51 protein-coding genes are annotated in these 52,413 nt (G+C 70.2%); 11 read left to right on the forward strand and 40 right to left on the reverse strand.

Annotation, left to right across the window (positions count from 1 at the left end):
• Positions 1 to 43 precede the first annotated feature (43 nt).
• The 11 genes from VF584_08555 to lepA all read right to left on the reverse strand — a co-directional run bounded on the left by VF584_08555 (position 44) and on the right by lepA (position 10,508).
• Entirely contained in the window at positions 44 to 1,075 is a 1,032-nt protein-coding gene (locus VF584_08555; protein HEX8210225.1) for a YpdA family putative bacillithiol disulfide reductase, read from the reverse strand.
• Between the two features lie 94 nt (positions 1,076 to 1,169).
• Positions 1,170 to 2,333: a PLP-dependent aspartate aminotransferase family protein gene (locus tag VF584_08560; protein HEX8210226.1), complete on the reverse strand. Its 1,164-nt coding sequence runs from the start codon at positions 2,331 to 2,333 to the stop codon at positions 1,170 to 1,172.
• A 199-nt stretch (positions 2,334 to 2,532) separates the two neighbouring features.
• Positions 2,533 to 3,102, reverse strand: a complete 570-nt coding sequence (locus tag VF584_08565; GenBank protein HEX8210227.1) for a hypothetical protein — start codon at positions 3,100 to 3,102, stop codon at positions 2,533 to 2,535.
• 23 nt (positions 3,103 to 3,125) lie between these two features.
• Positions 3,126 to 3,602 carry a peptidylprolyl isomerase gene (locus VF584_08570; GenBank protein ID HEX8210228.1) on the reverse strand — a complete coding sequence of 159 codons (477 nt, stop codon included), beginning with the start codon at positions 3,600 to 3,602 and terminating at the stop codon, positions 3,126 to 3,128.
• A 25-nt stretch (positions 3,603 to 3,627) separates the two neighbouring features.
• A complete protein-coding gene (locus tag VF584_08575; protein ID HEX8210229.1) occupies positions 3,628 to 4,569 on the reverse strand; it encodes an ATP-binding protein in 942 nt (313 codons plus the stop codon).
• 122 nt (positions 4,570 to 4,691) lie between these two features.
• Positions 4,692 to 4,964: a DUF3303 family protein gene (locus tag VF584_08580; protein HEX8210230.1), complete on the reverse strand. Its 273-nt coding sequence runs from the start codon at positions 4,962 to 4,964 to the stop codon at positions 4,692 to 4,694.
• Between the two features lie 9 nt (positions 4,965 to 4,973).
• A complete protein-coding gene (locus tag VF584_08585; GenBank protein HEX8210231.1) occupies positions 4,974 to 5,936 on the reverse strand; it encodes a carbohydrate kinase family protein in 963 nt (320 codons plus the stop codon).
• 176 nt (positions 5,937 to 6,112) lie between these two features.
• On the reverse strand, positions 6,113 to 7,117 hold the full coding sequence (locus VF584_08590) for an ROK family protein (GenBank protein HEX8210232.1): 1,005 nt from the start codon (positions 7,115 to 7,117) through the stop codon (positions 6,113 to 6,115).
• Between the two features lie 19 nt (positions 7,118 to 7,136).
• The gene (locus VF584_08595; protein ID HEX8210233.1) at positions 7,137 to 7,979 is read right to left on the reverse strand and encodes a glycosyltransferase; all 843 of its coding nucleotides are present in this window, start codon (positions 7,977 to 7,979) and stop codon (positions 7,137 to 7,139) included.
• Between the two features lie 8 nt (positions 7,980 to 7,987).
• Positions 7,988 to 8,659 (reverse strand): FkbM family methyltransferase, encoded by a 672-nt coding sequence (locus VF584_08600; protein ID HEX8210234.1) that lies wholly within the window; start codon positions 8,657 to 8,659, stop codon positions 7,988 to 7,990.
• Between the two features lie 49 nt (positions 8,660 to 8,708).
• The gene (lepA, locus tag VF584_08605; protein HEX8210235.1) at positions 8,709 to 10,508 is read right to left on the reverse strand and encodes a translation elongation factor 4; all 1,800 of its coding nucleotides are present in this window, start codon (positions 10,506 to 10,508) and stop codon (positions 8,709 to 8,711) included.
• A 177-nt stretch (positions 10,509 to 10,685) separates the two neighbouring features.
• Between lepA and VF584_08610 the strand changes: the two genes are divergently transcribed.
• Positions 10,686 to 12,008 (forward strand): hypothetical protein, encoded by a 1,323-nt coding sequence (locus tag VF584_08610; GenBank protein ID HEX8210236.1) that lies wholly within the window; start codon positions 10,686 to 10,688, stop codon positions 12,006 to 12,008.
• Between the two features lie 358 nt (positions 12,009 to 12,366).
• Here VF584_08610 and VF584_08615 read toward each other — a convergent pair whose 3' ends face one another.
• Both VF584_08615 and VF584_08620 read right to left on the reverse strand, forming a co-directional pair.
• Positions 12,367 to 13,950 carry a M20/M25/M40 family metallo-hydrolase gene (locus tag VF584_08615; GenBank protein HEX8210237.1) on the reverse strand — a complete coding sequence of 528 codons (1,584 nt, stop codon included), beginning with the start codon at positions 13,948 to 13,950 and terminating at the stop codon, positions 12,367 to 12,369.
• 48 nt (positions 13,951 to 13,998) lie between these two features.
• Complete coding sequence (locus VF584_08620; protein ID HEX8210238.1) at positions 13,999 to 15,291, reverse strand: DUF4384 domain-containing protein; 1,293 nt, start codon at positions 15,289 to 15,291, stop codon at positions 13,999 to 14,001.
• A 641-nt stretch (positions 15,292 to 15,932) separates the two neighbouring features.
• Between VF584_08620 and VF584_08625 the strand changes: the two genes are divergently transcribed.
• Positions 15,933 to 18,062, forward strand: a complete 2,130-nt coding sequence (locus VF584_08625) for a thiamine pyrophosphate-dependent enzyme (GenBank protein HEX8210239.1) — start codon at positions 15,933 to 15,935, stop codon at positions 18,060 to 18,062.
• A gap of 487 nt (positions 18,063 to 18,549) precedes the next feature.
• Here the strand turns inward: VF584_08625 and VF584_08630 are convergent, their stop codons facing one another.
• From VF584_08630 to VF584_08640, 3 genes are all read right to left on the reverse strand, one after another.
• Positions 18,550 to 18,927 (reverse strand): hypothetical protein, encoded by a 378-nt coding sequence (locus VF584_08630; protein HEX8210240.1) that lies wholly within the window; start codon positions 18,925 to 18,927, stop codon positions 18,550 to 18,552.
• 96 nt (positions 18,928 to 19,023) lie between these two features.
• Positions 19,024 to 19,446: a type II toxin-antitoxin system VapC family toxin gene (locus VF584_08635; protein ID HEX8210241.1), complete on the reverse strand. Its 423-nt coding sequence runs from the start codon at positions 19,444 to 19,446 to the stop codon at positions 19,024 to 19,026.
• Between the two features lie 6 nt (positions 19,447 to 19,452).
• Entirely contained in the window at positions 19,453 to 19,797 is a 345-nt protein-coding gene (locus VF584_08640; protein ID HEX8210242.1) for a hypothetical protein, read from the reverse strand.
• A gap of 417 nt (positions 19,798 to 20,214) precedes the next feature.
• Between VF584_08640 and treS the strand changes: the two genes are divergently transcribed.
• Genes treS through VF584_08660 form a run of 4 tightly spaced genes read left to right on the forward strand, consistent with a single transcriptional unit; the run spans position 20,215 to position 27,007 of the window.
• Positions 20,215 to 23,493, forward strand: a complete 3,279-nt coding sequence (gene treS, locus VF584_08645) for a maltose alpha-D-glucosyltransferase (GenBank protein HEX8210243.1) — start codon at positions 20,215 to 20,217, stop codon at positions 23,491 to 23,493.
• Positions 23,490 to 24,830, forward strand: a complete 1,341-nt coding sequence (locus VF584_08650) for a hypothetical protein (protein HEX8210244.1) — start codon at positions 23,490 to 23,492, stop codon at positions 24,828 to 24,830. Before treS ends, VF584_08650 begins: the two co-directional genes overlap by 4 nt.
• A complete protein-coding gene (gene malQ, locus VF584_08655; protein HEX8210245.1) occupies positions 24,814 to 26,307 on the forward strand; it encodes a 4-alpha-glucanotransferase in 1,494 nt (497 codons plus the stop codon). The genes VF584_08650 and malQ overlap by 17 nt, the downstream gene beginning before the upstream one ends.
• Positions 26,294 to 27,007: an SDR family oxidoreductase gene (locus VF584_08660; GenBank protein HEX8210246.1), complete on the forward strand. Its 714-nt coding sequence runs from the start codon at positions 26,294 to 26,296 to the stop codon at positions 27,005 to 27,007. The genes malQ and VF584_08660 overlap by 14 nt, the downstream gene beginning before the upstream one ends.
• 355 nt (positions 27,008 to 27,362) lie before the next feature.
• Here the strand turns inward: VF584_08660 and VF584_08665 are convergent, their stop codons facing one another.
• Together VF584_08665 and VF584_08670 are read right to left on the reverse strand one after the other, a co-directional pair.
• Complete coding sequence (locus tag VF584_08665; protein ID HEX8210247.1) at positions 27,363 to 28,520, reverse strand: branched-chain amino acid ABC transporter substrate-binding protein; 1,158 nt, start codon at positions 28,518 to 28,520, stop codon at positions 27,363 to 27,365.
• Between the two features lie 16 nt (positions 28,521 to 28,536).
• Positions 28,537 to 28,935 carry a hypothetical protein gene (locus VF584_08670; GenBank protein ID HEX8210248.1) on the reverse strand — a complete coding sequence of 133 codons (399 nt, stop codon included), beginning with the start codon at positions 28,933 to 28,935 and terminating at the stop codon, positions 28,537 to 28,539.
• A gap of 266 nt (positions 28,936 to 29,201) precedes the next feature.
• Between VF584_08670 and VF584_08675 the strand changes: the two genes are divergently transcribed.
• Positions 29,202 to 30,359, forward strand: coding sequence for a hypothetical protein (locus tag VF584_08675; GenBank protein ID HEX8210249.1), 1,158 nt, complete (start codon positions 29,202 to 29,204; stop codon positions 30,357 to 30,359).
• Entirely contained in the window at positions 30,356 to 30,757 is a 402-nt protein-coding gene (locus VF584_08680; protein HEX8210250.1) for a hypothetical protein, read from the forward strand. The genes VF584_08675 and VF584_08680 overlap by 4 nt, the downstream gene beginning before the upstream one ends.
• A gap of 334 nt (positions 30,758 to 31,091) precedes the next feature.
• Here VF584_08680 and VF584_08685 read toward each other — a convergent pair whose 3' ends face one another.
• Positions 31,092 to 31,628, reverse strand: a complete 537-nt coding sequence (locus tag VF584_08685; GenBank protein ID HEX8210251.1) for a hypothetical protein — start codon at positions 31,626 to 31,628, stop codon at positions 31,092 to 31,094.
• 154 nt (positions 31,629 to 31,782) lie between these two features.
• Between VF584_08685 and VF584_08690 the strand changes: the two genes are divergently transcribed.
• Positions 31,783 to 32,055 (forward strand): hypothetical protein, encoded by a 273-nt coding sequence (locus VF584_08690; GenBank protein HEX8210252.1) that lies wholly within the window; start codon positions 31,783 to 31,785, stop codon positions 32,053 to 32,055.
• A gap of 102 nt (positions 32,056 to 32,157) precedes the next feature.
• Positions 32,158 to 32,364: a hypothetical protein gene (locus tag VF584_08695; GenBank protein HEX8210253.1), complete on the forward strand. Its 207-nt coding sequence runs from the start codon at positions 32,158 to 32,160 to the stop codon at positions 32,362 to 32,364.
• Positions 32,365 to 32,533: 169 nt separating this feature from the next.
• On the opposite strand, the gene VF584_08700 is transcribed toward VF584_08695, so the two are convergent.
• From VF584_08700 to VF584_08800, 21 genes are all read right to left on the reverse strand, one after another.
• Entirely contained in the window at positions 32,534 to 33,589 is a 1,056-nt protein-coding gene (locus VF584_08700) for a Glu/Leu/Phe/Val dehydrogenase (GenBank protein HEX8210254.1), read from the reverse strand.
• Between the two features lie 107 nt (positions 33,590 to 33,696).
• Positions 33,697 to 34,836 (reverse strand): acyl-CoA dehydrogenase family protein, encoded by a 1,140-nt coding sequence (locus VF584_08705; GenBank protein HEX8210255.1) that lies wholly within the window; start codon positions 34,834 to 34,836, stop codon positions 33,697 to 33,699.
• A 22-nt stretch (positions 34,837 to 34,858) separates the two neighbouring features.
• Entirely contained in the window at positions 34,859 to 35,092 is a 234-nt protein-coding gene (locus tag VF584_08710) for a hypothetical protein (protein ID HEX8210256.1), read from the reverse strand.
• Between the two features lie 83 nt (positions 35,093 to 35,175).
• A complete protein-coding gene (locus VF584_08715; GenBank protein HEX8210257.1) occupies positions 35,176 to 36,027 on the reverse strand; it encodes a 3-hydroxybutyryl-CoA dehydrogenase in 852 nt (283 codons plus the stop codon).
• Positions 36,028 to 36,251: 224 nt separating this feature from the next.
• Complete coding sequence (locus tag VF584_08720; protein HEX8210258.1) at positions 36,252 to 36,629, reverse strand: hypothetical protein; 378 nt, start codon at positions 36,627 to 36,629, stop codon at positions 36,252 to 36,254.
• On the reverse strand, positions 36,614 to 37,543 hold the full coding sequence (locus VF584_08725) for a type II CAAX endopeptidase family protein (protein HEX8210259.1): 930 nt from the start codon (positions 37,541 to 37,543) through the stop codon (positions 36,614 to 36,616). Before VF584_08725 ends, VF584_08720 begins: the two co-directional genes overlap by 16 nt.
• Positions 37,540 to 38,109 (reverse strand): biotin transporter BioY, encoded by a 570-nt coding sequence (locus tag VF584_08730; protein ID HEX8210260.1) that lies wholly within the window; start codon positions 38,107 to 38,109, stop codon positions 37,540 to 37,542. Before VF584_08730 ends, VF584_08725 begins: the two co-directional genes overlap by 4 nt.
• A 141-nt stretch (positions 38,110 to 38,250) precedes the next feature.
• Positions 38,251 to 39,474 carry an acetyl-CoA C-acetyltransferase gene (locus VF584_08735; protein ID HEX8210261.1) on the reverse strand — a complete coding sequence of 408 codons (1,224 nt, stop codon included), beginning with the start codon at positions 39,472 to 39,474 and terminating at the stop codon, positions 38,251 to 38,253.
• 84 nt (positions 39,475 to 39,558) lie between these two features.
• The gene (locus VF584_08740; protein HEX8210262.1) at positions 39,559 to 40,434 is read right to left on the reverse strand and encodes an MBL fold metallo-hydrolase; all 876 of its coding nucleotides are present in this window, start codon (positions 40,432 to 40,434) and stop codon (positions 39,559 to 39,561) included.
• Complete coding sequence (locus VF584_08745; GenBank protein ID HEX8210263.1) at positions 40,431 to 41,276, reverse strand: 3'-5' exonuclease; 846 nt, start codon at positions 41,274 to 41,276, stop codon at positions 40,431 to 40,433. The genes VF584_08740 and VF584_08745 overlap by 4 nt, the downstream gene beginning before the upstream one ends.
• A 311-nt stretch (positions 41,277 to 41,587) precedes the next feature.
• Positions 41,588 to 42,208 (reverse strand): redox-sensing transcriptional repressor Rex, encoded by a 621-nt coding sequence (locus VF584_08750; protein HEX8210264.1) that lies wholly within the window; start codon positions 42,206 to 42,208, stop codon positions 41,588 to 41,590.
• An 817-nt stretch (positions 42,209 to 43,025) separates the two neighbouring features.
• Positions 43,026 to 43,268, reverse strand: coding sequence for an addiction module protein (locus tag VF584_08755; GenBank protein HEX8210265.1), 243 nt, complete (start codon positions 43,266 to 43,268; stop codon positions 43,026 to 43,028).
• A 137-nt stretch (positions 43,269 to 43,405) separates the two neighbouring features.
• The gene (gene rsmA / locus VF584_08760) at positions 43,406 to 44,284 is read right to left on the reverse strand and encodes a 16S rRNA (adenine(1518)-N(6)/adenine(1519)-N(6))-dimethyltransferase RsmA (GenBank protein ID HEX8210266.1); all 879 of its coding nucleotides are present in this window, start codon (positions 44,282 to 44,284) and stop codon (positions 43,406 to 43,408) included.
• Positions 44,281 to 45,834 carry a GAF domain-containing SpoIIE family protein phosphatase gene (locus tag VF584_08765; GenBank protein HEX8210267.1) on the reverse strand — a complete coding sequence of 518 codons (1,554 nt, stop codon included), beginning with the start codon at positions 45,832 to 45,834 and terminating at the stop codon, positions 44,281 to 44,283. The genes rsmA and VF584_08765 overlap by 4 nt, the downstream gene beginning before the upstream one ends.
• A 10-nt stretch (positions 45,835 to 45,844) precedes the next feature.
• Entirely contained in the window at positions 45,845 to 46,306 is a 462-nt protein-coding gene (locus tag VF584_08770) for an ATP-binding protein (GenBank protein HEX8210268.1), read from the reverse strand.
• Positions 46,307 to 46,424: 118 nt separating this feature from the next.
• The gene (locus VF584_08775; GenBank protein HEX8210269.1) at positions 46,425 to 46,757 is read right to left on the reverse strand and encodes an STAS domain-containing protein; all 333 of its coding nucleotides are present in this window, start codon (positions 46,755 to 46,757) and stop codon (positions 46,425 to 46,427) included.
• Positions 46,758 to 47,341: 584 nt separating this feature from the next.
• Positions 47,342 to 48,319, reverse strand: a complete 978-nt coding sequence (gene pta, locus VF584_08780) for a phosphate acetyltransferase (protein HEX8210270.1) — start codon at positions 48,317 to 48,319, stop codon at positions 47,342 to 47,344.
• Positions 48,316 to 48,810, reverse strand: coding sequence for a pantetheine-phosphate adenylyltransferase (gene coaD / locus VF584_08785; protein ID HEX8210271.1), 495 nt, complete (start codon positions 48,808 to 48,810; stop codon positions 48,316 to 48,318). Before coaD ends, pta begins: the two co-directional genes overlap by 4 nt.
• Positions 48,807 to 49,334 carry a 16S rRNA (guanine(966)-N(2))-methyltransferase RsmD gene (gene rsmD, locus VF584_08790; GenBank protein ID HEX8210272.1) on the reverse strand — a complete coding sequence of 176 codons (528 nt, stop codon included), beginning with the start codon at positions 49,332 to 49,334 and terminating at the stop codon, positions 48,807 to 48,809. Before rsmD ends, coaD begins: the two co-directional genes overlap by 4 nt.
• A 202-nt stretch (positions 49,335 to 49,536) precedes the next feature.
• Positions 49,537 to 51,261 carry a single-stranded-DNA-specific exonuclease RecJ gene (gene recJ / locus VF584_08795; GenBank protein HEX8210273.1) on the reverse strand — a complete coding sequence of 575 codons (1,725 nt, stop codon included), beginning with the start codon at positions 51,259 to 51,261 and terminating at the stop codon, positions 49,537 to 49,539.
• A 78-nt stretch (positions 51,262 to 51,339) separates the two neighbouring features.
• Positions 51,340 to 51,507 (reverse strand): hypothetical protein, encoded by a 168-nt coding sequence (locus tag VF584_08800; protein ID HEX8210274.1) that lies wholly within the window; start codon positions 51,505 to 51,507, stop codon positions 51,340 to 51,342.
• Positions 51,508 to 51,672: 165 nt separating this feature from the next.
• Between VF584_08800 and VF584_08805 the strand changes: the two genes are divergently transcribed.
• A complete protein-coding gene (locus VF584_08805; GenBank protein HEX8210275.1) occupies positions 51,673 to 52,224 on the forward strand; it encodes a GNAT family N-acetyltransferase in 552 nt (183 codons plus the stop codon).
• The last annotated feature ends 189 nt before the right edge of the window (positions 52,225 to 52,413 follow it).

A 52,413-nucleotide genomic window follows, 5' to 3' on the forward strand; every position in this document is an offset into this window, starting at 1 on the left:
CGCCCCTACGAGATCTGTGCAGCCCGGACTGCAGTTCTCCCCCTCACCCGCCCTGCGCCCCCGCAGGCGGGGGAGGGGGTCGGGGGGAGGGGGCACCCACCGCCGCCGCGATCAGCGGGCCGTGCAGCTTGCCGTTCTCGATGAAGATCTTGTTGGAGTCGTGCCCGCTCACCACCACGCCGGCCACGAACACGCCGGGGACGTCCGTCTCCATGGTGGCGGGGTCGTGCACGGGGATGCCCGTGAGCGCGTCAATGGTGACGCCGAGGGTGCGCAGGAGGCGCGGGTCGGGCTCGTAGCCGGTCATCGCGAGCACCCAGTCGTTCGCGAGCGTGGTGCGCTCGCCCGTCTCCAGGCTCTCGGCGACGACGGCGTCCGGGCGGATCTCGGCCAGGCGATGGCGCCAGAGGGCGGGGATCGATCCCTCGATGATCCGGTTCTCGATGTCGGGGCGCACCCACGGCTTCACGCCCCGGTCGATCCCGTCGAAGATGTGCACCAGTGTGACGCGCGCCCCCTCGCGCCAGCAGAGCAGCGCCGCATCGGAGGACGAGTTGCCGCCGCCGACCACCACCACGTCCTGGTTCCAGTACGGGTAGGGCTCGTCGAAGTAGTACTTCACCTTGGGGAGATCGGCGCCGGGGATCTCCAGGAGGCGCGGGTTGTCGTAGTAGCCGGTCGCGACCACCACGTTGCGCGCACGGTGGAGGTGCTCGCCGCCGCGTCCAACGGTGCGCAGCACGAATCCGCCGCCGTCACGCGTCACGTCGAGGACGTCCTCGTACTGGCGCACGTCCAGCCGGTAGAACTCCGCCACCTTGCGGTAGTAGCGCAGCGCCTCGCGTCGCGACGGCTTGTCGCCCGCGGTGGTGAAGGGGATTCCGCCGATCTCCAGCTTCTCCGGCCCGCTGAAGTAGGTGACGTAGGTAGGATGGTCCAGCATCGCCTGCGTGATCGCCCCGCGGTCGAAGTGCACGCAGCTCAGCCCAGCCTGCCGCGCCGCCACCCCCACCGCGAGCCCGCACGGCCCCGCGCCGATCACCGCTATGTCGTACTCGTCCAGCTGGATGCTCATCGCTTTTCGGTCTTGAAGTTCAGGGAACGCGCCGCGCGGCATACCCACAGCCGCACGGCGCGTTCCTGATTTTGCCTGTAACCTCCGCAGCGTCTCAAGCGGTGGCAGCCACCGCGCCCGCCGCCTGAAGCGCCTGCGCGAAGTCGGCGATCAGATCCTCCGGGTCCTCGATGCCGAGCGACACGCGCACGAAGCCGTCGCGGATCCCGTTGGCGGCGCGGTCGTCCGGGGTCATCGCCGCGTGCGATGTGTGGCGCGGCTCGGAGACCAGCGTCTCCACGCCGCCCAGAGAAGGGGCCAATTTGGCGAGCCGCAGCGCGCGCACGAATCGGGTCGCCGCCTCTCCCCCGCCCTCCACCTCGATCCCCAGCATCCCGCCAAAGCCGTCCAGCACCCGCGCCGCGAGGTCGTGGTCGGGGTGTGAGGCGAGGCCGGGATAGTGGACGCGGGCGATCCCGGGCTCGGCCTCGGCCCAGCGCGCGATGGTCATCCCGTTGGAATTGTGGCGCTCCATGCGCAGGGCGAGCGTCTTAATGCCGCGCTCCAGGAGCCAGCAGGCGTGCGGATCGAGCAGCGGACCCCAAACCCGTGCGCGATCCCGAACCGCCGCGATGCGCGCATCGGAGCCCACCAGCACGCCGGCGGTGACGTCGCTGTGCCCGCCCAGGTACTTGGTGGCGCTGTGCATCACCAGGTCCACCCCGTGCTCCAGCGGGCGCAGGTTGATGGGCGACGCAAAGGTGGCATCCACGATGACCGCCGCGCCGCGCTCGTGGGCCGCGTCGCTGATGGCGCGCAGGTCGAGGACGCGCAGGAGCGGATTGGAGGGCGACTCCCCCAGCACGACGCGGGTCTCGGGGCGGAAGGCGCGCTCCCATCCCGCCTGCGTGAGGTCCACGAACGTCGTGGCGATGCCCAGGCGCGACAGCTCGCGTTCCAGCAGCACGCGCGTCCCGCCGTAGATGGCGTGCGTCGCGACCACGTGATCGCCGGACTGGAGGCAGGAGAGGAGGGCGCACGCCATCGCCGCCATCCCGCTCGCCAGCGGGATCGCGTCATCGCCGCCGTCCAGCGCCGCGAGCCGCTCCGCGAGCGCCAGGTGGTTGGGCCCGTTCACATACCGGGTGTACAGCACCTCCCCGCCCGACGACGGATCGCCGTAGAACGTGGTGCTCGGGACGATGGGGTTCACCACCGGCGCCCCTTCTTCGGCCGGCGGCTCGCCGGCGTGCACGGCGCGGGTGGATGGACCGGTCATGGGAGTGCGTTAGTGCGTGAGTGCGTTAGTGCGCCCGTCCAGGCGAGCACATGCGCGGGTAGGGGCCGCCCCACGTGGCCGCCCGTGCTTTCCCTCGCGCTGACCCCTGCCACCGCGCACCAGTGCATGCGTACGCCCCTCCCCCAGGTTGTTTGGGGGGAGGGGCAGCGAGGAACGAGCGGGGAGGAGGCCTGCGCCCTCACCCCTCCTCCTCCAGCAGCGCCGACAGCGGCGACACAGTTCCATCCGGGTGCCGCACGATCACCCGCTGAAGCGCGAAGCCGGTAAAGGTGGCGGCGATGGCCTCCTCGGCCAGGCCGGTCTCCTCCACCAGCTCGCCGGCGGTGGCGCGGCCGCGGCGGGCGAGGGCGTCCCAGGTCACGCGGTGCACCGGGTTGGCGCCGCCCAGGAGGTGCACGTAGCCGGCGTCGTCCTCAGCGACCAACAGAAGGTCGTGGCGCTCGAGGACGGCCTCGATCGCCTCCACGTGGTGCTCCTGGACGCCGCGCACCACGAAGTACGCCTCGGCCGGACGCTCCTCCCCCAGGAAGCGGAGGAGGAGCTTGGCCACGATCTCGTCCGCGCAGGAGTAGTCCAGGATGCGGACCTGCGAGAAGTCGAGGATCGAGAGGCAGAGCGACGGCCCCACCTCCATCTCCGCGAGCTGGCTCTCCACGCCCGTGCGGATGGCCCGGCCGGTGGGCCGGGTCACCAGGTTGCTGAAGAGCGACGTCACCGAGCGGCGCGGCGCAAAGGGGTGCGGCTGCATGCGGAGAGCCTGCGGCCCCACCCTCAAGCCTGCGCGTCGTCGGCGACGGTGACGCGCTCCATCCGGTCGCCGGCGCGGATCTGGTTCACCACGTCCATCCCCTGCGTCACCTTGCCGAACACGGTGTGCACCCCGTTCAGGTGGCGCGTGTTGGCCTCGCTCAGCACGATGAAGAACTGGCTCCCGCCCGTGTTGGCCCCGGCGTGCGCCATGGAGAGCGCGCCCAGCTCGTGCTTGCGCGGGTTCCCCACCAGCTCGTCCTTGATGGTGTAGCCGGGGCCGCCGCTCCCCACGCCGCGCTCGTTGAGGCCCTTGGGGCCCTTGGTGATGGGGTCGCCGCCCTGCACCACGAAATCGGGGATCACGCGGTGGAACACGATGCCGTCGTAGTAGCCGTCGCGGATCAGCTTCTCGAAGTTCTCCACCGTGCCGGGCGCGTCCTTGTCGTAGAGCTCAGCGGTGAAGGTGCCCTTGTTCGTCTCAAAGGTCGCGGTCTTCATGGTTGCCTGTGTAGGAGGTGTGTTCTCAGGGGCGCGCGCGCAGGCCGGGGCGCGCGCGCGGCGCTTCGGAGGCCGGGGCCGCGGGGTCCTTGGCCGGCAGTACGATCAGGATCTGCGCGCCGGGAAAGGGCGCCAGGTCCTTTTCCATCGGCACCCCGTCGTCCCACTCCGGCACGTCGGCGATGCGGGCGGTGCCGCTGCGGATGGCGATCTTCCCTCCCCAGCGCCCCACCTTTTTGCGGATCTGCTTGAGCCCCTGCCCGCGCCCCGGATCGCGGAAGCGGGTGACGCCGTGGATGAACGCCGCCTCCAGCGCCGTCGCGTCGCCCCAGCGCTCGCCGAAGCGGGCGGAGTGCTCGCGCTGCAGCGACCCCTGGAAGCCGATCCCCAGGTCCATCACCGCGATCACCGCCACCCGCCGCCCCAACCTGCGCCGGCTCCAGTCGTACGTCTGGATGGAGACCCAGCCCGGTGCGTCCGCGTGCTCGATGATGTTCTGCGACACCTCCGAGAGGAGCATGCTGAAGCCGATGGCGTCCGCCCGCGAGTAGCCGAGCTGCTCGCTGAGGAGCGACGAGATGCGCCCCTCGTTCAGCACGTCGATGACGCCGTGGACGTCCTCGTGCGTGTCGATGACGGTAATCGGGAGGAGCACCGACGGCCCCTCGCGCCGCCCCTTGGGCACGTTGTGCAGTTCGAAGACGTGCTCGGCGGCCGAGAGGAACCCCATGCGCGCCAGGTACCCGGTGACCTCGGGCGCGGTGGGGAGGTGAAGGATCGGGCGCTGCTCCGGGGTGCCGTAGTGCTCGCCGACCGCCAGCAGCCCCACCATCCCGTACGGATCGGCGAAGCGGACGTGGCGTGCGTCCACCAGCAGGCGCTCTTCGCCCGCGCCTTCCGCGCCTTCCACCAGGCGGTCGAAGGCGTCGGAGTCCAGCGTCGGCGGAACTTCGAGCACGCGGGTCACGGGCGGGGCTTCAGGGCGTTCGGCATGCGGGCAAGATACCACGCGCCGCGGCGGGGTGGAAGGGAAGCGGGTGGGGAACTGCGGGGGAATGGGGAATGGGGAATGGGGAATGGTGTGGCCGGCTACAGCCGGGGAGCGACGGCGGCCCGCGCCTCGTCCGACGTCATCACCGGCCACACCTCGAACTCCACCAGGTCCTCCCAGCGCGAGATCCACTCGTCCAGGAGGGCGCGGTCGTCGCACTCCATCACCTGGAAGCAGCGCGCGAGGTCGTTCTGCACCCAGCTCGCCACGTATCGCAGCCCCTCTGGCGCGAGTCGTCCCTGCTCCGCGAAACGGCGGTACACCGGCACCGCGTCGCCCCCACGGAAGTTCTCGACGATCATGTAGAGCATGCGTTCGCCTCAGCTTCCTGCGAGGTGCTCGTAAAGCCCGCTCGCTCCGCGCACGCCCATCTTGCGCATCGCGGCGGCGTGCGCGGCCCCGGCGGCCTCGTCCCACCCCAGCCCGCCCGCGAGCGAGGTGAAGAACGTCGCCCCCCAAACGTCGCCGCATCCGGTGGGGTCGCCCGCGCAGGGGCGGCTCGGGTAGCGGCTCGCTGCCGGCCGGCCGGCCGCCTCGCCGCGCGACTGCGGCCAGCGGCGCGGATCGGCGGGGACTTCGGTGCCGCGCAGGATCGTCGCCCCCTCCGCGCCGTGCGTGACGGCCACAACGCGCGGGCCCGCGCCCATCAGTGTCGCCGCCGCATCGTCCGCTGATACGGCGGCGGGGGCGAGCATCCGCAGCTCGTCGTCGTTGAGCTGCACCGCGTCGTACGAGGCGGCCCAGCGCTCCCACTCCGGCAGGCGGCGCATCACGCGCGTCCCCGCGCCGGGGCAGCCCAGAAAGAGCGAGTGCAGGTCGGCATACAGCGGTCCGGCGAACTCCGCGCGCAGCCGCTCCGTCGCCTCCAAGCCGATCTCGAAGCCCGAGAAGTAGTTGACGTACAGCGCATCCAGGCCGGCCACGCGCGGCGCCAGCTCCTCCCAGGTCCACGCATCCACGCCGCCGGTCAGCCGCTCGCCGCGGCGCGCGTCGTCGGTGTAGCGCAGCTCCACGCGGTTGTTCGGCTCCGGCGCCGCCACCAGCGCCGACTCCGCGTCCACCCCCGGCAGCGCGGCGGCGAAGGCGCGGGCCTCGTCCACCAGGTCCGCCCCCACGCGCGCCACCGCCACGATCTCCCACCCGTGCGGACGTGCGGCGGCCGCGGCGGCCAGCGAGTACGCCAGCCCGCCCCAGCTCTCGAACGGCCGCCCCGCCGCCTGGTCCTCCAGCGTCCAGATGCGGTCCCACACGAACGTGCCGAGAACGCCGAGTCGCAGGGTCACGGGTGATCAGCCGTGGGAGAGGGGACGTGGGACCGGCGCGGATGAGCGGAGTCCGGCGCGGGTGATGGCACGGGACGTTGCCATGCAAGGAGATGCGTGCGTGCGCCCCTCCCCCAGGTTGTTTTGGGGGAGGGGCAGCGAGGAACGAGCGGGGAGGGGGCCCGCGATGCCCGCCCTCACATCGCCCCGTAGTTCTCCTTCTTGAACACCCCGGCCGCCCCCACCACCCCCGCCGTCCCCGGCAGCTCGGCGGGGACGATGCGGCAGCACTCCTGCGCGGAGCGGAAGGCGCGGCGGCGCACCTCGGCGATCAGCGGGACGAAGAGGTGGTCGCCCGCGCGCGTCACGCCGCCCGCGATCACCACCATCTGCGGGTTCAGGATGTTGATGATGCTCGCGACGCCCGAACCCAGGAACCGCGCCGTGTCCTTCATCACCTCGGTAGCGTACGGGTCGCCCAGGACGGCGGCCTCGTACACCGTGGCGGCGGTGATCTCGTCCAGCCTGCCGTCGACCATCTCCTCCAGCATCGACTCGGCGCCGGCCTCGATCCCCTCCATGGCGCGCAGCGCGATGGCGGGGCCGCTGGCGTACTGCTCCAGGCAGCCGTAGTTGCCGCACTTGCACTTGCGGCCGTTGCTGTCGATGGTCATGTGGCCGATCTCGCCGGCCACGTCGCTGCACCCGTGGTAGATCTCCCCGTTCAGCACGATCCCGCCGCCGATCCCCGTCCCTAGCGTGAAGCCGACGAGCGACTGCGTGCCGCGCCCGGCGCCCAGCCACCACTCGCCGTAGGTGGCGCAGTTGGCGTCGTTGTCCAGCGAGCAGGGGAGCTTGACGGCGTTGGAGATCAGGTCGCGCAGCGGGAAGTTGCGCCACCCCAGATTCGGCGTGTTGATCACCGTGCCCGTCTTGCGGTTGAGGGGGCCGGGCGAGCCGATCCCCACTCCCGCCACGGCCGCGCGCGTGGTGCCGTGCGCCTCGGCCACCTCCGCTATGGCGTCGTTCACCATGTGGACGATGCGGTCCACCACGAACTTGGCCCCGCGGTTGGACTCGGTGGGGAGCGTGCGCAGCCCCAGCACCTCGCCCCCCTCGATGGGCACCAGCCCCACGACGACGTTGGTGCCGCCCAGGTCCACCCCCACGATCCAGCGCTTCTCGGCCTTGTCCGCTGTCATGCGTGTCCTGATGAACGGTTCAGCGCAGCACGCGCAACGTAGGATCCGGAGCCAGCTCGGCGATTCCCTGCTCCGCGCGCACCAGCCGCTCGCGCGTGATGGCGTCGAGGATCGCGCGGTTGGCGCTCACCACCTCGGGGCGCCGGTAAGGACGGTCGTGGTGCAGGTGCAGCGCGACGGCGCGGTGGCGGATCTGCACCCCCCGCACACCCGCGTTCTCCAGGCGGTACCCCAGCGCCCGGTCCAGCCCGCCGTACCCCATCTTCCCTTCGAAGCCGTTCACCCGCAAGATCGCGTCGCGCCAGGTGGAGGCGTTGTTCCCGTGGAAGTGCGCCGCGGTGGGGGTGATCCGGTCGAACAGCGCCGCCAGCTTCGGCGAGCGCACCAGGCGCAGCGCGCGGCGCCCCGGTCTCCACCCCTGCGCCCACAGCCAGCGCAGCTCGGATACCCGCCCCGAGGTCACGTCCTCCACGCCGATCCGCTCGCTGACGTCCGCCGGGAGCTTGAGGTAGCCGCCTGCGAGGTAGCGCCCCGGCCGCGCCAGCGCACGGTGCACCTCCACCACGTCGCGGCGCGGAATGCAGTCGCCGTCGGTGAAGAGGAGGTAGTCGCCGCGGGAGGCCACGATGGCGCGGTTCAGGATCTCCGTCTTCCGAAAGCCGCGGTCATCGTGCCACACGTGCACGATGTCCATCTTCGACTCGGCGCGCACGCGGCGGATGAGCTCCGCGGTTTCCGGGCCGGACCCGTCGTCCGCCACCACCAGCTCAAAGTCGCGATCGGTCTGAACGGCGTATCCCCAGAGGACGCGCTCCAGGAAGTGCGGCTTGTTGTAGGTGGAGACGATCACCGACAGGCGCATCGCCGCCCTTACCGCGCCGCCGGAGTGCAGAGCAGCTCGCTCGTCGTCCGCACGTCGTCGCCCAGAATGGGCCGGCAGGCGTACCCCGCGCCCTCCAGGAACGCCAGGCAGGCGCGGTGCACCTCCGCCCCGTGCGTGGAGAGAAAGAGGACGGGGCGGTGCCGGGCCAGCGTGTCGCGGGCGCCCTCCAGCACGGCTCCCTCCGCCCCCTCCACGTCGATCTTGACCGCGGACGGCGCGATCCCATGCTCCGCGCAGAAGTCGTCCAGGCGCACCGTCCGCACCTCCACCGTCCCGTCCGCCGAGAGGTGCCCCGTCCCGCTCCCGCTTCCGAAGCCAAAGCGCGCGGTGCCGTTCGCGTCTGACACCGCGGCCTCGGTCACGCGCACGTTCGCGAGTTGGTTGATCTCGGCATGGCGGCGCAGGAAGGTGGCGTTGGTGGGGTTCGGCTCAAAGGCCCACACCGCGCCCCGCTCACCCGCCAGCACGGCCGAGAGCACGGTGTAATAGCCCACGTGCGCGCCCACGTCCAGCACCGTGGCGCCGGGGCGGACGTGCTCCTCGAACAGCCGCGTCTGCTCCGGCTCGTAGCTGCCGCCCAGGATGCGCAGGATCTTCCCGCGGCTGGCGGGGAGCCACCAGCGCCCCCGCAGCCGCCCGCCCACGATCGGCAGCCTCATCGCCACCGCGCCGGGACGCACTCACGCACTTCCGCACTCACGTACTCCCTCATTCCCCAACCCGCAGCACGGCCAGGAAAGCCTCCTGCGGGATCTCCACCGTCCCCACCTGCTTCATCCGCTTCTTGCCCGCCTTCTGCTTCTCCAGGAGCTTGCGCTTGCGGGAGATGTCGCCGCCGTAGCACTTGGCGGTCACGTTCTTTCGCATGGCCGAGATGCTCTCGCGGGCGATGACCTTGTTGCCGATCGCCGCCTGGATCGCCACCTCGAACATCTGCCGCGGGATCAGCTCCTTGAGCTTCTCCGCGATGTTGCGCCCATACTCCTGGCTCTTGTCGCGGTGGATGATGACGCTGAACGCGTCCACCGGCTCGCCGTTGATCAGCATGTCCAGCTTGACCAGCGGGTTGGCGCGGTATTCGGAGAAGTCGTAGTCGAACGACGCGTAGCCGCGCGTGGCCGACTTCAGCTTGTCGTAGAAGTCCAGCACGATCTCGCCCAGCGGCAGGTCGTACGTCAGCTCAACGCGCTGCGGATCGGGGTAGCTCATCCCGCGGAAGTCCGCGCGCCGCTCGTGCGCCAGCCTCTGCACCCCGCCAATGTAGTCCGCGGGCACCAGGATGCGCGCGGTGACGTACGGCTCCTCGATGCGCGCGATCTTGGTGGGATCGGGGAGCGCGGAGGGGCTCTCCACCCAGCGGTCCTCCTCGTCCGTCATCACCACGTGGTACTTCACGTTGGGCACGGTGGTGATGATGTCCAGGTCGAACTCGCGCTCCAGCCGCTCCTGGATGATCTCCATGTGCAGGAGCCCCAGGAAGCCGCAGCGGAAGCCGAAGCCCAGCGCCAGCGACGTCTCCGGCTCGTAGGTGAGCGAGGCGTCGTTGAGCTGCAGCTTGGCGAGCGCGTCGCGCAGCTCCTCGTACTGCTCGGTCTCCGTGGGGTAGATCCCCGCGAACACCATCGGCTTCACCTCCTGGAAGCCGGGAATCCCCTCGCCCGCCCGGTTGTCCGCGTCGTAGATGGTGTCGCCCGAGCGCGTGTCGGCCACGCGCTTGATGCCGGCGATGATGTATCCCACCTCGCCCGGCCCCAGCTCCTGCAGCGGTTGCCGCCCGAGCTGCAGGTACCCCACCTCGTCGATGGGATACTCGTTCTCGTTGGCGCCGAAGCCGATCCGCATCCCCTTGCGAAAGGTCCCGTCCACCACGCGCACGCTGGGCACGGCGCCCAGGTACTTGTCGTAGTACGAGTCGAAGATCAGGGCGCGCGGCGGCGCGTGCGGGTCGCCCGTGGGCGGCGGCACGTTGCGCACGACCGACTCCAGGATCAGGTCGATGCCGATCCCGGCCTTGGCGGAGGCGAAGATCACCTCCTCCGGATCGACGCCCAGCAGCTCCACGATCTCGTCGCGGCGGCGCTCCGGCTCTGCCCCCGGCAGGTCGATCTTGTTGAGCACGGGGATGATCTCCAGCCCCGCGTCCATCGCCAGGAAGAGGTTGGAGAGCGTCTGCGCCTGGATGCCCTGCGACGCGTCCACCACCAGGATGGCGCCCTCGCAGGCGGCCAGCGAGCGCGACACCTCGTAGGTGAAGTCGACGTGCCCGGGGGTGTCGATGAGGTTCAGCTGGTACTGCCGGCCGTCCTTTGCGCCGTACAGCATGCGCACGGCGTTCAGCTTGATGGTGATCCCGCGCTCGCGCTCGAGGTCCATCGAGTCGAGCACCTGGGCCTTCATCTCGCGCTGCTGGAGCGTCCGCGTCGTTTCCAGCAGCCGGTCGGCCAGGGTGGACTTTCCGTGGTCGATATGGGCAACGATGCAGAAGTTGCGAATGTGCTCTATCAGCACGATGCAGGTCCCGTCATGGTAAGCGTTTGTCGTAGGATGAGATCGCGTACAAGCTACCCAATCCGGGGGGCGATAGAAAGGGCGCACCTCCGTGTGACAGTGTTCCGGCCCGGGCGCCGATCTTGCCCTTTCGCGCTCTCAACCCTGCCGTAAACCCAACTCCGCACGAGCAGACACATGCATTTTACCCGTTTGATGGCATCCTGCGCAGCCGCCGCCGCGCTGGCGTCCCCCCTTTCGGCCCAGCTCGCCACCACCCCGCGCGCCCTGGGGATGGGCGGCGCGTACGTGGCCGTGGCGCGCGGCCAGGAAGCCCTCTTCCAGAACCCGGCGAACCTCGCGCTCCCGGGCAACCCGCACGCTTCGGCCGCCGCGCCGCAGGTAACCCTCGGCGCCACGATCAACGGCCTCACCTTCGGCGACCTCAACGACCTGCGCGCCTTCGACGAGCTCGACGACGATCGGCGCGCCGACATCCTGGGCCGCATCCCTGACGAGGGCACCGCCGCGGAGGTCGACATCCGCGTCCCCGTCTTCTCGATGTCGTTTCGCCGCGCCCTCTTCGGCGTGTCGTACAACCTCACGGGGCGCCACGGCGTCTCCCGCGACGTGGTGGACCTGGTGCTGAACGGCGTGCAGCAGTCGCGTCTCCTGGGCGTCAACGCCTACGACGACGACGCCATCCTCAGCCAGTCGCAGGGCTTCCGCGCGTCGTACCTGGACTTCGCGGCCGGCTACGCGCACCGCGTGGGCCCGGTGAGCCTGGGCGTCACCGGCCACTACCTGCGCGGCAACCGCATGGTGCGCTCCGGCGCGGTGGGCATCGACACGGTCCTCTCCGTCACCGCCCCCGACATCCGCGTCACCTACGCCGGCGTGGGGCGCGAGGGCGCGAACGGCTTCGGCCTCGACCTGGGCGCCGCCATCCAGCCGTCCCCGTCGCTCACGCTGAGCGCGGCGGTCGCCAACGTCGTCAACACGCTGGAGTGGAAGGGCGATCCGGAGATCCGCTCGATCGTCCTCAGCCGCGAGAACTACCGCACCGGCGATCCGGACCAGCTCCGGAACGACTACGCCGCCAGCGCCCGCCCGCTCTCCGAAGCGGACCCCGTGCTCGCCGCCCGCGCCAGGGGCCTGGCCGACGACCTGGACGTCGGCACCACGCTCGCCCCCGTCCTGCGCCTGGGCGCCGCCTGGGAGCCGCGCATCGGCACCACGGTGGCCGCCGGGTACCAGGGCGAGCTCTCCGAAAGCCGCCTCGGCGGCCCCTGGGACCGCTCCCTCGGCATCGGAGTGCAGCACAAGATCCCCATCGTCACCCTTCGCGCCGGCCTCTCCACCGACCTGGACAGCGGCACGATGCTGGGCGGCGGCCTGTCGCTGGGCCCGCTCCACCTCGGCGCCGCGCGCCTCACCGGCAGCTCCGAGGGCAACTCCGGCCAGAGCGGCTGGCTCTTCACCTTCGGCTTCGGCGGCCAGACGAACAGCCGGATGAACTGAGGGCGCGGGCCGCGGGCCCCCTCCCCCGCTCGTCACCTCGCGGCCCCTCCCCCAAAACAACCTGGGGGAGGGGCGTTTGCGCAGATTCCATCTTTTCGCACAGATCCCGTAGGGGCGCGATTCATCGCGCCCGCCCTGGCCCCCACCTCGAGCGCCGCCCTTCACACCAATACCGGTAGGGGTAGCCCTGCGTGTCTGCCCACCCTTGGCCCCACCGCGACCCCCGCGCCCTCCGCACCAACACGCGTACGGGCCGCCCCACGTGGCTGCCCGTGCCCGCCCCCGAACCGCCACCCGCGCATATAAAAGGGGAGAGGCGCATCGGCCTCTCCCCCTTGTTTGTCCCACCCCGCCAACCCTACCGCGTCATCGCGCGCACCGCCTCCAGCCCCTTGGGATCCCAGCGCGGGCGATCGGCGGCGTTGGCGATCTCGGTGGCCAGGTACAGCACCATCCGCGAGATGCGCGCGGCCTTGTCCGTGTCGATCTTCTCGACGTGGTCCGACGGGCGGTGGTAGTCCGCGTGCACGCCGCTGAAGAAGAAGATCGACGGGATCTCCTTGCGGGCGAAATTGTAGTGGTCCGAGCGGAAGAAGAACTGCTCCTCCGGCCACAGGTCATCCGAAAGCGTCAGGTGCAGCTCCGGGTGCGCGGCCTGGACGCGGTCGGCGAGCGCCCCCAGCGACGAGTAGTCCTTGCCGATCACCACCACGCTGTCCGGGTTGTTGCGTCCGATCATGTCCACGTTCACGTTCGCCACGATCTGCGCGAGCGGGATCGTGGGATGCTCCGAGAACCACTCCGACCCCAGCAGCCCCTTCTCCTCGCCGCTCACGTGCACGAAGGCGATGGAGCGCTTAGGCCGGTCGCGCATCATCGAGAGCGCCTGCGCCACCTCCAGCAGCGCCGTGGTCCCCGAAGCGTCGTCATCCGCGCCGTTGTAGATGGAGTCCCCGTTCACCGGCTGCCCCACGCCCACGTGGTCCATGTGCGCCGAGATCACCACGTACTCGTTGCGCAGCACCGGGTCGCTCCCCGGCACGATGGCGATGACGTTGGGCGCGCGCCCGCGGTCCAGCTCCTCCTGCGGAAGCGCCAGAGTGGCCATGACCCCCGCCAGCGGCGCCGGGCGGAATCTCGCGGCGGCCCCGCGCGTGGCCAGCGTCGCCAGCGGCGTCCCGGCGCCCGCGAACATGCGGGTGGCGGCCTCGTGCGTCATCATGAACTGCGGATACGCGATCTCGCCGCCCAGCGTGCGCCCACCGCGCGTGGCGGGCGCGGCGTACTTGGCGATGCTGTCCGCCGTCCAGCTCGCATCCAGCACGTGCACGATCGCGGCGGCGCCGGCCCGCTGGGCGGCGGCGCGCTGGCGGGTGCGCTCGCGGCGCCAGTCGCGGTTGGAAATGCCCGGCAGCGAGACCACCACCACGCGGCCGGTCATGGAGCCCGCGGCCAGCGCGTCGTCGGCGCCGCGGCCGGCGTACACCATCGCCGCGGATGCGATGGGCTGCTGGGTGCCGCCCAGCGCGAAGAAGTCGCGCCCGTACTGCAGCGTCTGCGGCGCGCCGCGCCCGGCGATCTCCATTCGCGCCCCGGCGGCGCTCAGGCGGCGCATGGGGTACGGGTACCACTGGTAATACGAGCCGCTCTCGCCCCCCGGCTGCAGCCCGAACAGCCGGTGCTGGTTGACGAGGTACGACGCCGCGATCTCCAGCTCCGGGCTGGGCGTGTTGCGCCCGCGCAGGAAGTCCGACGCCAGAAACTCGATGCGCGAGTACACGTCGGCCGGGGTGATGGTGGCCGCGGCCTCCTGGAGCGACAACGTCCCCGCCAACAAAGGCGGAGCGGCCGAACCCTGCGCGGTGGCGTGCGGAACGGCCAGCGCCGCGCTGGCGACGAGCGCCAGCGCGGCGGAAAGGACTGCGGACGGGCTTCGATTCATCTGCCGGGCCTGGTGAGGGATGTGGCGGGCCTCACCGGGCCCGCCTGCCTACTCCGTCGGAGGCCGGACCCGGGGGGCCGACGGACGCGAAGGAGCGTTGTCGCTGCTGGGCTGCCGCGCCGGGGGCGCCTCGCGGCGCGTCTCGGTGCGCCGCTCAGGCGGGGGTTCGCGGCGCGTCTCGGTCCGCGGCTCCGAGCGGGGCTCCGGGCGCCGGCTCTCGCCGGACGGCGACGGCTCCGGCGAGCGGCGCTCAAAGGTTGGGCGCTGGCGCTCCGGCCGCACTACCCGCGGCTCCTGCTGCTGCGCCGGCTCGCCTTCGCGCTGCGTGTACGAACCCGCTCCGCGGGAGGCGGGCGGCGCCGGGCGACGCGAGTAGCCGCGGCTCTCGTCGCGCACCTCGGTGCGCTCCTTGTACCCGTGCGTGGGCTGCGTGCGGCGGTACCGGTCGTCGTAGTACCCGTTGCCGTAGTAGCCGTTGTTGCCGTAGTACCCGTTGCCGCCGCGGGCGTAGTACACGCGCCGGTCGCCGCGGTAGTAGCGCGTATCATAATAGTACGGCACCTGCACGAGCAAAACGCGCACTCGGTCGCAGCTGTCGTAGTACACGCTGCGGCTGGCGTACCACGAGCCGTAGCTGTCGTAGCAGGCGTAGCGCGGGTGCGTGTAGCGGCGGCCCACGTGATACGTGTAGTAGTCGCTGTCGTGCTCGCCGTAGCCCCAGTCGCCCACCAGCATCCGCTCGTAGCGGTCCATCGCGCGGAACGGGTCGCCGTAGACGTTGTAGTTGGGGTCCCAGCTCCCGACGCGGCGGTAGTGCAGGTCGCGCAGCACGCGCTCGTCCAGCGGCTCATTGGACGCCACGGCGAAGATGTAGCCGATTCCGTACCCGCCGCGCATGGAAACGTACTGGCTGCCGCGCGGCCTTACGCTGTACGCGCGCCCGCCGCGTAGGTACCCATCGTCGCCGGGCTGGCTCGGGTAGAGCACCTCGACGTTCCCGTCGGTGTCGATGTGGAGCACCGCCACGTACGCGTCGCGGTCGGTGCGCACGAGCACGCGCGACCGGTCGCCGACGCGGTAGACGTCGCGGTTGCCGTCCATCCAGACGCGAACGCCGGGACGGTAGTCCTGGTCATAGCGCCCGTACTGTTCCTGGCGGCGGTCGCCGGATTGGTACGACGCGCCGGCCTGCATCAGGGCGGGCGGCTGGAGCGGGCCAAGGTCTTCCGCGGTCGAGCGGTCGAAGCTCTGAACGGCCCGGCTGGTGTCCGCGACGGATGCCGCGCCTTCGGAGGCTCCGAAGGCAAGGAGGGCGAACGCCGCGAGGAGGGTGGTACGCATCTGAGTGTATCTCCGGTTGGGCGGGAAGCTGCACTGTTCATCGAGCAATCCGCGTTCCCGCCGCCGCCATAAATCCAAGTGATTTTACGATAACGCCTTACGCCCGATCGCACCACCCGCCGCCCCCGTCCCTTGTCCCCGCGCGTGGACGCCCGTTCCCGCGCAGGGGACGGAACGGCGGGGAATGGGGAAATGGGGAATGGGGAATGGACGGACGCCGTGCTTCGGCAGGCGCCCGTGCACGCGACCACCCCCTCTCCCCGGCCCTCTCCCCCGCAAGCGGGGGGAAGGGTGCACACCGCCTGTGCTCATGCTACGCTCCGTAGGGGCGTGATTCATCACGCCCGCCCTCTCCCCACCTCGACCCGCTCGTCCGCCGGCTGTCCCCTGTCCCCTGTCCCCCTGTCCCTGTCCCTGTCCCCTGTCCCCTGCGATTCCCCATTCCCCATTCCCCATTCCCCATTCCCCATCCCCCATCCCCCATCCCCCATCCCCCATCCCCCATCCCGCCGTCCCCTCCCCTGGCCCCGGATGTGCTTCTCGAATATGTTCTTTGCCCCCGGTCCGCCTCCGCGGCCGGACGCGGCGCGTGCCCCTCCGGCGCCGGCGCGCAACGACCCAAAAAGGAACGCCTGCAACCGATGGCGACCACGACCAAGAAGAAGCCCCGCACCGAGGAAGCCGCGCTCGATCGCGACACGCTGCTCGGCTTCTACCGCACTATGCTGCTCTCCCGTCGTCTCGACGACAAGGAGATCCAGCTCAAGGGGCAGAACAAGATCTTCTTCCAGATCTCCGGCGCGGGGCACGAGGCGATCCAGGTGGCCGCCGCCGCCCATTCCCGCCCGGGCTACGACTGGTTCTACTTCTACTACCGCGACCGCGCCTTCTCGCTCGGCCTGGGGATGACCGCGCTCGACCACCTCCTCCAGGCCGTCGGCGCCGAGGCGGACCCCTCCTCCGGCGGGCGGCAGATGCCGTCGCACTGGGGGCACAAGGCGCTCAACATCGTCTCCACCTCGTCGCCCACCGGCACGCAATTCCTGCAGGCCGTGGGTACAGCCGAGGCGGCGATGCGCGCCCGCAAGCTGGGTGAGCCGCTGGTGGAGACCACGGGCGCAAAGGAGGACGAGGTCGTCTTCGTCACCACCGGCGACGGCACCACCTCCGAGGGCGAGTTCTGGGAGAGCCTCAACACGGCCTCCAACCTCAAGCTCCCCGTCGTCTACATCGTCGAGGACAACGAATTCGCCATCTCCGTCCCGGTGGAGGTGAACACGGCGGGCGGCAGCATCTCCCGGCTGGTGGAGTCGTTCCCGGACCTCCTCGTCATCAACTGCGACGGCACGGACCTGGTGGACTCGTACGCCGCCATGGGGCGCGCGGTGGAGTACGCCCGCACGCGTCAGGGCCCGGCGCTGGTGCACGCCAAGGTGATCCGCCCGTACAGCCACTCGCTGTCCGACGACGAGCGGTTCTACAAGACGGAGGTGATGCGGAACGAGGAGGCCAAGCGCGACCCGCTGGTGCGCGCCGCCAAGCTGCTGGTGGACGGCGGCCTGGCCACGCAGGACGAGCTCGCCCGCATCGACGCCGAGATCAACGACGAGGTGCAGCGCGCCACCGACGAGGCGCTCGCCTCGCCGCAGCCGGCGCCCTCCACGGCCATGCTGTACCTCTTCTCGCCCGACGTGGACCCCACGGCCGAGCAGTTCGACACCGAAGACGACCCGCGCTTCACCGGCGGCGAGACGACGATGGTCGACCTGATCAACGCCACCCTCAAGGACGAGATGCGGCGCGACCCGCGCATCGTCGTCTTCGGCGAGGACGTGGCCGACGTCTCGCGCGAGGAGATGATCAACGACGTCAAGGGGAAGGGCGGCGTCTTCAAGGTCACCGCGGGGCTCCAGCGCGAGTTCGGCGGCACGCGCGTCTTCAACTCGCCTCTCGCCGAGGCCAACATCATCGGCCGCGCGGTGGGGATGGCGGTACGCGGGATGAAGCCGGTGGTCGAGATCCAGTTCTTCGACTACATCTGGCCGGCGATGATGCAGATCCGCGGCGAGGTGGCCACCATGCGCTACCGCTCCAACAACGCCTTCGCCTCGCCGATGGTCATCCGCACCACCTACGGCGGCTACCTCAAGGGCGGCTCCATCTACCACTCGCAGACGGGCGAGTCGATCTTCGCGCACTGCCCCGGCATTCGCGTCGTCCTCCCGTCCAACGCCATCGACGCCGCGGGGCTCCTGCGCACGGCGATCAGGTGCGAGGACCCGGTCCTCTTCCTGGAGCACAAGCACCTGTACCGCCAGGTGTACAACAAGGGGAAGTATCCCGGCCCCAACTTCATGATCCCGTTCGGCAAGGCCCGCACGGTGCGCGAGGGGACGGACGTGACGGTGATCGCCTGGGGCGCGCTGGTGCAGCGCTCCGTCGTGGCCGCCAAGCAGGCCGAGGACCAATTCGGGATCTCCACCGAGGTCATCGACATGCGCACGGTGAGCCCGCTGGACATGGAGGCGGTGGCCGCGTCGGTGAAGAAGACCAACCGCCTGGTGATCGCGCACGAGGACTCGCTCTCGTGGGGGATCGGCGCCGAGGTCGCGGCGCGCGTGGCGGACGAGCTCTTCCCCTGGCTGGACGCGCCGGTGAAGCGCGTGGCTTCGCTGGACACCTGGGTGGCCTACGCCCCGCAGGTCGAGCGCGCCATCCTCCCCGAGCCCGAGGACGTGCTCAAGGCGATCCAGGAGATCAAGGCGTTCTGACCGTATCCTGATCATTTACAACGCCCCGGCGGCCGTATGGCTGCCGGGGCGACTTGCATTCACCGCCGGTTCCAGAGATTCAGGATCTGGATACCACGGTCGCGGAAGTGACGCTCGTTTCGGGTGACGAGCACTATTTCGTGAATGACCGCGGTGGCAACCAGAATCCCATCCGGAACGCTCAGCTCGCGACCCGCGCGGCGTGCTCGGTCGGCGATTCGTCCCCAGGCCCTGGCAACCGGCACGTCACCGGGAGCACTCGTTCTTTGTATTCTGCTGGGATCTCTTCCAGCCAGCGAATCAGGTAAGTGCGCTTTGCACCGGGTTCCAGTTTCGAGGCCCCTTTCTGAATCTCGCCCAATGTAATCGTGCTGAGTGCGAGGTACTCCGGGGGAAGTTCATTGATCCACTGGGCTACGCGCGGGATCCGGACGCGGCTTGGTGCTGTCGGAGACCACGTTGGTGTCGAGAAGGTAGCGCATCGGTTTTAGCCGGCCGCGTTTGCGGAGAGGTCCTTTTCTTTTCCGCACGCACAGCAGCCCCGGTGGCGGTCCTCCTCCCTCATCCGCTCGAAGTAATCTCCAGGCAACTCTCCATCTTCGTACACCTCGTGGGGCGGCAGATTCTGCAGATGATCCCACGCGCTCTGCTCGCCCTCCCGCAGCTGGCGGGGTACCGGCGGGGTTTCCCCCAGCGCGAGCAACCGTTGGTGGGCCAGCACCAGGCGGTAATGATCCGCCTCGCTGATGACCACGACCGCCGTGCGATCCGGTCCAAGAACCGTCTGCGGAGCGTTGGCGAGAGCGCGGTGCATCACTTCGCCGAACCGCTTCTCCGCGTCTTCTGATTTCCAAAAATCCATCATGTAGCCTCCTCGGTTCAAATCAGACTCGCGTCCATGCGCGAAACCTGGTCCGGGTGATGGTGGTTGCCCCCGCGGCTGTAAGCTCACCGGCACATGTCACCGTTTCCAGGGGTTCAGGATGTCGACGCCGCGCTCACGGAAGTGACGTTCGTTGCGCGTGACGAGCACCAGCTCGTAAAACGCCGCGGTCGCGAGCAGCAACGCGTCGGGTATCGCCAGCACACGACCTGACCGCTCGCTCTCGGCCAAGACTCGCCCCCATGTTCTGGAGACCGCGATGTCCACCGGAATCGCGCGGTCGCCGAACTTTTCGAGCACCCATTCTTCCAGCCACCGGGCCAGGGTCGCGCGCTTCCTGCCGATGGCCAGCAAATAGATACCTTTCTCTATCTCGCCCACGCTGATCGTGCTGACCACAAGGTCACCAGGGGATTGGCGCAGAACCCATCCGGTTACGCGCGGGTCAGGATGCGGCCGATTCAACTCGGACAGCACGTTCGTGTCGAGGAGGTAGCGCACGAGGGTTCAGTCCGCAGCATCCACGTTGCGGGCGCTCTCCGTCCGCCTGACGCAGCATTCGCAGTTGCGCGACGCTTCCCGTGATCGTTCCAGCCAATCTTCGGGTAGGTCGCCGTCCCGGATAGCCGCCGCGATCGGCGAATTCTGCATGATCTCGATGAGTTCTTTCCCACCGAACCCGCGAACCGAGTGAGCAGGCATCCGTTGAACGAGCCGCTGGTACTCCGTCTCGGTTAGCACCACCACCGCGCTTCGCCTGCGGCTCACCACGCGCTGCGGCCCGCCGGTGAGCGCGTGTTCCACCACCTGGGCGAACGTCACCGCTGCGTCCGCGAGATTCCAGTTCCTCATGCGCTCCCTCCAAGTCCCGAGGCATGTCCACTCCGTTCGGTTTCGAAGGTAATGCAGCGGAAGTCAGGAGTGCAACGGGGCGCAGAAAGCGGATCTCCTGGTGTCGCAAGGAGATCCGCACCTTGGCGCCACGGGTGGAGCGCGTTGAACAACGGTGTCTCGTCCGGTGCTCAACCGAGCGTGTCGGACGCAGGAATACACCGAGGCGCATCGCGGCCAGCGCTTGAGCGGCTGCAGGGTTTCGGTGTGAAGAGTCCGAGACGGGGGAACACAGCCGGTTCGCGGGGTGGCGCGACGGTGGCGGCTGAGGCGGGGCGGGCGCATTTCCTGCAACGCGGCGGCCCCCTGAGCCGAGCCGATCATGGCTGCGGCACGCGCCGTTCGCCGGCCCCGAACCCTACCAGGAGACCGCCCCAGTTGAGCGCTTCCGACCCGCTCTGGTACAAGGACGCCGTCTTTTACGAGATCCACGTCAAGGCCTTCCAGGACTCCAACGCCGACGGGATCGGCGACTTCGCCGGGCTGATGCAGCGCCTGGACTACGTGCAGAGCCTGGGCGTGGACGTCATCTGGCTCCTTCCCTACTACCCCTCGCCGCTGCGCGACGACGGGTACGACATCGCCGACTACTACAACATCCACCCGTCGTACGGGTCGGTGGATGACTTCACGCGCTTCATGGAGGAGGCGCACCGCCGCGGCCTGCGCGTGATCTCGGACCTGGTGCTCAACCACACCTCCAGCGACCACCCCTGGTTCCAGCGCGCCCGCCGCGCGCCCAGGGGCTCGCCGGAGCGCGACTTCTACGTGTGGTCGGACGACGACACGGTGTACAAGGAGGCCCGCGTCATCTTCACCGACACGGAGCCGAGCAACTGGACCTGGGACCCGGTGGCGGGGCAGTACTACTGGCATCGCTTCTTCAGCCACCAGCCGGACCTCAACTGGGACAACCCCGCCGTGAAGGAGGCGATGTTCCAGGTGATGGAGTTCTGGCTGGACCGCGGGCTGGACGGCTTCCGGGCGGACGCGGTGCCGTACCTGATCGAGCGCGAGGGGACGATCTGCGAGAACCTCCCCGAGACGCACGACATCCTCAAGGAGTTCCGCACCCGCCTGGACGCCAAGTACCCCGGGCGCATCCTGCTGGCCGAGGCCAACCAGTGGCCCGAGGACGTGCGCCCCTACTTCGGTGACGGCGACGAGTTCCAGATGGCGTTCCACTTCCCGCTGATGCCGCGCATCTTCATGGCGGTGCGCCAGGGGATCCGGAAGCCGATCGTGGAGATCATCGAGCGCACCCCGCCGATCCCCGACGACTGCCAGTGGTGCATGTTCCTGCGCAACCACGACGAGCTCACCCTGGAGATGGTGACCGACGAGGAGCGCGACTACATGTACCGCGAGTACGCCGCCGACCCGCGCATGCGCCTCAACCTGGGCATCCGCCGCCGGCTGGCGCCGCTGATGGACAACGACCGGCGCAAGATCGAGCTCCTCAACTCGATCCTCTTCACCATGCCGGGCTCGCCCATCGTGTACTACGGTGACGAGCTGGGGATGGGCGACAACGTCTTCCTGGGCGACCGAGACGGGGTGCGCACGCCCATGCAGTGGTCGCCGGACCGCAACGCCGGGTTCAGCCGCGCCGAGGCCGCGCGCCTCTTCCTGCCGCCGATCACGGACACGCAGTACGGCTTCCAGGCGATCAACGTGGAGGCGCAGGAGCGCTCGCCCTTCTCGCTCCTCAACTGGACCAAGCGGCTGATCGCGGTGCGCAAGCAGCACCACGCCTTCGGCCGCGGGACCATCGAGTTCCTGCAGCCGGAAAACCCGCACGTCCTCGCCTACATCCGCGAGTACGAGGGCGACGCCATCCTGGTGGTCAACAACCTCTCGGGCACGGCGCAGGCGGTGCAGCTCGACCTCGCGCGCTTCGCCGGGCGCATCCCGGTGGAGCTGCTGGGGCAGACGTCGTTCCTCCCCATCGACGAGACGCCGTACGCGCTGACGCTGAGCCCCTACGGCTTCTTCTGGTTCGGTCTGCGGCCGGTGCGCGTGGAAGCGGACGCGGGGAACGACGTGCCGGCCGAGTGGGCGGAGGCGGAGGCGCGCGTCTTCGAGGACGCCGGGGTGCTGGCGGGGATGGTCGCCGCCGTGCCGCACGAGTGGCTGCGCGCCCAGCGCTGGTTCCGCGGCAAGGCGCGCGAGATCCTCTCCACGGAACTGGTGGACCACGCCATCGTGCGTCCCGAGCGAGGGCCGCGCGCCATCGCGTCGGTGCTGCGGGTGAGATACGAAGAGGGCGAGCCGGAGGTGTACTTCCTCCCGCTCTCGCTGCACCCCACCCTGCAGCCAGGGGTGACGCCGGAGGCGATCGTCTCGCAGGCCACCGAGGCGGGTGAGTTCCGCGTATTCGAGGCGCTGGGCGACCGCCGCTTCGCCGGGGCGCTGCTGGACGCCATCCGCGAGGAAGCGGTCATCGACGGGCAGAACGGGCGGCTGGTGGCACGGCGTGGCCGCGCCTTCGAGGAGCTGGACCACCAGCGCGGGCCCGTGCGCCCCATCTCGGCCGAGCAGAGCAACACCTCGCTGATCATCGGCGACTCGGCCATCCTCAAGATCTTCCGCAAGCTGGAAGCGGGGATGAACCCGGACCTGGAGGTGACGCGCTTCCTCACCGAGCGCACCAGCTTCCGCAACCTCCCGGCGCTGGGCGGGTGGATCGAGCACCAGGGGGCGGGCGAGACGTCGTCGGTGGCCGGGCTCTTCGCCTTCATTCCCAACACGGGGGATGCGTGGAGCGTGGCGCTGAAGGCGCTGGAGCGCTTCATGGGCGCCGCATCGCGCAGCGCCGCCGACCCCGAGACGGTCGCGGGGCAGGAGGCGGTGCGGCGGATGGCGGGCGAGTTCTTCCCGTCAATCGAGCGGCTGGGCGCCACCACCGCGCGTCTGCATCTGGCGCTCGCCTCCGCCGGGCCGGACGAGCCGGAGTTCGCGCCGGAGCCGGTGGGCGACGCGGAGGTGCGCGCGTACACCGACGCCTTCACGCGGCACGTGGACGAGGTGCTGGGCGAGCTGGGGCATCGTCTCGAAAAGATCCCGGGCGCCTTCCCGTCCGCACTTCTCAACGAGCTGAGCGGCGTGGTGCGCTCCGCGGCCGACGTCCGCCAGCGCGGCGACGACCTGCGGCTGCTCGAGGAGGCGGGGACGGTGCGCACCCGCTTCCACGGCGACTACCACCTGGGGCAGGTGCTCCGCGCGGAGAAGCCGGGGCCAGACGGGTCCGAGTGGTACATCCTGGACTACGAGGGAGAGCCGGCGCGCCCGCTCGCCGAGCGCCGCGCCAAGGGCTCGCCGCTGCGCGACGTGGCGGGAATGCTGCGCTCCTTCAACTACGCCGTGCGCGTGGCGCTCAAGGAGTACCGCACCGACGACTACCGCACCCGGATGTCGCTGGAGCGGTGGGCGGCGGCGTGGGAGCGCGAGGCCCGCACCCTCTTCCTGGACGCCTACCGCGCGACGGTGGCGGGCTCACCCATCGTGCCGGCCGACGCGGAGCTGTTCGCGCGGACGCTGGCGGTGTTCGAGCTGGAGAAGGCGGTGTACGAGCTGGGGTACGAGATGAACAACCGGCCGGACTGGATCTGGGTGCCGCTGGAGGGGATCCGCTCGATCCTGGGGGGCGCAGCGTGACGCCGCGCATCTACAACCTCTTCCAGCGGCTGGTGGGCCCCACGACGCGGTGGGCGGAGCATGCCCGCCGCGCGCGCGACATGGGGTTCGACTGGGTGTACCTCAACCCCTGGCACTACCCGGGGTTCAGCGGCAGCCTGTATGCCGTCAAGGAGTACCGCCGGCTCAACCCGCTCTTCGTACCCACCGGGGCGGACCCGATGAGCCTGGAGCCGCTCCGTGCCGCGCTGGCGGAGATCTCCGCGCTGGGCGTGCAGCCGATCATGGACCTGGTCATCAACCACACGGCCAAGGACTCGCCGCTCATCCAGGAGCACCCCGAGTGGTACGTGCGCGACGAGCGGGGCGAGGTGCGCAGCCCCTTCGTCGTCGATCCGGACGACCCATCCAGGATCACCACCTGGGGCGACCTGGCGGAGATCGACAACGAGACGCACCACGGCCGCGAGGCACTGTGGGCGTACTGGACGGAGCTGGTGCGGGACTCGATCGAGCTGGGCTTCCGCGGCTTCCGCTGCGACGCCGCGTACAAGGTGCCCTCCGAGCTGTGGCGCCACCTGATTGACGAAGCGCGCCGCGTGGACCGCGAGGTGAAGTTCTTCGCCGAGACGCTGGGCGCGCCGACGGAGGACGTCGCGGCACTGGCGGACGCCGGGTTCGACTTCTTCTTCAACTCGTCGAAGTGGTGGGATTTCCGCGAGCCATGGGCGCTGAAGCAGCACGAGGAGTTCCGCACGATCGCGCCCAGCGTCGCCTTCCCCGAGTCGCACGACACCTCGCGGCTGGCGGCGGACACGGATGGCGACGAGGCGGTTCAGCGGCAGCGCTACGCCTTCGCGGCGGCCTTCTCGGCGGGGATCATGATGCCGATCGGCTACGAGTTCGGCTTCCGCAAGCAGGTGAACGTGGTGGAGACCATGCCCACCGACTGGGAACGGCGGCGGATGGACCTGCGCCGCTTCATCAAGCGCGTGCATGCGTTGAAGACCGGTCACGCGCTGCTGCAGGGCGAGGGGGTGCTGCGCGCGGTCGGCGGGCTGGGGGGCGACACGCTGCTGCTGGAGCGCCGCGCCGCCGACACGCCCACCGCGGACCTCGGATGGATCCTCGTCAACAAGGTGAAGGCGGCGCGGGAAGTCGCGATCGGCACCCTGGCGCCGGACAGCCAGAAGGAGGGCGAGTACCGCCTCTTCCGCGTCTGCCGCGACGACGCGCCCGAGGAAGGGGAGCCGCTCGGCGCCACGGTCGCGCTGGAGGGCGCGGAAGTGGCGTACGTCCTCCCGGTGGGCGGGATTCCGCTTTACCCGTCACCGGTGCTGAATGAAGAGCGTTACTGAGCGCAGGCGGAGCGGGGTCCTCCTTCACCCCACCTCGCTCCCCGGCGGTCCCATCGGCACCCTGGGGGACGAGGCGTTCCGCTTCGTGGACTGGCTCAAGGAGGCGGGACAGGGCCTCTGGCAGATGCTCCCGCTGGTGGCGGTGGACGAGGGCGGATCGCCGTACAACGGCCTTTCCGCGATGGCCGGCAACACCTTTCTCCTGGATGCGGGGCGCCTGGCGGAAGAGGGTCTGATCGAGGAGTCGGACGAGGACGCCCAGCTGCCGCGCGTGGACTTCGCCGCCGCCGCGCGCCGCAGCGATGCGCTCATCCGCCGCGCATACGAGGGTCTTAAAGCCGGCCGCGCCCCCGCGCTCCGCGACGACTTCGCCGCGTATCGGGAAAAGCACGCGTACTGGCTGGAGGACTACGCCCTCTTCCGCGCCCTCCGCGACGCGCAGGGGCCGCCGTGGACGAGCTGGGACCCCGGCATTCGCACGCGCAAGCCAGCCGCGTTGCGCAGGGCACGCAAGGAGCTGGCGGACCAGGTGGAGCGGCACGCCTTCGGGCAGTTCCTCTTTGACCGACAGTGGTCCGCCCTGCGCCGCTACGCCGCAGACGCGGGAGTCGCCATCGTGGGCGACATCCCCATCTTCGTGGCGCACGACAGCGCGGACGTGTGGGCGCACCCCGAGCTCTTCTCGCTCGACGCGCACGGCATGCCGAGCGTGGTCTCGGGCGTGCCGCCCGACTACTTCAGCGAGACGGGGCAGCGCTGGGGAAACCCGCACTACCGCTGGGACGTGATGGAGCGCGACGGATTCCGCTGGTGGACGGAGCGATTCCGGCGTACACTGGAGTGGGTGGAGCTGGCGCGCATCGACCACTTCCGCGGCTTCGAGTCGTACTGGGAGGTGCCGGCCGACGAGGAGACGGCGCTCAACGGCACCTGGCAGCCCGGCCCCGGATCGCGCCTCTTCGCCGCGGTGGCGAAGGAGCTGGGACCCCTGCCGCTGATCGCGGAGGACCTGGGGATCATCACCCCCGAAGTCGACGCGTTGCGCGAGTCGCTGGGGATGCCGGGGATCCGCGTGCTGCAGTTCGCCTTCGGCGACGACGAGGAGAACCCGCACCTCCCCGCCAACTACGAGGCGAACACCGTCGCGTACACGGGGACGCACGACAACGACACCTCGCTGGGATGGTACCGCGGCGCGTCGGAGGGGGACCGCGCGGGGTTGCGCAGGCTGACGGACGCGCCGGAACGGTCGGTGCACTGGGGGATGATGGAGGTCGTCTTCCAGTCCCCCGCCGCGCTGGCGGTGGTGCCGTTGCAGGACGTGCTGGGGCTGGGAAGCGACCACCGCATGAACGTCCCCGGCACTGCCGAAGGGAACTGGGGGTGGCGCTTCCGCTCCGAAGACCTGACTACCGCGCTCGCCGAGCGCCTCAACAAGCTCACCCACGCCACCGGCCGTCTCCATGCCGATCAATGAAACCGCGGGACCGGTGACGATGGTCACCGGCGGCGCAGGCAACCTTGGCCGCGCCGTCACGCGCGCCTTCCTGGACGCCGGCCACCGCGTCTTCGTCCCCCTGCACAAGGGCGACGCGCACGCGATGGACGGCCTGGCGAACGAGTTCAGCGGCCGCGTGGACACCTGCTTCCTGGACCTGACCACCGAGCGCGGCGCGGCCGCCGCCGTGCGCGAGGCGGTGGAGTGGACGGGACGGCTGGACTCGGTGGCGCACCTGGTGGGCGGCTATTCCGGCGGCGTCCTGCTGGGGGACACCCCCACCGACCTGTGGGACCGGATGATGGACCTCAACCTGCGCTCCGCCTACCTCGTGGCCCGCGCCGCGCTGCCGGTGATGACGGAGGGCGGCACGCTGGTCTTCGTCTCCTCGCGCGCCGCGCGCGAGTCGCGCGCGAACAACGGGGCGTACGCCGTCTCCAAGTCCGCGCTCCTCACGCTGACCGAGGTGATCGCGGAGGAGTACGGCCCCTCCGGCGTCCGCTCCTACGCCGTCCTCCCGGGCACGCTGGACACCCCCGCCAACCGCGCCTCCATGCCCAATGCCGACGCCGCCTCCTGGATCAAGCCGGAGACCGTCGCCGCGCAGATCGTGCGCCTCTGCTCCGGCACCGCCGAGGAGCCGAATGGGTCGGCGATCCCGGTGTACGGGGCGGCGTAAGGGCCCCCTCCCCCCGGCCCCCTCCCCCGCCTGCGGGGGCGCAGGGCGGGTGAGGGGGAGAACTCCGTGTATTGCGCGGATGTCCGGTAGGGGCGCGATTTATCGCGCCCGCCCTGCTCCTTCATCGGCGGTCGCCCTCCGCACCCAATAGGTAGGGGCAGACCTGCGTGTCTGCCCTCCCTCGCTCCCACCTCGACTCCCACCCCCCGCACCAATCCGGTAGGGGCCGCCCCGCGTGGCTGCCCGTGCCCGCCGCCGCTCCGCCGCCCGCGAATCGACAAACGCCCGTCCGACAAACACAAAACGCCCCCGGCACGCGTGACCGGGGGCGTTTTCTTCCTGCGAAACAACGTTCCTACCGTGCCGTCACCAGCTCGCTGCCGCGGACGATGCCGATGACGACCGGCTTCTCCACGACATCGCCGTTCTCGTCGAACTTGATGGTGCCGCTGACGCCGTCGAACGCCGGGGACCCGCCGGGGCGGCCGACCTGCTCGAGGTAGGCGCGGATCGCCTCTCGGTTCGGGCCCACCTCGTTGATGGCCCTATGGAGGAGATAGACGATGTCGTAGGTCTGCGCCGCGCGGTGGTCCGGCGACGTGTTATAGCGCGCGCGGAAAGCGGTGACGAACTTCCGCGCCGCGGGCGTGTTGAGGTCCGGCAGGAACGCGGAGCTCACGAACACACCCTCCCCCACCCCGCGCGCGTCCTTGACCCCGGTAAGCCCGTCCGCCCCCAGAATGGGGCCGGTGTAGCCCAGCCGGCGCGCGGCCTGGATGATGGACACACCCGCGTCGGCCTGCCCACCGATGACCAGCGCGTCGGCGCCGCGGCGGATGGCGCGCGTCAGGTAGGGGTCCAGCGCCGCCGGGTTCTTGAGGATGTCGGGAAGGTAGGGGTCGGTCGAGACGATCTGCCCGCCCTGGCGGCGGAAGGCGGCCTCGAAAGTCGAAGTCACCCCCTGCCCGTACTCGTCGTTGGCGTAGATCACCGCCGCCTTGCTGCTCCCCAGCCGCTCGCGCGCGTGTCGCGCCAGGGCGGGCGAGAACTCCAGGTCGGTGGGGGTCACGCGAAAGGTCCACGGGCCCGCGCCGGTGAGCGCCGGCGCGCTCGACGCCGGAGAGATCTGCACGACCGGATCGCCGCCGATGCTGTCGTGCATGCCGGCGGGCATGTTGTAGATGGGTGCCGCCTTGATCGACACGGCCGAGTTCACGTGCCCGATCACCGCCACCACCTTTTCGTTCTCGCGCAGGTCCTGCGCGACTTCGATCCCCTTCGCCTCGCTGCGCTCGTCGTCACGGATCTCGAGCGCGAAGGTAAATCCATCGTTCCCTTCGGCTCTGTTGATCTCGTCCACGGCCATCCTGGCGGCCATCTCCACGGACTTGCCGTTGGCCGCCTGCAGGGGCGCGGCTACGCCCAGCACGATGGTCTCTTTCTCCCGGCCGCACGCAGCGAGGGAGAGCACCGCGAGGGCGGCGACTGCGAATATCGAGGGCAGCGCTTTCATGTCGATGCGGGGGGTTCTACGGGATTGGACCTTCGGAAGCGGAATTGAGAGCGCTCCGGGCCTCCACCAGCCAGGCGGGACGGGCGCCGTCGTCGAAGGCGGCCTCCAGCACGGCCACCAGCCGCTCCACCGCTTCCGGGTGGCGGCGCGGAGGGAGCGCACCCGCGAACAGGCGAAGGACGGCGAGCGCCGTTTCGGCAGTCGGGGGCTCGCCCGCGACGGCCTTGTCGAACGCCCAGCGCTCCAGTTTCCGGCAGGTAGCATCCGACGGGGCACTCCCGGCCAGGAACTTCTGAAGGCCGGTCGGGCTCATCCCCACCTGGCGGGCCGCGTGCCTCAGCGACCTCGCGCTCACCTGCCGCTCGACCGCTTCGCGCAGGCGGGCCAGCGGTGCGGCCCCATCGTTCGACGCCATTGACGCGCTCGATCCAAGGGGCTATACTGCGCCCGTCTACTCTGTCTACTTTTGGGTGGGATCTCTGTGCAAGAGTACATTGGGGGAGGCTCCTCCCGCAAGGGTACACCGCGCAGAGACGGCTGGAAGCGCGCTCGGGGGCGCGCCCGGCCAACCCGGCTCCCCGCACCCGCCCTCGCGGCGCGGCGCCTTACCCGGAGGCACTCATGGACCCGACGACACCACGTAGCGCGCGATTACGCGCGCGCACTCCGCGCCGTAACACAGTGCGACGCTGGTGCATACCTCCCGCCATTCTTCGCGAGCCAGACGAGACCCTGGAGGGCACGGGGATCCTGGAAGAGCTGCGCGGCGAGGTGGGGCTCCTCCTCTGGCACTCGCTGCGCGACGTGACGCTGTGGGCCGAAGTCGCGCCAGAGGAGCGCCCGGCGCTCTTCGCCGCGCCGGCGGCGGCGGAGCGGCTGAGGCTGCTGCGCGCGGCGGCGGTGGAGCCCGCGCTGGAGGTCTCGCTCACCACGCTGGCGGCGCTGGTGGGGAACCCGGCCGGCGCCAGCTCCGAAATCGTGACGCTGGTGTGCCTCCAGGTGTCGCGCTGGGCGCAGGAGCAGGGCGCGCCCAACACCTCGCTCGCGTTTGCGCAGGCGGGCGCGCTGGCGTCGCCCGAGGATGCGTCCGCGGCGCTTGCCGTGGGGGTGCTGGCACTCCACTTCCGCCGCCTTGCGCGCGCGGAGACGTGGCTGAGGCGGACGATCGGCCTGGCGCGGCGGCGGCGGGACTGGGCCTCGTACGCGCAGGCTTGGGTGGAGCTCGGGCGGCTCCAGACCAGGCGCGGCTCCGCGGAGGCGGCACGGCGCGCCCTGATCAAGGGGACGCGCGCCAGCAGGCGGCACGGGCTTCTTGCCATCCGCGCGACCGCACTGCACGGCCTTTTCTTGCTCGCCCTGGAGTCGGGCGACTACGAGGATGCGGAGCGTTTCGCGCGCCTGGCGATGCGCGCGTACGGCCGCGGGCACGCGCGGCAGTCGGAGCTTCAGCACGACCTCGCACGACTGTGGGTGCTCCGCGGCACCTTCGAGCGGGCGCTTCCCGCGCTCCAGCGGCTCCTCCCCACGCGCGTGCAGCCGGGCGAGCGGGTGACCACGCTGGCGCTCCTGGCGCGCGTGGCCGCGGGGCTGGGGAACCGCCCGCTCTACCAGGAGGCGTGGTGGGACGCGTGGACCATCGTGGAGCGCGGCGGAGACGACGAGACGCTCGCCCGCGCCCTGGTGGACATGGCGCACGCATCCTCCCTGCTGCGCGATGCGCCGCGGCTGGACCAGGCGTGCCGCCACGTTCTGCGCGGCCCGCTGCGCCGCGTGGACCCGCGCGTTCTGGCGGAGGTGGAGGAGCTGGCGTCCGCGCTGCGGGCGCCCGCGGCGACATGATCTTCCTCGCCCGCGTCCCGCCCCCCGCCGTCTCCCCCCGCAACGGCGAGGACGAGGTGGTGGAGGGGGGTCTGCTGGTGGCGGAGCTGGGCGCGACGGCGGGGGTCGCGGTGTGGACGGCGTTGCGCGATGCGCGCGCGTGGCGAGCCCGCGGCGCCCCTCTGGATGAGCAGGGACGGCTCGGCGCGCTGCGCGGGGTGCGCCTGCCGCAGGAGCTGTGGGCGCCGCTCGCCGTCTTCGCCTGCCTGGGCGACGGCATCGGGGCGGGCGACGAGGCGCGCCTCCTCCACGCCTCCCGCCGCATCGCCGGCTGGGCCGAGTCCAACCGCGCCTACCGCACCGCCCTCGCCTGGGAGGCGCTCATCGCCACGGCGTGGCCGCGCGGGGTGGGATATTGACCGGGTGCGGCGGGAGATAGGGCGGCGAGGATGACAGATGTCGAGGAAGGGCAAAGGCGGGCAGACACGCAGGTCTGCTCCTACGAGGGCGCGGTGTGAGAAGGGGCGGCGGTGCGGTTGCGGGCACGGGCAGCCACGTGGGGCGGCCCCTACGACGTTCGGGTGTTTGGGCGGGCGGCGGTGCAGGGGCGGACACGGGCGCGCGATAAATCGCGCTCCTACCGATTCGTGCGCACCGCATTGATCCATGCATACGCCCCTCCCCCAGGTAGTTATTGGGGGAGGGGCCGCGAGGTGACGAGCGGGGGAGGGGGCCTTCCCCGGGCCTTCCCCCCTACGGCGTGTTGCCCGGGCAGTTCTTCATCAGCTGCTTCTCCGTAAGACGCCATTGGCCGCCCTCCTTGCGGTAGCGCAGGCGCCAGGTGCGGTCGCAGATCACGGTGGGGAAGGTGCGCCGGTCCGTGGTGTAGCCGACGACGATCAGGGTGATCTGGTCGCGGGTGTAGCGCACGACGTTGGGGGAGACGTAGTTGCCGTACTCGCGCACCCACGTTCCGCCGAGGCCGCCCCGCTCCTCTTCGTCGATCAGGAGCACCTGCCGGGGATCGGCGATGCGTGGCTTGCCGAGGATCTCCATCAGGTTCGCCACGCGGATGCTGTCGCCGGTCACCTGGCGGGCACGGACGGCGAAGCCCTTCACGTCCACCCAATTCGGCCCGTCGGAGGGACGGCCGAGCATGTGGGTGCGCGAGTCCTGCTGGATGAAGGAGATCACCTGGCGCGTGACGGCGATGTAGTCTTCCTGCGTCGGGCGCGGGCCGGTGCACGAGGTCAGGATGAGGAGTGCCAGGACGGATGCGGCTCGCTTCATGGTCTGCGCGCGGAACGGGTTGGAGAAACGGGGTCCGGGTGGAACGATACACCCGCGGGCGCGCCGCGCAACCGCCCGCCCTCCCGCGGGCGGGCGCGCGGGGCTACGTTGTGCGCGCAAGGAGCGCCCGGCACCCACCCGCACGCGAGCACCGATGAAGTTCTGGAGACTGACCCCCCGCCACGACACGCTCTGGTGGTGCGTGGACGGCAAGGACCCCTGGACGCCCTACTCCAACCGCGCCTTCGGCTTCGTGGTGCGCGCCGCCGACGAGGAGGAGGCCCGCTTCCTGGCCCACCAGGCCGGCGGCGACGAGAACGCCGCGATCGACGGGATTCGTCCCTGGCTGGACGACAGCTACTCCCGGTGCGAGGAGCTGGGCGACGATGGGCCGGGCGAAGTCCTGATGGTGAACTTCAGGCTCTGAGCGGGGCGGAGTGAAACCAGTGGAGCGGACGCACCGTAGCACCGTCCAAGGGGGAACACTCCCTCTCCACCGCGATTCGCGAACTCCACACGTGAGGCACATATGCTGGAACAGATTCACGCCGCCCCCGAAGACCGCCGCTCCACGCACATCGCGCTCTCGCTCGGCGCCATCTCGTTCGGCGGGCTCGCCATGGCGGACGCACTCGTGGCCCACTCCCCGGCCGTCGCCGCGCTGGGCACCCTGATCGCCACGGGCGGCGCCATCGCGCTCGGATGGGTTCGCCGCACTCCGGTGCGCACCGACTGAAAAGCGCCTCACACAGAGACACGGAGTCAACGGCAAGAAGAACGAAGAGGGGTTCTTTGTGGCTTGCAGTTCTCCTCCGTGTCCTCTCTGTGTGATGCTTTTTCTTTGATGACCGAGAGGGGCCCGACGCACCGCGCCGGGCCCCTCTTTTCATCCATCAACCGCGGGATCAGACGTAGGTGCGCTGGATGCGGCCGACGGACTCGATGCGGCGCTCGGCGATCTCGTCGGCGGCGACGTAGGTGGGGATGCCCTCCGCCTCGGCCAGCTCAAAGATCTGCACGAGCGTGGTGTAGATGTCGCCCGCCTTGCGCATGGAGCGCTCGGCCGTCCACCCGTTCAGCTCGCCGTACACGTTGATCAGGCCGCCAGCGTTGATCACGTAGTCCGGGGCGTACAGGATGCCGCGGCGGTGCAGCTCGTCGCCGTGGCGCGCCTCGGCGAGGACGTTGTTCGCCGCGCCGGCCACGATGCTGGCCTTGAGCAGCGGGATCGTCTCGTCGTTGATGGTGGCGCCCAGCGCGCTCGGGGCGTAGATGTCCGCCTCGGCGCCGTAGATGGCGTCCAGGCCCACGGACCGCGCGCCGAACTCCTCCACCACGCGCCCCACGCGCTCCTGGTCGATGTCGGTTACGATGAGCTGCGCGCCTTCGGAGGCCAGGTACTGGCAGAGGTAGTAGCCCACGTGGCCGACGCCCTGCACGCTCACCGTCTTTCCGGCGAGCTCGAATGAGCCGAACTTCACGAACGCCGCCGCCTTGATCCCCTGGTACACGCCGTACGCCGTCACCGGCGACGGGTCGCCCGAGGCGCCGTGGCGGCCGGTGACGCTCTCCGTCTCCATCGCCACGAACTCCATGTCGTCCGGCGAGGTGCCCACGTCCTCGGCGGTGATGTAGCGGCCCTTGAGCGTCTCCACGAAGCGGCCGTGGGCGCGGAAGATCTCCTCGCGGCGCGTGGTCTTGGGGTCGCCCACGATGACGGACTTGCCGCCGCCCAGGTTGAGCCCCGCCACCGCCGCCTTGTACGTCATCCCGCGCGACAGGCGCAGGGCGTCGATGAAGGCCTCCTCGTCCGAGGCGTAGTTCCAGAAGCGCGTGCCGCCCAGCGCCGGCCCGAGCACGGTGTTGTGGATGGCAATGATCCCCTTGTACCCGCACGACGGCTCGTAGCAGAAGACGACCTGCTCGTGCTCGTGCTCGCCGATCATCGAAAACAGTTCCATGCCCTGGCTCAGTGCAGAAGTGCTTGAAGTGCGTGAGTGCCCGGGCATCCTTCCCCTGGCTCCTTCACGTGCCGGCGCGACGATTGGGTCGCGAGCCGCGCGGTAACCTACTGCCGGTACAGCTCCCGCGCGATAACCGTGCGCTGGACCTCGCTGGTCCCCTCGTAGATCTCGGTGACCTTGGCGTCGCGAAAGAGCCGCTCCACCGGGTACTCCTTCACGTAGCCGTATCCTCCGTGCACCTGCACCGCGTCCGTAGCCACGCTCATGGCCGCCTCGCTGGCGTACAGCTTGGCCATGGACGCCAGCATGCGGACGGGCTCCCCGGCATCCTTGGCGGCGGCGGCGCGGTGGGTGAGCGCGCGCGCGGCCTCCACGCGGAGCGCCATGTTGGCCAGCTTCCACCCCAGCCCCTGGAACTCGCGGATGGAGGTGCCGAACTGCTTCCGCTCGTCCGCGTACGACAGCGAGTGCTCCAGCGCCGCCTGCGCGATCCCGGTGGCCAGCGCGGCGATCCCCATCCGCCCGTTGTCCAGCCCCTGGAGTGCGTAGATCAGCCCCATCGCCGGATCGCCGAGGAGCTGGTCGTCGGGGACGAAGAGGTCGCGGAAGGCGATCCCCACCGTCTCCGAGGCGCGCTGCCCCATCTTGTCTTCCTTCTTGCCGACCAGGTACCCCTCGGCATCGGTGGGGACGATGAAGGCGCCGATCCCCTTGGAGCCCTTGCGGTCACCGGGGGTGTCGGTGCGGGCCATCGCCACCATCACGTCGCCGAAGCCGCCGTTGGTGATCCACGCCTTGGCGCCGTTCAGCACCCACCCTCCGTCCGTCTTCACTGCCTGCGCCGAGAGCGAGGCCGCGTCCGACCCCGCGTCCGCCTCGGAGAGGGCGAAGCCGCCCAGCAGCTCGCCGCGCGCCATGGGGCGCAGCCAGCGCTCCTTTTGCGCGTCGGTGCCGTGCGCCAGGATCATCTGGGTGGGGAGCGAGTTGTGGACGCTCATCGCCACCGCCACCGACGCATCGCCGCGCGCGATCTCCTCCAGGGCGATCAGGTAGGTGGTGGCGTCCATCCCCAGCCCGTCCCACTCCTCGGGGATCAGCATCCCCAGGAAGCCGAGCTCGCCCAGGCTGCCGATCACCTCGCGGGGGAAGTGCGCGTCGCGGTCCCACTCTTCCGCGTGCGGCCGCAGCTCGCCGTCGGCGAACTCGCGGGCCAGATCGCGGATCTGCTGCTGCTCGGGTGTCATCAAAACGGTTGCAAGGGTGATCTCACGCGTCGGGCGCGTAGAAGCGGAGCAGCCCGCAGCGGACGCAGCGTAGCGTCACGATGGGGCGGCGTGCGCGGTTCTTCTCGTTCAGGCCGGCATTCATCCCCAGGAAGCGCGCCATCTCGGGCGCGCCCTCGACCCACTCCGCCACGCTGCTGACGTTGTAGTCTCCGCGGTCCGCGACGTAGCCTTCTTCCATCCGTCCACCGCACTCGGTGCAGGGTTTCGATGCCATGCCGGGCTCCAGGGATTAGGGATTAGGGATTAGGGAAAAGCCTGGGCGGCGCGGCGCGGTCACTAATCCCTATTCCCTGTTCCCTAGTAGTTGTAAAAGCCTTCGCCCGTCTTCCGCCCCAGCTTGCCGGCGGCGACGTACTTCCGCAGCAGGGGGCAGGGGCGGTACTTGTCGTCGCCCAGGCCGCTGTGGAGCACTTCCATGATGGCCAGGCAGGTATCCAGGCCGATCAGGTCCGCCAGGGCGAGCGGGCCCATTGGATGATTCATGCCGAGCTTCATCACGGTGTCGATCGCCTCCGCCTCCGCGACGCCTTCCATGAGGCAGAAGACCGCCTCGTTGATCATCGGCATCAGGATGCGGTTGGCGACGAAGCCGGGGTAATCCTGCGCCTCGGCGACCGTCTTCCCCAGCTGCTCGGCGAGCGCGACGGTGGCGCGCGTGGTCTCGTCGGTGGTGGCGAGGCCGCGGATGATCTCCACGAGCTTCATCACCGGCACCGGGTTCATGAAGTGCATCCCGATCACCTGCCCCGGGCGCTTCGTCCGCGCCGCGATCTCTGTAATGGAGATGGACGACGTGTTGGTTGCGAGGATGGCGTGCTCCGGCGCGTGCGCGTCCATGTCCGCGAAGATGCGGAACTTGAGGTCGCGGTTCTCCGTCGCCGCCTCCACCACCAGGTCAGCCCCCGACACCGCGGCCAGATCCGTGGCCGCCGTGATGCGCCCCAGCGCCGCGTCGCGGTCCGACTCGGCGAGCGCGCCCTTTTTGATCTGCCGGTCCATGTTGCCGCGGATGGTGGCCTGGGCCTGGTCCAGCGCCTCCTGCCGCACGTCCACCATCGTCACGTCGAAGCCGTTCTGCGCGAAGACGTGCACGATCCCGTTCCCCATCGTCCCCGCGCCGATCACGGCGACCGTTTTGATCTCAGCCATGCTCTTTCGTCTGGTGTGTTGGCGGTGCACTGCGGTGGCCCTCACCCCCGCTCGTCACCTCGCTGCCCCCTCTCCCGATAACGGGAGAGGGCTCCGCCCTCGCCGTTATCGAGAGAGGGGGCTGAACAACGGCGTGCCCCGCGGCCTCCGAGACCGTTTCAGCGGTCTTCCCGTGGCTCCAGCCGGGGGATTCATCCCCCGGTGATGCCGCGGTGCCCTTCCCTTCACCGCACCATCCACAGCACGAAGTAGATCCCCACCAGGAACCCGCCGGTGGCGATGAGCCAGGTGGCGGGGTTGCCGTAGCGGGGGGTCGCGGCGCGGGCGCGGTCCGCCTTTTCGCGGATGGCGCGCGCCTCGACCACGCCGCCGCTCTCCACCACGTCGCGCAGGGTGAGCATCTTGGGACCCGCCAACCACGCCGCCGCTCCGAAGAGGATCGCCATCACCCCGGCGGTGAAGACCGCCAGGAGCCAGATGTGGTCCCGGTCCGCCGCCGTCACCGCGCCGAGGCGGGCGAAGGGGAAGAGGACGGGGACGAGGCTCGCGAACGCCATCGCCACTCCCGCCGCGCTCCCCCAGAAGTTCAGCGGCCGTTCCATGCCTCCCCCAGGCGCGTATCCACCAGCGGGCGCAGCGCGCGAACGCGCGGCGACGCCGAAAGGAGCGGCGTGCGCATCATCCACGCCGTCCCCGCGACAATCGCCAGAGTGGCGGCGAGGCCCGCCTCCGGACCGAAGGGGCCACCCGTCCACCAGTCGGCGCCCAGCTCACGTGCGCTGTAGAGCGGGGTGTCGAACTGCGCGCCGCTCACCGGGAAGTCGAGCAGCGCGCTCATCGCCCAGTTCCACCCCACGTGCAGCGCCGTGGCGAACCAGAGCGAGCGCGTCCGCAGGTACGCCACCGCCAGCATGATGCCGGCGAGGAAGATGTTCGCAAGCCCCAGCCAGGTGACGTTCGGGTTGCTGCCGTGCCCCGCCGCGAACGCCGCGGAGGTCAGCAGGATCGCCGGCCACACGCCCGTCCCCTGCACCAGCGCCTGGAAGGCGTAGCCGCGGAAGACCACCTCCTCCGCCGCCGCCGCCACCGTGAAGATCGCAAGGGCCCGGGCAAGCGAGGCAGCATACTCGGGGATGCCCCCGGCGTCGGCGACCCAGCGCGCGGTTCCCGCCACCACAAGGAGCACTACCGCCGCCCCCAGTAGCCCGCCGCCCACGCCGAAGCCCACGGCGGAGTCGCGCGCCGCCCGCGGCTCCAGCGCGAAGCCCAACGCGCCGAAGGGCCGCCGGTCCACCGCGCGCAGCATCACCGCGCTGGCCAGCAGCCCCCCCCCGAGCATCGCCAGGAACCCGCCCGTCATCTCATCGAACAGCTTGCTCGCAAGGATGAGCGCGAGGACGAGGACGGTGAAGGTGACGAGGAGAGCCCCAAACAGGAGGACGCGCCACCCGGTCCGCACGCCGTGCGGGCCAAAGAACGCGTCCGTCCTGCGCGGGGCCTCCGCCTGCTCGGTCACCGCTCCAGGATCTCGCCCGCCCGCTTGCCTACACGGCGCGACACCGCGAGTGCGATCCCCACCTTGACCAGGTCGGCCAGGAGGAAGGGAGCCACGCCCAGCGCCACCGCCGCCGTCACGGAGCCGACAATCGCGAGCCAGATCAGCCCGCCGGCGTAGATGGCCGCCAGCGCCGCCAGCAGCCCGGCGAGCGCGCGCCCGGTGCCGCCCCGTGCGCCGAGGCCGGCGAGCCACGCCGCGGCTGGATACGCCATCAGGTAGCCGCCGGTGGGCCCCAGCAGGTACGCCGCGCCGCCGCCCGCCACGAACACGGGGAGCCCCGCGATGCCAGCCAGGAGGTACAGCATCTGGCTGCGCGCGCCGAGCCTCGACCCGAGCACCGCGCCGGCCAGCAGCACGAAGAGGGGCTGCAGCGTAAAGGGCACGGGTGTCCCCGGCAGCGGGATCGCCACCTTGGCCCCAAACGCCGTCGCCGCCGCGAACGCCACGACGCCGATCGCGCGCCGCAGCGGCTTGGAAGCGACGAGCCGGGTTCCGGCGAGGGTGCCGCGCTGGGTGTTCATCATCTTGGATCGGTGCGGTGAAGGATGAAAGTGCTAAGTGCTAAGTGCTAAGTGCTAAGTGCTAAGTGCCAAGTGCCAAGTGCTAAGTGCTGGCCCGGGTCACCCAGGACTCAGCACTTAGGACTTAGCACTTCCGTTCCCGGCTTACACCCGCTCCACCGACAGCGCCACCGCATCGCCGCCGCCCAGGCAGAGCGTTGCGAGGCCGGTCGCGGCGTCGCGGTCCTTCATGGCGTGGAGAAGCGTGGTGAGGACGCGCGCGCCCGAGGCGCCGATGGGGTGGCCCAGCGCAACCGCGCCGCCGTTCACGTTGACGCGGTCCCAGTCCCACTCCAGCCCCTGGCCGTTCGCGAGCGCCTGCACGGCGAACGCCTCGTTGGCCTCGATCAGGTCGAAGTCGCTGATGCCGGTGCCGGTCTTCTTCATCAGCCGCTTTACCGCCTGGATGGGCGCGAAGAAGAGCTCGTTCGGCTCCACCGCGCCGGTGGAGTAGGCGGTGATGCGGCCCAGGACGGTGAGCCCGTGCGCGCGCGCATACTCCTCCGATACCACCAGCACCGCCGAAGCGCCGTCGTTCATCGACGAGGCGTTGCCTGCCGTCACCACTGGGTCGGTGACGTCCTTGGGGGCATCCTTGACGAAGGCCGGCTTCAGTTTGCCCAAGCTCTCCAGCGACGAGTCGGCGCGCGGGCCCTCGTCCGCGTCCACCACCGTCGTCCCCTTGCGCCCGGCGATCTCCACCGGGACGATCTCCTCGGTGAACTTGCCGGCCTGAACGGCCGCGATCGCCTTGCGGTGCGAGTTCACGGAGAACTCGTCGGCCTGCTGGCGGGAGATCCCAGCCTTCTTGGCCGTGTACTCCGCGTGCCCGCCCATGTGAACCTCGCAGAACGAGCACCACAGTCCATCGCGCACCAGCCCGTCCACCATCGTCTGGTCGCCGAACTTGACGCCGTTGCGCATCCCGTAGACGTAGTAGGGAGCGTTGGACATGCTCTCCTGCCCGCCGGCGAGGATCACCTGCGTGTCGCCGGCGCGGATGCTCTGCGCCGCCAGCATCACGGCCTTGAGCCCGCTGCCGCACACCTTGTTGATGGTGAGCGCGGAGATGCCGGAGGGGAGCCCGGCCTTGATGACGGCCTGGCGCGCGGGGGCCTGCCCTACCCCGCCCTGCACCACGTTCCCCATGATGACCTCTTCCACGTCCTCCGCCGGGATGCCGGCGCGCGCCACCGCCTCGCGCAGCGCGATCCCACCCAGATCGGGCGCGGAGAGGGAGGAAAGGCCGCCCAGGAAGCGCCCGATCGGCGTCCTCACTGCGCTGACGATGACGGGCGTGGTCCGCGGGTCGCGTGCGATATTGATCATGTTTTCGTTCCGTGATGATGGTTAACTGCAAGTGCTAAGTGCTGAGTCCCAAGTGCTAAGTAACTGCAGTTCAGCACTTAGCACTTAGGACTCTCCTTCCAGCCGTACCCCCTTCCCCTCCGCCACCGCATACCCCCACGCCGTCACCGGATCGTGGTTCGACACCAGCAGCCAGCGCTCCTCCATGGCTCGGCGCAGCAGCGCGCGCTTCGATTCGAGCGTGACCAGCGGCTCCACGTCGTAGCCCATGATCCACGGGAGAGGGAGGTGGGCAAAGGTGGGGAGGACGTCGGCCAGAAAGCACGCCGTCTCGCCGCCCGACGTCACCAGCACCGATTGGTGGTGCGGGCAGTGCCCCGGCGTGCGAAAGACCGAGATGCCGGGCACGATCTCCACGTCCCCCTCCACCAGCTCCAGCCGCCCCGCCGCCATCACCGGCTCGAAGTTGTCCGGCAGGTAGCTCGCCTGCGTCCGCTCGTTCTTCAGGTGCGCCCAATCCCACTCGCCGCGCTGCACGAAGTAGCGCGCGTTGGGGAAGGAGAGGCGCACCTCGCCCGACTCGTCGCGGTACGTGTTGCCGCCCGCGTGATCGAAGTGGAGGTGCGTGTTGATGACGATCCCCACGTCCTCCGCGCGGAAGCCTGCGGCGGCCAGCGAATCGTGCACGCGGTCCGGGCGCCCGGCCCCCGATGCATTGTCCACGCCGTAGATGCCGCGGAACTTCTCGTCCTCCTTGTTCCCCAGCCCCGTCTCGATCAGCACCAGCTCGTCCGGGGTCTCCACCAGGAGGCAGCGCATCGCCAGCGGAATGCGGTTGCGCTCGTCGGCGGGGATGCGGCGCTCCCACAGCGGCTTTGGGACCACGCCGAACATGGCGCCCCCATCCAGCCGCTGCGTGCCGCCCTCCAGCGCGTGGATGCGCAGCTTCCCCAGGGTACGCGTGCGCACCCCGTCGCTCACGCCGCCTCCATGCTGCGCGGCGACGCGATGCGCTTGCGGCTCGTCCTCGGCTTGCGCGCGCCCAGGAGCATCTCCAGCCCTTCCCAGTCGTGGATGCCGCGGTCCTCCAGGATCTCGATCAGCCGCATCAGGACGTGCGCGGTCGCCACCGCGTCGTCGAGCGCGCGGTGCCGGTTCTCGATCTCCAGCCCGAAGTACACCGAGAGCGCGTCCAGCCCGCGCGACGGGAGGTTGGGGAGGAGCTTGCGCGCCACTTTGACCGTGCAGAGCTGACGCCCGGCCGGCTGCACGCCGGTGGCCATCTCCATCTCGTGGCAGAGAAAGCGCCAGTCGAACGCCGCGTTGTGGGCCACGAACACGGCCCCTTCCACCGCCGCGCCCACGTGGTGCGCCACCTCGCGAAAGCAGGGAGCCGTCTCCACCATCTGCTGCGTGATCCCGGTGATCCCCGTGATCATGCTGGGGATGCGGCGCTGTGGGTTGACGAGCGTCGAATAGCTGTCGCGGATCTCCCCGCCGGAGACGCGCACCGCCGCCACCTCCGTCACGCGGTGCCCGCCCTTGGGGGAGCCGCCGGTCGTCTCGAAGTCGACCACGACCCACTCCTCCGCGCGCAGCTTGCGGACCGGCGCCGCCGCCGGCTGGGCCAGCGACCAGACGCCCTCGGACGACACGGCGAAGCGCGCGTCGGACCCGAGCAGCGCCCACACCGCACGCGCCGCCGCGGGTCCGCCGCCCGTGATCCCCATCACCCGCGCGGCCATCTCCACGGTCGACAGCGGACCCGCGGCCAGCGCCTGAAGCGCCCGCTGCGCGAGCGATCCCGTGTGCTCGAAGCGCAAACCGTCCGGTACCTCCGTGCCTACCATGTCTCGTCCCAGCAGACTGTCGGTTTTGGGTCCCCGAGTGGATACACCGCAACGCCGGTTTCGTCTACTCTAGCCGGCCTCGGATTCGGGCGCGGATTATAGCCGCTGGCCTGGAAGGCGGCAACGCCGGATAGGAACAGCCTCACACAGAGACACAAAGACAACAGCGAGAACGGCAAAAGGTTTTCTCCGCGGCTTGCGGTTCCCCTCTGTGTCCTCTGTGTGATGCTGTTCGATGTTATGCGAGAAGGCCGGACCACGCGGGTCCGGCCTTCATCGTTGGATCATCGTGCGTTGAGGCCGAACGACAGCCCCTCCAGCTCCAGCGTCACGTCCACGTTGCGGAGGATGACCTGGTTGGGAACGCGCAGCCGCACCGGCGCGAAGTTAAGGATCGAGCGGACCCCGGCCCCCACCACACGGTCCACCACACCCTGCGCCGCATCCGCGGGCACGGCGACGATGGCGATGTCGATCTCCTCCTCGCGGAGGACGCGGTCCATCTCCTCGTCGGCCCGCACGGTGAGGTCGCCCCACGACGCGCCGACCTTGTCCGGGTCCGCGTCGAAGACGGCGCAGATGCGGAAGCCGCGCGCCTCGAAGTCGCGGTACGAGAAGAGGGCCGAGCCCAGCTTCCCCGCCCCAACCAGCGCCACTTTCCAGCTGCGATCCAGCCCCAGGATCGTGCGGATCTCCCGGAGAAGCTCCTTGACGGAGTACCCGGTCCCACGCTTCCCGAACGACCCGAACAGCGACAGGTCCTTGCGCACTTGCGCCGAGGTTGCCCCCCCGCGCCGCGCGAGCTCGCCGCTGGAAATGGTATCCGTACCCGCCGCATCCGCTTCCTGCAGGAAGCGGAGGTACAGCGACAGCCGGCGCACCGCCGACTCCGAGATCTTCTTCATGGAACGGATGGAGGACGACATTCAGCCCCACGCTTGTGAAATCATTCACAAGATACGCTGCGATGCCGCACCCGTCAACGGAGGGGGAGGGCTGGGGCCGGGCGAGTGAACTCGCGGCAACAACAGCACGAAGTCCGCCTTCGCGGACTCCGGGTCTGATGCCGCGCTTCTGGAGCCGGCTTCAGCCGCCTTCCCGTGGTTCCAGCCGGGGGCTTTAGCCCCCGGTGATGCGACACCGGTGCCCGCCGTCCCCGCGGGCTCCGAGAGCTTCCGCGGCTGTTATGGTCCCAACCTCGCCCGTGAGGTACTCCTGATAACGATGATCAGCTTCCTCAATCCAGGCGCGCTCGACCTCCTTAGGGTCGGTCGAATCAGCGACATCATCCAAACTCGCCAAAAGACGGTCTAACAGGTAACCGCGCCGCTCCGGCGGCAGGGCGAGCACCGCATCTTCAAGCTCGTTCAAATCCAAGGGCATGGGCCTCGTTCCATGGGAGTGCGGCAGCGATCGGCTGTTGCCGCGAGTTCAGAGCCGGTTCTGCCAGTATCCCGGGGTCGCGCCGCTGATGCGCTACCGCGAGGATGTAGATGTCAGACGCCTGAACTTCGTACACGAGATTGTAAGGGAAACGCCGTAGGCCTACTCGGCGGACCTCCGGCGCGACCAATGGACCGACATATGGGTTCTCCGCAAGCCGCTGGATGGCATCTCCAAGCTCGATCAGGAAACGATCATCCCGTCCAGGCGCCTGCCGGTGGAGGAAGCTGACAACTTCCCGAAGTTCCTCCGCAGCCGCATCCACGAATGTAACCGTCCTCACGCGCTATGCAGAGCGGCACGAGCCTGGGCGATCGCCTCCGCGGCAGGAATGCCCTTCATCTCCCCGGAATGGAAGAGCTGAGAACGGCGCTTTGCTTCCTCGACCCAGGCGCGCTCCACTTCCGCCGGGTCTTTCCAATCGCCGTCCAGGTGCACGCTCTCGAGCAAACGGGCGGCGAGCTCGGCCCGTTCGTCAGGCGACAACGCGAGCGCAGCGGCTTCAACCTGCTTCAGATCCATGGGCATGGGCCTCGTTCAGGGTGCGGGCTTCATGCTCCAAGATAAGGTGTTGTCTGGAGATAGGTAGTGGACTGCGGAAACTGGTTCGGCGGGCGGCGTGAAAGGCGGGGGTGGCGCTCCGGTGAGGACGCCGGCGGCTACTCGCTGGACGAAGGCGTGCCTGCGATGGCGTATCCGCGCTCGGTGAGGGCGCGGGTGAGGCGGATGAAGGAGTCGGGTGAAAAGGTCTCGGGGCGGTCGCGCAGGTCGAAGCCCAGCCCGCCCTGCACCTCCTCGATCTGCTCGGGGGAGAGGCGGTAGGCGTCGCGCAGGATGCGCTGGAACTGCTTGCGGCGCTGGCCGAATGCGGCGCGAGTCAGGTTGCGCAGCGCCAGCTCCTCGTCCGGCTCCAGGCGCGGCGGCTGGTGCGGAGTGATGCGGATTACCGACGACATCACGTCGGGGATCGGGCGGAACGCTTCGCGGCTGACGTTGAGGACGCGCTTCGCGGCGGCCACCGAGCGCACGCCCACCGCCAGCGCACCGTACGTCTTGCTCCCCTCCGGCTCCAGGATGCGGTCGGCCACCTCGCGCTGCACCATCAGCACGATCTCGCGCGGGCGCGGGCGGCGCTCCAGGAGCGAGAAGAGGATGGGCGTGGTGATGTTGTACGGGATGTTGCCGATCACCTTGAGCGCCGCGGGGTCGGAGGTCACCTCCTCCAGCTCCACCTCCAGCACGTCGCGGTTGATCAGCTCCACCGACGGCTCGCCCGCGTACTCGGCGCGAAGTCGCGCGGCGAGGTCGTTGTCCAGCTCCACCAGCACCAGCCGGCGCACGCGGCCCGCGAGGTGGCGGGTGAGCGCGCCCACGCCGGGGCCGATCTCCATCACCTCGTCATCAGGGCCGGGCTCCAGCGAGTCGACGATGCGGCGCTGGATGTTGGCGTCGATCAGGAAGTTCTGGCCCAGCGAGCGCTTGGCGCGCGGAAGCTCGTCCGGGTACGGGAGCTGGCGCAGCTCGCGGCGGCTGGTCACATCCGCACCAGCACGGCCGTGCGGTCGTCGGCGGGGATGTCACGCCCGCCGGCAGGGCGCGCGAAGAGCCCCTCGATGATCTGCTGCAGCGGCTCGCCACGGCGCGCGGCCACGCCGTCCAGGAGCGTGCGCTCGCCCTGCACCTCGCCCTCGCCGAGCGCGTCGGAGAGGCCGTCGGTGAAGAGAAAGAGGACGTCGCTCCCCGGCTCCCACTCCACCTGCGCCTCGCTGTACGCATCCAGGTCCACCATCCCCAGCGGCAGGTCGGTGGCGGCCAGGCGCTGGGGCTCGCCCGTGGGGGGGATGCGGAAGGCGTGCGAGTGCCCCGCGTTGGAGTAGGTAAGGGTGCGCTCCGCGGGGTCGATGACGCCGTAGAAGAGCGTCATGTACATCTCCGTCGTCTCCAGCTCGTCGATCACCGCCTGGTGGGTGCGGCGCAGCACCTCGCCGGGGCGGTCGCCCTCGGAGGCGTGGATGGCGACGGAGCCCATGGTGAGCGCCATGATCAGCGCCGCGCCGAAGCCGTGGCTGCTCACGTCGCCGATCAGCACCCCCAGCCGCCCGCCGGGGAGCCGGAATAGGTGGTAGAAGTCGCCCCCCACCGACTCGGCCGGGGCGCATCGCGCGGCGACCTCGGCGTACGACGCGAACTGCTCCACCTGTGGGAGGAGCTTGAGCTGCAGGTCGTGCGCGAGCTCCATCTCGCGCACCATCCGCTCCTGGCGCAGGCTGTCTGCGATCAGGCGGTTGTTCTCCACCGCCGCGCCGATCTGGCTGGCGATGGCGGAGAGCAGCTTCATGTCGCCCGCGGAGAAGCCCTCCTCCGAGTTGCGCCCGCTCACGTTGATCACCCCCACCGTGCGCGCCTCCCCCTCCGGCGGCGTGTACGAGACGGGGACGGAGAGGAAGGCGCCGCGCTGGTTGGCCGGCCCCACGAAGTCCGCGCAGTCGCCGCGGTCCCACTCGTCGTCGGGGCCCAGCAGGATGGCGCGCACGGTGCGGAACACCTCCGCCGTCACCGAGCAGGGGTCCGTCACCGGGATGGGCCCTCGCTGCCCCTCGCCCCCCTCGGCCGCGGTCAGGCGCAGCTCGCCGGACTCCGCGTCGTGCACCCAGAGCGCGGCGCGCCCGGCCCCCACGATCCCCGCGACTTCGGAGAGGATCGTCAGCGCGGCGTCGTCCAGCGAGATGATGGAGCCCAGGATCTCGCTGATGGAGTAGAGGAGGTTGATCTCCTCGTAGCGCTCCGCCATCTCGCGGCTGAACGAGTGGATCTCCTCGTCGTGGCGCCGCCCGCGCGCCAGGGTGCTCCCCAGGAAGCGCGCCACCCCCTCGGCGGACGAGGCGTCCACCCCCGGAAGCTCCACGCGGAATGGGCTCCCCGGCACCTCCGCCACTCGCGAAGGCGCTTCGGTGCCGGCCGCACCGCACACGTGTGCCCACCCATCCCCATCGCGTACCGACACGCTGCTCCCGGGGTACGCGCGGCAGAAGTCGTCCAGCACTTCGCGCACGGCCCGTGGCACGGCGGGGGCGGGGGCGGTGATCATTCGTAGGGGGTCAGCTCGCCAGCGGCCGCTGCTGCTTTTCGCGGTACAGCGTCAGCCGGACGCAGTTGCCGCACTCGTTGAAGTCCACCTCGTCCATCAGCGAGCGGATCAGAAAGAGTCCGCGCCCGCCGGTGGCCTCCAGGTGCTCGGGAAGGGTGGGGTCCGGCACGTCCGCGGGGTCGAAGCCGTTCCCCTGGTCCACGACGCGCACGTTGACCCGCTCCGGGTCCAGCTCAACCTCCACGCGCACGCGCTTGGCGGGGTCGCGGCCGTTGCCGTAGATCATGGCGTTGGCCAGCGCCTCGGCCACGCCCACGCGGAAGTTGAGCGTCAGCCGCGACCCCGCGAAGTGGTACTCGCGGCAGCGGGTGACGAGATAGGTGATCGCGGTGTCGATCAGGCGCAGATCGCTGGGCAGCTCCAGCGCGAATGCGGTGGGCTCCGCGGGGGCGGCGCCAGGACGCTCTTTCATCGGCTCAGCGTTCCGCATTCTCAAGGGAGCGGCACAGCTTGTGTGCATCGCACGTCGCGCCGCGCCGGGAAGCTGCTCCCCGCCGCGGCGCCGAAGGCACGGGTGCCGTGCGGCTGCCTCAGAAACCGGTCAGCGCCGCGTCGCGCGTGTCCGCGATGTTGAAGAGCGTGTCCAGCTTGGTAAGCTCGAACAGCGTCCGCAGGTCCTCGTTGAGGTTGGCCAGCCGCAGCTCGCCGCCCTGCTCGCGGATCTTCTTGGAAAGCGACACCAGCACGCCCAGGCCGGACGAGTCGATGTACCCCGTATTCGAGAAGTCGATGAGGAACTTGCGCTCCCCCCCTTCCAGCTCGTCGAGCACCTTCTGCTTCAGCTCCTGGCGATTGCCCACGATGAGCTGACCGTCCACGTCCACCACCACCACTCCGTCCTGCTTGCTCGTCTGGAAGCTCATGGCTCCTCGGTAGGGTCCACTGTTGGGGGCAAGGCCTGCGCATCCGCACCGATCCGGGCAAGGCATGTGCCAGTTACAGGCCGCACCGCGCGGGCCCGGGTCCGGGCGACAGGGTACGGTGTGGCGCGGCGGTGCGCAACGGGTGCTGGGGCGGACATCGCAACCGCGCCTCACACAGACCCACGGAGCTCGACGGAAAGAAGGGAAGGGTTTTCTCCGTGGCATCCCGGTACGGTGTGAGGGGCGGGTTTATGCCGCATTCTCACACGCTAGCGCGGGAGGGGCGCACCCGAACGGACAGCCGCGATGATCTCGAATGCGGTGGCTGGCCGCTTCGGACGGTTGCCGGGCGGATCGGTCCGCGGCGCGTTGTGCTCGAATGGGGGAGGCACCACACTTCCGGTATCGCACCTCGCGCTGATTGAGTCACCGCTGTGTGCAGGAGGACAGCCGAGGCCGCTGCCAGGCGCCGTCGCTCCGGCCTGGAGACCGGCAGGGATTCCAACCCCTGTCGGGATGCTCGGGGCGCGGGTTACGGGTGGAGGTCCAAGCCCACCCCACCTGGCAGCGGTTTCCCGTCCCGGCTAGCCGGCCATCAGCGCCGTGATGCAGGCCACGTTCACGATGTCGTCGGACGATGCGCCGCGCGACAGGTCGTTGCAGGGACGGGCGAGGCCCTGCACGATGGGGCCCAGCGCCTCGGCGCCGGCCAGGCGCTGCACCAGCTTGTAGGCGATGTTCCCCGCGTCCAGGTCCGGGAAAACCAGCACGTTGGCGCGGCCCGCCACCTCCGAGCCGGGTGCTTTGCGGTGCGCCACGGATTCGATCAGCGCCGCGTCCGCCTGCAGCTCGCCGTCCGCGACGATGCCGGGGTGGCGCTCGCGGAAGAGGGCGAGCGCCTGGCGCACCTTGTCCACCGAGGGACCGCCCGCGCTCCCCAGGGTGGAGTACGAGAGGAAGGCGACGCGCGGCTCGTCGCCCACCACGCGGCGGCGCGCGTCCGCGGCGGCGGCGGCGATGTCGGCGAGCTGCTCGGCGGTAGGGTCCGGCACCACGCCGGCGTCGGTGAAGGTGAGCACCTCCGCCTCGCCGCGAAAGGGCGGCACCACCATGTAGAACGACGACGAAACCGTGCGGATCCCCGGCGCGGGCCCCACGCCCCAGAGGGCCGCGCGGATCACCTCGCCCGTCGCGTTCACGACGCCGGCCACCGAGCCCTCCGCCTCCCCCGCCGCCACCATCAGCGCCGCGAAGAGGAGCGGGTCACCCGAGTGGCGGAGCGCCTCCTCCACCGTCATCCCCTTTGCGCGGCGGCGCTCGTGCAGGTGCGCGGCGAGGGCGGGGCGGCGCGGATCGGTGGCGGGGTCCGCGACTTCGACCTGCACGCCCATCCGCTCCAGGTCCACCGCCATCAGCTCGCCGCCGATCACGATGGGCTTCGCAAGCCCCTCGCGCGCGATGCGGGCGACCGCCTCCAGCGTGCGCGCGTCGGCGCCCTCGGGAAAGACGAGGCGGCGCGGGTGCGCACGGGCGCGCTCGCGAACCCCTTCCAGGAAGCTCACGACGCCGCGCGCGCCCTCACCCGCCGCAGCACCGCGGGCGAGAGGAAGGGCGTCACGTCCCCACCAAGCCCGGCGATCTGGCGGACCAGGGTGGACGAAACGTGCGCGTGCATCGGGTCAGCGGGAAGGATCACCGTCTCCAGGGTGGGGAGAAGGCGGCGGTTCATCACGGCCATCTGCGACTCGTACTCCCAATCGACCCCGCCGCGCACTCCGCGCACCACCAGCGATGCTCCCCGGGCGCGCGCGAAGTCCACCAGCAGGCCCTGGAAAGCGGCGGCCTCCACGCGCGGCTCGCCCTGGAAGGCTTCGCGGATCATCTCCACGCGCTCATCCACGGTGAACATCCCCTGCTTGGCCGTGGTGGGCGAGTGCGAGACGGCTACCACCACGCGGTCGGCGAACGAGAGCGCCCGGCGCACGACGTCCTCGTGGCCGAGCGTCAGCGGATCGAACGATCCGGGGCACAGCGCGATGCGCGGGTCGCTCATTCGGGGGCCGGGATGAAGGTGAGCGCGGTGTCGCCATAGCGGCGGGTGCGTGCGCCGGGGAGCTCCGGGATCTCGTCGTTGCGCCCGTGCTCGATGCACAGCAGCCCCGCAAAGGGCGCGGCCGCGAACGCCTCCGCCAGCGCGGCCGCGAATCCCTGCGCGTACGGCGGGTCGGCGAATGCCAGGTCGAAGGCGCCCGCCTCCAGCCCCGCGACGTACTTCACCGCGTCCGCCCGCACCACCTCGGCGCGCGCGGTGGCGCCGAGGGCCGTCAGGTTGGCGCGCAGGCTCTGCAGCGCGGACGATGCCAGCTCCACGAAAGTCGCGTGCGCCGCACCGCGGGAGAGCGCTTCCAGTCCAAGAGCGCCGCTCCCGGCGAAGAGGTCGAGCACGCGGGCGCCGTCGAGGTGAGGATCGACCGCGCTCATCCACGCCTCGCGAACGCGGTCGGTGGTCGGCCGCGTCCCGCGCCCAGGCGGCGCCATGAGGCGGCGTCCGCCCCACTCTCCCGCGACGATTCTCATCCGTGCGGGCGGGGCGGTGTGGAGCCAGGCGACGGAGCGGCGGCGGGCACGGGCGGCCACATGGGGCCGCCCCTACGACGTTCGATTGCGGAACCTGGTGTCTGCGCGGCGGCGGGCACGGTGGCATCGGTGTGCAGACGCAGTTCTCCCCCTCCCCCACGCTCCCCCGCGTGCGGGGGAGGGTGTCGGGGGGTGGGGGCCCTCACGAGGCGGGCCGCAGGTCGACCAGCTTCGCCTGGGGCGTGGTGCGGCCGTTGTACGTGTTCTCTTCCAGTTTGAACGCCACGTCCAGGGGGCCGTCGAAGAAGCCGGGCTCCTCCAGGCGCTCCGCCATCCCGAAGCCGATGGCGTCCAGCGTGTGGCCAAATGCGCCAAGGGTGAGCTTCAGGTGTCCCTTCCCCACTGCCCTCGGCGGGCCCGCGAGCCGGACGCCGCGCACCGCGAAGACGGGCGTGGCGTTCCCCATCCCGAACGGGCCCGCGTGGCGGATGAGACGCGCCAGCTCCTCGTTCGCCTGGTGCAGCTCCAGCTCGAGGTCCACGCGCACCTGGGGAATCAGGTGGTCGTCCTCCAGGAGGGAACGGGCGCGGTCGTCGAAGGCTTCGCGGAAGGCGTCGACCCGTTCGGGGCGGATGGAGCACCCGGCGGCCATCCGGTGACCGCCGAAGCGCGTCAGGTGCTCCGAACAGTCGCGCATCGCGTCGTACAGGTGGAAGCCGGGGATGGAGCGCGCGCTCCCCTTCCCGTCGTTCCCCCCATCGAGGGCGATCATCACCGTGGGGCGGTGGATGCGCTCCACCACGCGCGACGCCACGATGCCGATCACCCCCGGATGCCAGCCGTCCGCCGCCAGGACGACGCCGCGGTCGCGATCGGGATCGAACTGCGTCTCGAGTTGCAGGAGGGCGGCGCGCAGGGTGTCGCCATCGACCGATTGGCGCCAGCGGTTCTCCTCTTCCAGCGTCGCCGCGATCTTCTCCGCCTCGCGCTCGTCGTCGGTCAACAGGAGGCGTACCCCGCGGAGCGCCTCGCCCATGCGGCCCACGGCGTTGAGGCGCGGCGCGAGGACGAACCCCACCTGCGTGGCCGTGATCTCCTTGTCCGCCAGTCCGGTGACGCGCAGCAGGGCGCGAAGTCCCGGGTTGGGCGTTTGCGGCAGGATCTTGAGCCCCCAGCGCACCAGCGCGCGGTTCTCCCCCACCAGCGGCGCCAGGTCCGCGATGGTCGCGACGGCTACGAGGTCGAGGAAGGAGTGCAGGCGCTCCTCTGGAAAGCCCAGCTCCGAGGCGAGCGCGCAGCACACCTTGTACGCCACCCCGACTCCGGCAAGTCCCTTTTCCGGGTACCCGCAGTCGCTCCGATTGGGATTCACCACCGCGGCGGCGGCGGGAAGGGTGGGGCCGGCGGTGTGGTGGTCCGTGACGATGACGTCGATGCCCGCCGCGGCGGCCCGCACCACCGCATCGTGCGCCACGATCCCGCAGTCGCCGGTCAGGATCAGCGTGGCGCCCCACTTCCGCGCCTCCGCGATCCCGGCGTCCGACAGATCGTAGCCGTCCACCAGCCGGTGCGGGACGAAGGGGATGGCGCGCAGCCCCATCATCCCCAGCGCGCGGGTGAAGAGCGCGGTGGAGCAGATCCCGTCCACGTCGTAGTCGCCGTGCACCAGCACCGCCTCGTTGCGCTCGCGCGCGCGGCGCAGGCGGGCCACGGCGTCGCCCATCCCCGCCAGCAGCGCGGGCGCGTGGAGCTGCCCCGCGTGCGGACGCAGGAAGCCGCGCGCGGCCAGCGGCTCCACCATCCCGCGCTGCGCCAGCAGGCCGCAGAGGACGGGAGGGAGCCGCAGCTCCTGGCAGAGGCGGTGGACGGCGGCGGAGTCGGGTGGCTGGGGGAAGACCCAGCGGCGGGGCGCGACGGCGGTGAGCATGCCCAAGCATAGCCACGCCCCGCCGGATCGGGCAAGCCGTTCCGGCGGGGCGTGCGCAGGGTGGCGCGTACCGCTCGCTTAGAAGCCGAACACCCAGAGCAGCGAAAAGAGCGCGATCAGCACGCAGACGCCGATCACCACGTACTGCATGGCGCCGCGCCCGGGGCCGGGGACGCTCTCCTTTACCTGGGGCACCGGCTCCGACCCGCCTTCGAAGGGGAGGTCCTTGTGGTCGTCGGGGCTCATTGCGTGCTCCAGCATGCGGGTGTGTGGGCGTCGTGCTGCGAGGCGCGGTGGAGAGCAACCCGCATGCCGCTTCCCCCAGCGGCGCGCGGTCCGTACCTTGACGGGGTCCCCGCTCCCCCCCCGGCCTTTCCCCGTCCAACGATGCCCTCCCTTCGCGAGCCTCCGGTGCTGACCACCGCGCGCCTGACGCTGCGCCTGGCCGAGCCCGGCGACGCCGAGGCGATCGCGCGCTACTTCGTGGAGAACCACGACCACCTCGCGAGCACCCGCCCGCGGATGGAGGCCGAGTTCTTTACGGCGGAGTTCTGGCGCTCGCAGTCGCAGGCGAGCCGCTCCGAGTTCCGCGGCGACCGCTCGCTGCGCCTCTTCATGTGGGAGCACGCGAACCCCGGCCGCGTCATCGGCAACGCCAACTTCACGCAGTTCGTGCGCGGCGCGGCGCACTACTGCGTCCTCGGCTACGGCATCGCCGCCGACCGCGAGGGGCACGGGCTGATGCGAGAGGGGCTGGAGGAGGCGATCCAATACGTCTTCCGCGAGCTGAACATGCACCGCGTGATGGCGAACTTCTTCCCCTGGAACCGGCGCAGCGGCGGCCTGCTGCGGCGCCTGGGATTCGTGGTGGAGGGGTACGCGCGGGACTACCTGTACCTGGATGGCGAGTGGCAGGATCACGTGCTGACGAGCTTGACGAATGCGGAGTGGCGGGCGGGGTAACGCGAAGGTTGGCCGGCGGTTGAACCCAAATCCTGCAAACCAGAGTTGGGGTTGAGCCGCACCACCAGGTTTTCGCTGGTGTGGCGCTTCGCGGCGTGGCGCAGGGGCTCACCACGGCCGCAATTCGACCTCGGAGGGCTCATCCGCACGCGCTCAACACCTCTCAGGCGCGTGCGAGCGCCCGGATCG

The organism is Longimicrobium sp., assembly GCA_036389135.1.
In the GTDB taxonomy this organism is placed as follows: Bacteria; Gemmatimonadota; Gemmatimonadetes; order Longimicrobiales; family Longimicrobiaceae; genus Longimicrobium.

Excerpts from the sequence above, each read along its gene's own strand:
- VF584_08555 (HEX8210225.1), bottom strand. The coding sequence starts at position 1,075 with ATGAGCATCCAGCTGGACGAGTACGACATAGCGGTGATCGGCGCGGGG.
- VF584_08560 (HEX8210226.1), bottom strand. The coding sequence starts at position 2,333 with ATGACCGGTCCATCCACCCGCGCCGTGCACGCCGGCGAGCCGCCGGCC.
- VF584_08565 (HEX8210227.1), bottom strand. The coding sequence starts at position 3,102 with ATGCAGCCGCACCCCTTTGCGCCGCGCCGCTCGGTGACGTCGCTCTTC.
- VF584_08570 (HEX8210228.1), bottom strand. The coding sequence starts at position 3,602 with ATGAAGACCGCGACCTTTGAGACGAACAAGGGCACCTTCACCGCTGAG.
- VF584_08580 (HEX8210230.1), bottom strand. The coding sequence starts at position 4,964 with ATGCTCTACATGATCGTCGAGAACTTCCGTGGGGGCGACGCGGTGCCG.
- VF584_08590 (HEX8210232.1), bottom strand. The coding sequence starts at position 7,117 with ATGACAGCGGACAAGGCCGAGAAGCGCTGGATCGTGGGGGTGGACCTG.
- VF584_08595 (HEX8210233.1), bottom strand. The coding sequence starts at position 7,979 with ATGCGCCTGTCGGTGATCGTCTCCACCTACAACAAGCCGCACTTCCTG.
- VF584_08600 (HEX8210234.1), bottom strand. The coding sequence starts at position 8,659 with ATGAGGCTGCCGATCGTGGGCGGGCGGCTGCGGGGGCGCTGGTGGCTC.
- VF584_08610 (HEX8210236.1), top strand. The coding sequence starts at position 10,686 with ATGCATTTTACCCGTTTGATGGCATCCTGCGCAGCCGCCGCCGCGCTG.
- VF584_08615 (HEX8210237.1), bottom strand. The coding sequence starts at position 13,950 with ATGAATCGAAGCCCGTCCGCAGTCCTTTCCGCCGCGCTGGCGCTCGTC.
- VF584_08620 (HEX8210238.1), bottom strand. The coding sequence starts at position 15,291 with ATGCGTACCACCCTCCTCGCGGCGTTCGCCCTCCTTGCCTTCGGAGCC.
- VF584_08625 (HEX8210239.1), top strand. The coding sequence starts at position 15,933 with ATGGCGACCACGACCAAGAAGAAGCCCCGCACCGAGGAAGCCGCGCTC.
- VF584_08630 (HEX8210240.1), bottom strand. The coding sequence starts at position 18,927 with ATGATGGATTTTTGGAAATCAGAAGACGCGGAGAAGCGGTTCGGCGAA.
- VF584_08640 (HEX8210242.1), bottom strand. The coding sequence starts at position 19,797 with ATGAGGAACTGGAATCTCGCGGACGCAGCGGTGACGTTCGCCCAGGTG.
- malQ (HEX8210245.1), top strand. The coding sequence starts at position 24,814 with ATGAAGAGCGTTACTGAGCGCAGGCGGAGCGGGGTCCTCCTTCACCCC.
- VF584_08660 (HEX8210246.1), top strand. The coding sequence starts at position 26,294 with ATGCCGATCAATGAAACCGCGGGACCGGTGACGATGGTCACCGGCGGC.
- VF584_08665 (HEX8210247.1), bottom strand. The coding sequence starts at position 28,520 with ATGAAAGCGCTGCCCTCGATATTCGCAGTCGCCGCCCTCGCGGTGCTC.
- VF584_08670 (HEX8210248.1), bottom strand. The coding sequence starts at position 28,935 with ATGGCGTCGAACGATGGGGCCGCACCGCTGGCCCGCCTGCGCGAAGCG.
- VF584_08680 (HEX8210250.1), top strand. The coding sequence starts at position 30,356 with ATGATCTTCCTCGCCCGCGTCCCGCCCCCCGCCGTCTCCCCCCGCAAC.
- VF584_08685 (HEX8210251.1), bottom strand. The coding sequence starts at position 31,628 with ATGAAGCGAGCCGCATCCGTCCTGGCACTCCTCATCCTGACCTCGTGC.
- VF584_08690 (HEX8210252.1), top strand. The coding sequence starts at position 31,783 with ATGAAGTTCTGGAGACTGACCCCCCGCCACGACACGCTCTGGTGGTGC.
- VF584_08695 (HEX8210253.1), top strand. The coding sequence starts at position 32,158 with ATGCTGGAACAGATTCACGCCGCCCCCGAAGACCGCCGCTCCACGCAC.
- VF584_08700 (HEX8210254.1), bottom strand. The coding sequence starts at position 33,589 with ATGGAACTGTTTTCGATGATCGGCGAGCACGAGCACGAGCAGGTCGTC.
- VF584_08705 (HEX8210255.1), bottom strand. The coding sequence starts at position 34,836 with ATGACACCCGAGCAGCAGCAGATCCGCGATCTGGCCCGCGAGTTCGCC.
- VF584_08710 (HEX8210256.1), bottom strand. The coding sequence starts at position 35,092 with ATGGCATCGAAACCCTGCACCGAGTGCGGTGGACGGATGGAAGAAGGC.
- VF584_08715 (HEX8210257.1), bottom strand. The coding sequence starts at position 36,027 with ATGGCTGAGATCAAAACGGTCGCCGTGATCGGCGCGGGGACGATGGGG.
- VF584_08720 (HEX8210258.1), bottom strand. The coding sequence starts at position 36,629 with ATGGAACGGCCGCTGAACTTCTGGGGGAGCGCGGCGGGAGTGGCGATG.
- VF584_08730 (HEX8210260.1), bottom strand. The coding sequence starts at position 38,109 with ATGATGAACACCCAGCGCGGCACCCTCGCCGGAACCCGGCTCGTCGCT.
- VF584_08735 (HEX8210261.1), bottom strand. The coding sequence starts at position 39,474 with ATGATCAATATCGCACGCGACCCGCGGACCACGCCCGTCATCGTCAGC.
- VF584_08750 (HEX8210264.1), bottom strand. The coding sequence starts at position 42,208 with ATGAAGAAGATCTCGGAGTCGGCGGTGCGCCGGCTGTCGCTGTACCTC.
- VF584_08755 (HEX8210265.1), bottom strand. The coding sequence starts at position 43,268 with ATGGATCTGAAGCAGGTTGAAGCCGCTGCGCTCGCGTTGTCGCCTGAC.
- VF584_08765 (HEX8210267.1), bottom strand. The coding sequence starts at position 45,834 with ATGATCACCGCCCCCGCCCCCGCCGTGCCACGGGCCGTGCGCGAAGTG.
- VF584_08770 (HEX8210268.1), bottom strand. The coding sequence starts at position 46,306 with ATGAAAGAGCGTCCTGGCGCCGCCCCCGCGGAGCCCACCGCATTCGCG.
- VF584_08775 (HEX8210269.1), bottom strand. The coding sequence starts at position 46,757 with ATGAGCTTCCAGACGAGCAAGCAGGACGGAGTGGTGGTGGTGGACGTG.
- coaD (HEX8210271.1), bottom strand. The coding sequence starts at position 48,810 with ATGAGCGACCCGCGCATCGCGCTGTGCCCCGGATCGTTCGATCCGCTG.
- rsmD (HEX8210272.1), bottom strand. The coding sequence starts at position 49,334 with ATGAGAATCGTCGCGGGAGAGTGGGGCGGACGCCGCCTCATGGCGCCG.
- recJ (HEX8210273.1), bottom strand. The coding sequence starts at position 51,261 with ATGCTCACCGCCGTCGCGCCCCGCCGCTGGGTCTTCCCCCAGCCACCC.
- VF584_08800 (HEX8210274.1), bottom strand. The coding sequence starts at position 51,507 with ATGAGCCCCGACGACCACAAGGACCTCCCCTTCGAAGGCGGGTCGGAG.